Origin of the sequence: Streptomyces xylophagus (assembly GCF_000716435.1) — a bacterium.
In the GTDB taxonomy this organism is placed as follows: Bacteria; Actinomycetota; Actinomycetes; order Streptomycetales; family Streptomycetaceae; genus Streptomyces; species Streptomyces xylophagus.
In genome coordinates this window covers 1-55,015 of the sequence record NZ_JNWO01000036.1, presented here as the reverse complement: position 1 = coordinate 55,015, position 55,015 = coordinate 1, and the positions used below count along the sequence as shown (strand labels likewise).

The window sequence follows — 55,015 nt, the reverse complement described above, 5'->3', positions numbered from 1 at the left end:
GGGCGATGTCGTACAGGCTGGCCGTGAGGGGTTCCTCGTTGGGGGCCGTGCTGATCGGGGTGGTCGTGGCGGAGGGTTTGCCGATGGAGAAGGTGAAGGCGCCCGAGACCGGGTGGCTGTCGGCCGAGACCACGCGCCAGGCGACCGTGAAGGTGCCGGTGCCGAGCTTGGCCGGGAGGGTGACGCTCGCCGTGTCCCCGGCGTCCTTCGCGTGGTGCGCGGAACTCGTCCTCACCCGCCGGTTGTCGGGGTCGTAGACGCGGAAGGAGTCGTCGAGGAGGGCGACGGACTCGGAGAAGGTGAGGGTGAGGGAGCGGGGGGCGGACTTGAGGACGCTTCCGTCGGCGGGGTCGGTGGATTCGAGGGCGGCGTGCGCTGACGCGGTGCCCGCGGTGCCGAGGAGGAGCAGGACCAGCAGGGAGCCCAGCAGCACCAGCCCTTGAACTCCTCGCCGGCGACCACCTCCGCTTCCCCCGTCGCCTCCGCCGCGCCGTCCCTCGTTGCGTCCAACGCGCTGTACCTCATTCCGTCGTCGGCACACGTCACTTCTCCGTCTTCGGACTTGCAGGCCTCCGGTTATGTACGGACGTACCGCCCCTATGACTCACCATGTGGGCCGCGCCAACACTCCGCCGTCCACGACCAGGTCGTGCCCGGTGATCCAGGAAGCGAGCGAGGACGCCAGGAACACGCACGCGTCACCCACGTCCTCCGGCCGGCCCAGCCGCCCCGTCGGCGCCGCCTCCCGCCACCTCCGCACCCCCTCCGGCCAGGCCTCCGCCAACCCCTCCCGATCGATCAGACCGGGCGAGACCGTGTTGACGCGGATGCCGTACGGCCCGTACTCCAGGGCCGCCGACCGCGCGTGCATCACGACGGCCGCCTTGGACGCGGAGTAGTGCGCGTGCAGCGGGGCCGGGGCGCTCGCCTCGATCGACGCGATATGCGTCACCGTGCCGCCACCGCCCTCCCCGTGCTGCTCCCGCATCACCTCGGCCGCCGCTTGCGTGCAGGCGAACACGCTCAGCAGATTCGCGTCCACGACCGCCCGCCAGTCCGCCGCCGTCATCCCGTCCAGGGGCTGGGTCGGCTGCACACCCGCGTTGTTGACCAGCGCCGTCAGCCGCCCGCCGCCCCACTCGGCCGCCTCGCGGACCAGTCCGCGGCAGGCGTCCTCGTCGGTGAGATCGGCTTGCAGTACGACGGCTCGGGCCCCCAACTCCCTTACGCGCGAAGCGACTTCACCGGCCGCCTCGACCGCCGTACGGCAGTGGACCGCGACCGCCGCCGCGCCCTCCTCGGCGAACCGCAGCGCGATGCCCCGGCCGATGCCGCCGCCCGCGCCCGTGACGAGGGCGACCTGGCCCTCCAGCAGGCGGGTCACGGGCGGCACAACCCGGTGATGCGGGCGGCCTCGGACGGGTAGCGGGCGGTCAGCTCGCCCGCGTCGCCGTGCTCGTAGCCCTCGTAGGTGAAACCGGGTGCCATCGTGCAGCCGAAGAACGTCCACGCGCCGCCCGCGACCACCCGCGCCCCCATCCAGGTGCCGCCGGGCACGGTGAACTGGAGGTGCTGGCCGTGCAGGACGTCCGGGCCGAGGACCGCCGTGCGGGAGCTGCCGTCGGGGGCGAGGAGCAGGAGTTCGAGCGGGTCGCCGAGGTAGAAGTGCCAGACCTCGTCGCCGGGCAGGCGGTGCAGGGCGGAGTAGTCGGGCACTGTCAGCAGCGCGACGATCGCCGTGCCCTCGGGGCGGCCGTCGGGCCGTTCCGGGCCCGCCCAGGTACGGCGGAACAGGCCGCCCTCGCGGGGGATCGGCTCCAGGTCGTAGTGGGCGACGAGGTCTTCTGGGGTCACTCCGGTCACTTCGGCAGGCTACGGGAAGGCCGCCGCAGGCTTCGGGAAGGCCACCTCGCGAGGGAGAAACGCCAGTTGAGCGTGCTTTTCGGGCAGGTACACGTCCGGGAGGTCGAGCTCCGGCAGGACGACCCTCGGGCCCGCCACGAAGCCCTGCCGCAGGAACCGTGCGATCGCCTTCTCGTTGCGCACGTCCGGATCGACCACGACCCGGCGCCGGTCCAGACCGAGCAGGACGTAGGAGGCGAGAACGCCCAGCACCGCCGCCGACCAGCCGGTCCGGTCGCCGCCCGCTCCGGCGGGCGCGAGGAGGAGGTGGATGCCGATGTCTCCGGGTCGTACGTCGTAGCAGTCGCCGACGCGGTCGGCCTCGGGCTCGTAGGTCTGGAGCAGCCCGACCGGTTCGTCGTCCCTGACCACCAGGTGGGCGTGGTGGGTGTCGAGGGTGTCCATGTGGGCGTAGATCTCGGTGACTTGGGCCCGGGTGAGACCGTTCATGCCCCAGAACGCGGCCCGTTCGGCGCTGACCCAGCGGTGGACCACCTCGGCGTCGGCCGTCGCGTCCAGGGGCAGGACGCGGACGGTGCCGAAGCCGTCGACGTGCTGGGAGTGGACGGGTCGGCGGGTGGGGGTGTGCAGGTCAGACATCGGTCTCCTTGGTCTTCTTGGTCTCCTCGTCGAGGGCGAGTCGGGTGAAGTCGGTGACGACCGGGACCAGATCTCCCTTGAGCCACAAGGGCAGTTGGTCGCGGTGGTGCGGCGAGTCGGGCACCCCCGACGCCCCGAACGGCACCACCCACAGGCTGTCCTCCCGCCGGGCCAGGTCCCACACGAAGCGGGCCGCCGGACCCCGCGCGCTCAGGTCGGTGAGCCCCGGCACGGAGGAGGTGCACAGCACACAGTCGTGGTCGCCGGACAGGCCGGGCCCGGCGGTCGTGGTTCCGGCGAGCGCCCGCCAGGGGACTAGGCGGTGGGTGTCACCCCACGCGCGGTCCGGCTCGGCCGCCGCCTCCTCGACCGCCGCCCGCACGATCGCCGGACGGTCGATGCCGTACAACTCCCGTGCCCGCAGCAGGTGTTCGAGCGCGAAGCCCACGCGGGGCAGCAGCGCGAGCCACGGCAGGAACACCTCCGGGTACGCGGGCGACTCGGCCAGCGCGGCGAACGCCGGGTGGGCCGCGAGCCGTCGTACGACCGCGCCGCGTACCGCCGCGTAGGCGGCGGCATCGGCGCTGTCGGCGTCCATGCGGCGGTCCCAGGTGAGCAGCCGGTCGCGGAGTGCGGAGGCGTCGGGGCTGAGGTCGGTCAAGGACGCCAGGTGATCCAACAGTGGTGTGGCGGAGCCGAGATGGGTGTCCATGTGGATCGCGGGCATGTCGGCGGTGGACCAGGTCGGGCGCTCGGCGAGCAGCGCGGTGATGCGGTCGGCGCGGTGGGACGGCGCGAACTCGACGCCGAGCGGAGTGGCGGCGCCGCGCTGGTTGGCCATGACCGCGATGCCGTCGGTCAGTTGCCCCCGGGGCGACTCGTGCCAGCCGTGCCATTCGTGGCCGGGCTCCCAGGCGGGGACGAGCCGGGTGCGGTTGGCCTCGGCGCGCACCGGCACCCGGCCCGCGACCCGGTGCAGCAGTCCGCCCTCGGTGTCGGCGGCCTGGACGACGTTGACGGGCTCGGCCCAGTCGTCGAACGCCCGGTCCACGTCGGCGACTTGGCGGGCGCGGAGGAGCGGGAGCAGAGCGGTGAAGCCGAGGTCCTCGGTGACGCGGGGCGGGTAGCGGAGGCTGACGGCGAGGGGCGGGGTGCCGGGCGGCTCGGTGACTCCGCCGTCGAGTCCCTCCGGGCCGCCGATGACGACGGGCCCCCGCGCGGTCTCGATCACCTCGACCTCGACGGACTCCTGCCCCGCCACCTCGATGATCTCCGTGTGCCGAGCGGCGCGCCGCCAACTGCCGTCCGGGTCAAGGGCCTCCACGCCGGCGCCGGTGCGGCGCAACCGTTCCCGGTAGAGGTCCTGGTAGTCGGCCATGGCGTTGGTGATGGCCCAGGCGACCGTGCCGGTGTGCCCGAAGTGGGCGATGCCGGGGACGCCGGGCACGGTGAGGCCGACGACGTCGAACTCCGGGCAGGAGAGGTGGACTTGCTGGTAGACGCCGGGATGCTCGATGAAGCGATGAGGATCACCGGCGAGCACGGCCCGCCCGGTCGTGGTCCGTTCCCCGCTCACCAGCCAGCCGTTGCTGCCGGAGGTGCCGGGCCCGTCCGTGGCGAACAGCCCGACGGCATCCGGCCCGAGGTGCCGTATCGCCTCCTCGCGCCAGAGCTTGGCCGGGAACCCCGCGAACAGGATGTGCGTGCCGAGCCAGACGCCGAGCGGGGTCCAGGGCTCCCAACGGCCGGGCGCCAGGCCGGACTCGGCGAACTCGGGAGCCGAAGTCCCCTCGGCCAGCCCCTCGTTGACCCCGTCGACATACGCCCGGACCCAGCGCGCGGTCTCCGGGTCCCGCTGCTCCAGCGCGGCGAAACAGCGCCTCGCCGTGTCGTCGAGGCGGACGCGCCGGGCGAAGAGGTCCCAGGGCAGGGCGTCCGCGCCGAGGAAGGCGGCCGAGGTGCCCTGCGCGCGATGCCGCTCGACCTCCAGCTGCCAGCCGCGGTCGAGGGCGGTGACCCGGCCCTGGGCGCGGGCGAGCCCGTCGGCGCTGTCGGCGCGCAGATGGGGGATTCCCCAGGTATCGCGGTAGATCCGGGTCGTCACCCTGTGACCCCTCCGTTTCGAGGCTGTTCTTTAGGTTAGCCTTGCCTAAGTTACTGGTGGGGAAAGCGTACGCGAAGGGTGAAGAGGCCATGGTGCAGGGGCGCGGTTGGGAGGGCGCGGTTCTCCGGCTGCTGCGCGCGAAGGACTTCGAGTTCACCGTCACGAGGGCCGAGGACGTCACCCCGCACTACCGGCGCCTCCGCCTCACCGACGGCGGCATGCTCGCGGCGACCGGCGTCCACCCGACGATGTGGGTCCGCCTCTGGTTCGACAACGCGGGCAGGCCGCACCAGCGGGCGTACACCCTGGTCGACCCCGACCCGGCGGCCGGCACCTTCGGCCTCGAATTCGCCCTGCACGAGGGCCGCGCGAGCGACTGGGCCCGGTCGGCCAAGCCCGGCGACACCATCGAGGCCACGGTCCAGGGCACGGGCTTCGAGGAGCCCACCCCGGCCCCCTCCCACCTCTTCGCGATCGGCGACCCGGCGTCACTCCCTGCCATCAACTCCCTTCTGGGGGCGGTGGGTTCGACGATTCCGGCGACGATCTGGTTCGAGGGCGACCTCGCCGGGCTGCCGCTCCACACCGACCCGGACCGGCACGAGATCCGCAGGCTCTCCCGCGGCCAACTCGCCGAGCGGGTACGGGCGGAACTCCCCGACCTGCTGAAGGACAGCGCCGACCCGTACGTCTGGATCACCTGCGACACGGCCACGACGCGGGCTCTGTCGTCGTACGTGCGCAAGGAGTTGGGGGTGCGGCGGGAGCGGGTGCACGCCCTGGGCTACTGGCGGGCGTAGCAGCGAGGCGTACAACCATCCGAGTGCTTCGCGTGTCCAGGCGTACGCCTGTTGTCCCGACCGAGGAGTCCCCCCTTGCGCAGAGCTGTCGCCACGGCCGTCGTACTCGCCGCCGCCGTCGCCGTCCCGCTCACCCCGGTGTCGTCGTCGGCCGCCTCGCCCTACAAGGGGGCCAACACGGCTGCCGTGCAGGACGACTTCAACGGGGACGGGTACCGGGACCTGGCGATCGGTGCGCCGAACGCCGCCAACGGCGGTGTGGAGGCCGCCGGTTCGGTCGTCGTGCTGTACGGCTCCGCGTCGACGGTCAGTGCGACGCGGCGGACGGTCATCACCCAGGCCACGGCGGGAATCCCCGGGGACCCCGAGGAGTACGACGGCTTCGGCACCACGGTGGCCGGCGCCGACCTGGACCGGGACGGATACGCCGACCTGATCGTCGGCACCCCGGACGAGGGCGTGAGCGGCAAGTCGTTGCGGGGCACCGTGACCGTCGTGTGGGGCGGCCCGAGCGGTCTGAAGGGCGGCGCAAGCATCGCCCCGCCGACCGGGTACGGGGACGGCAGGACGTACTGCCGCTTCGGACTGTCCCTGGCCACGGGGGACATGAACGGCGACGGGGCCCCGGAGGTGGGGGTCGGCTCGGGTTGTGAGGCCTCGTCCTACAGCGGTCCGTTCACCCGCACCGGCCAGGCCGCCTCCCGCTATCTCGAATGGCGGGCCAACGCCCGTGGCGTCGTGATGGGCGACGTGAACGGCGACGGAAAGGCCGAGCGGTTCTGGCTGCCCGGGCCCTCGGACGACGACCTGCGCGGAACGGTGTACGTCGACAACGGCGCTCCCGGCGATGACGGCGGACTCGCCAACTGGCCCATCGATCTCCCCAACGCCGACGGCCATGCCGGCCAGATCGGCGACATCAACGGCGACGGCTACGGCGATCTCGTCACCGGCATCTCGGAGGACGACTACCTCGCCAACGAGACCGGCGCCGCCCACCGCGGCGGCGAGATCCAGGTCCTCTACGGCAGCGCGCAGGGCATCACCGCCGACCAGAAGCCGAAGGTCTTCCAGCAGGACACGGCAGGCGTGCCCGGCGCCGCGGAGAACGGTGACGAGTTCGGCCAGTCCCTCAGCATCGGCGACGTGAACAAGGATGGATACGCCGATGTCCTCGTCGGCGCCCCCGGCGAAGCCCTCGGCACGCACAAGACGGCCGGCACCGCGATCCTGCTGCGCGGCTCCGCCACCGGCCTGACCACCGCCAAGGCCGCCGGATACACCCAGGACACGGCGGGTGTGCCCGGCGCGGTCGAGACCGGGGACCAGTTCGGCGCGGGCGTCCACCTCGCCGACCTGAACAAGGACGGCAAGGCCGAGACGGTCGTAGGAGCCCCCACGGAGAACAGCGACGGCTGCGTCTGGGTCGCCCGCGGCTCGGCCTCCGGTCCCGTGCTCAGCGGTTCGATCAACGTCTGCGGCAAGAGCGCCGGCATCAGCGTGTACAACGTGAAGGGCTACTTCGGCGCCGCGTTCGCCAGCCCTCACGTGGAGCTCTGACCCGCACGGAGGCATCATCGGGGTCATGGACGTCACCCTTCATCTCGCCCAGGACCCCGCCGCCGACGAACTCCTCGGCCGTTCCCCGCTAGCCGCGCTGGTGGGGATGCTGCTCGACCAGCAGGTGCCGATGGAGTGGGCGTTCAAGGGGCCGCGCACGATCGCGGACCGGCTCGGGGCCGAGGATCTGGACGCGCACGAGATCGCGGCGCGGGACCCCGAGGAGTTCGCCGCGCTGCTCTCCGAGAAGCCGGCCGTGCATCGTTACCCGGGTTCCATGGCGAAGCGGATCCAGCAGCTGTGCCAGTACCTCGTCGAGCACTACGACGGGGACGCGAGCGGCGTCTGGGAGGGCGTCGGCACCGGGGCGGACCTGCTCAAGCGCCTTGAGGAGCTGCCCGGGTTCGGCAAACAGAAGGCGCAGATCTTCCTGGCCCTGCTCGGCAAGCAGCTCGGAGTGACGCCGAAGGGGTGGCGGGAGGCCGCCGGGGCGTACGGCGAACCCAAGTCCTTCCGGTCCGTCGCCGACATCACCGGGCCCGAGTCGCTGACCAAGGTCCGCGCCCACAAGCAGGAGATGAAGGCGGCGGCCAAGGCGGACAAGGCCGCGAAGGCCGCCGGCGGCAAGTAGTCGCGCAGGCCACCGCGTCGGCCACCGCGTCAGCCAGGTGGCCCGCCCCGGTGGCGGGCCGTCGCCGCCCGGTCAAACCATGGACCATGACCGAGGCACCGAGCGGCCCCTCCCGGGGCCCGGAGTTCGACGACCGCCGCGCCCACGACGCGAGCGCCCCGCGCGACGTGCGGGAACGAGAACGTGAACGAGACCTGGACCTCGAAGGCCCCCTGCACGCCCTGTCCAAGGCCGCCTGGCAGGTCGTCCTGCTCACCGGCGTCGCGTCCCTGATCCTGGGCGTCCTGGTCCTGGTGTGGCCGGGCGCGTCCCTCTTCGCGGCCGGCATCCTCTTCGGCGTCTACCTCCTGATCAGCGGCATCTTCCAGCTGGTCTCCGCGTTCGGCACCCACCGGGCGACCTCGCTGCGCGTGCTGGCGTTCATCAGCGGCGCGCTGTCGATCGTGCTGGGCCTGTTCTGCTTCCGCGGCCCGATGCAGTCGATCCTGTTGCTCGCCCTGTGGATCGGCATCGGCTGGCTGATCCGCGGCATCACCCAGACCCTGGCCGCCGCCTCCGACCCGAACATGCCCGCCCGCGGCTGGCAGATCTTCCTCGGCGTCGTCACGTTCATCGCCGGCATCGTCCTGATCGACTCCCCCTTCCGCTCGGTCGCCGTCCTCACCCTCGTCGGCGGCATCTGGCTGGTCGCGGTCGGCGTCGTCGAGATCATCACGGCGATCCGGATGAAGGGTCGGGCGGAGAAGATCCCGGCCGCCCTGTGACGACGACGGCCCCTACTCCATGTGGGCGTATCTCGCTCCGGACGCGATGAACGTCGTAGCACCGCAGGGCAGATTGACCCCCGTGAGCCCCGCACAAAACCTCCCCCGCAGCCACACCTGGCTGCGGGCCCTCGTGCTGCTCCTCGCCCTGCTGGTACCGGGCACGCACACCGAGGCGCGCGCGACCCCGGTCGCCTCCTCCGTCGAGACGACCATCGAGTACGACGTCCTCGACGCGGCCGCTGCCCTACGGCCCCCGTCCCTCACCGTCCGGCGGCCCACCGCACCCCTGCGCCCGGCCCCGGCGCCCGGTGTCCCCGCGCGCCGCCGTCTCCCCGCTCCGCCCGAGCCGTCGTACACCCTGAGTGCCCTGCGCACGGTGGTCCTGCGCTGCTGACCGACCGGCCGTCCTCACCAGGTCAGTCATTCAGTCGGTACGACGCGAGGAACACAGCCATGCCCATCGACCCGTACACGGTCCTGCGCGCCCTGCTGCGCGCGGAGGCCGTCCGCAACGCGCCGAAGACGGAGATCCGCCGACCCGAACCCCAACAGCCCCCGAAGGAACAGGAACGCTGAGCGAGTCAGACGAATGGCTGCGGTTCCCCGTGCCCCAAAGGGGCGCGGGGAACCGCGCGCCCAGCCACAACGGCGCCGCGGCCAACCGACAACGCTCGCCCCCCTTCCGGCTTCCAGCGGAGCGCTACCTCTTCCGCCGGGCCGTGCCGAACAGCGAGCGGGTGATCTCGCGGCCGATCTGGGTGCCGACGGAGCGCGCCAGGGACTTGAACATGCCGCTGCCGACGACCTGTTGGACCATCGACTCGTCCTCCTTGGGAGCCGACTTGGCAGCCGCCTTCGGTGTCTCCTGCGGCTGAGGCCGTGACGCCAACTTCTCGTACGCCGACTCTCTGTCCACAGCCTGTGCGTAACGGCCGTAGAGCGACGAGGACTTGACCGCCGCGTCGAGGGTCGCCGCGTCGATCGGGCCCATCAGGGACTCGGGGGCGCGGAGGCGGGTGACGGCGACCGGGGTCGGGGCGCCGTTCTCGCTGAGGACGGTGACGACGGCCTCCCCTGTGCCGAGGCCCGTGAGGATCTCCTCCAGGTCGTAGGAGGAGTTCGGGAAGGTTTTCACCGTTGCCTTCAACGCCTTCTGGTCGTCGGGGGTGAAGGCGCGCAGCGCGTGCTGGACGCGGTTGCCGAGCTGGGCCAGGACGTCGCCGGGTACGTCCTTCGGGGTCTGCGTCACGAAGAAGACGCCGACCCCTTTCGAGCGAATCAGGCGGACGGTCTGCGTGATGGAGTCCAGGAAGGCCTTGGAGGCGTCGTTGAAGAGCAGATGCGCCTCGTCGAAGAAGAAGACGAGCTTCGGCTTGTCGGCGTCTCCGACCTCCGGGAGGTCGTGGAAGAGGTCGGCGAGCAGCCACATCAGGAAGGTCGAGAAGAGCTGCGGTTTGTCCTGGACGGCGGGGAGTTCGAGGACGGAGACCATGCCCCGGCCGTCCGACGCCGTGCGCAGCAGCTCGCTCGTGTCGAACTCGGGCTCGCCGAAGAAGTCGGCCATGCCCTGCGCCTCGAACGCGGTGAGGGAGCGCAGGATCACGCCGGCCGTGGCGGTCGACAGGCCGCCGATGTTCTTCAGTTCCGTCTTGCCCTCGTCCGAGGTGAGGAAGGTGACGACGGCCCGCAGGTCCTTGAGGTCGATCAGCTCCAGGCCCTTGGTGTCGGCGTAGTGGAAGATCAGGCCGAGGGACTGCTCCTGGGTCTGGTTGAGCTGGAGCACCTTGGACAGCAGCACCGGGCCGAAGCCGGTGATCGTGGCCCGGACCGGGATGCCGTGGCCGATCCCGCCGAGGGCGTAGAACTCCGCCGGGAAGCCGGTCGCCGTCCACTGTTGCCTCACCTCGGCGGCCCGCCCCGCGACCTTGTCGTTCGCCACGCCCGGCGCCGAGATGCCCGACACATCGCCCTTCACATCCGCGAGGAACACCGGCACACCCTGCGCCGAGAGCTGCTCGGCGATGAGCTGGAGCGTCTTGGTCTTGCCGGTGCCGGTGGCGCCCGCGACCAGGCCGTGGCGGTTGAGCATCGGGAGGGGGATGCGGATCTGCGCGTCGGGCAGCGGGGCCCCGTCCCAGAGCAGGGCGCCCAGATCGAGTGCAGGTCCTGTGAAGGCGTACCCGGCGGCGATCGTCTCGCTGTCACTCATATCAGGCCCCTGTTCCCTTTTTGCCCGCCTTTGCGGCATCTTTTCCAGCGTCGCACTCCGTCTCCATGGCTGCGCCCGGAACGTCATGACCGGTAGGCTTTCCGTGTGATCTTCAAGCGCATCGGAAACGGCCGGCCGTACCCCGACCACGGCCGGGAAAGCACCCGGCAGTGGGCGGATGTCGCGCCGCGCCCGGTCCGCCTCGATCAACTCGTGACGACCAAGGGCCAGCTCGACCTCGAAACCCTCCTCGCCGAGGACTCGACCTTCTACGGCGACCTCTTCGCGCACGTCGTGAAGTGGCAGGGCGACCTGTACCTGGAGGACGGCCTGCACCGCGCGGTCCGCGCCGCGCTGCAGCAGCGCCAGGTGCTCCACGCGCGCGTCCTCGAGCTGGACTGAGCCGCACGCTCATCGAGCCCCGAACGGCTGCCTTCTGGTAAGCCGTTCGCCCTTTCGGGTTGGTCTCGGCGCTGTCGAATGATCATCTAGTAGGCATCGTCGCCCGGGCGCACTACGCTGCGCTCATGAGCATGCTGACTCCCCCAGGCATGGGCGGCCAGTACCGGATCACGGGGGACAAATACCCGCGCATGCGCCGTCCGCGGCGTCGCGGGAGGCTCGTCCTCATGATGGTCGCGTCCGTCGCCGTCCTGGGTGTGGGCGGGTGGGGCACGTTGCAGCTCATCGACGTCTTCACCGGTGGCGGCAAGCAGGCCGCGGCGGCCGGTCCCAAGGCCGACTGCGCGACCAAGGCGAGCCCCTCACCGAGTACGGCCCTCGTGCCGAAGCCGGCCCAGATCACCGTGAACGTCTACAACGCCACGCCCCGCAGCGGCCTCGCCAAGTCGACCGCCGACGAACTCAAGAAGCGCGGCTTCAAGATCGGCGACGTGGGCAACGCGTCCGCGCAGTGGGACAAGAAGGTCAAGGGCACGGGCGTACTGCTCGGCCCCGCCGCCTCCCTCGACACCTCGCTGCCCGTCCTCGCCACCCAGCTGACCGGCGCCGAGCGCCGCACCGAGGCCACCCGCAAGGGCACCACCGTCGACCTGATCATCGGCACCGCCTTCAAGGACCTCACGGCGAAGGCGGCCGCCGACAAGGCCCTGGCCGCGCTGAGCGGGCCCGCCGCACCGACGTCCACCGCTTCACCGAAGGCGTGCTCGTAGCCGTACGGGAGCAGCCGTAGGACAACACGCGCACCCACCCGTACGGCAGGTAAGAGCCGTACGGGAATCGGGTGTTGATCGGGTGCCGAGCCGGTCTTACTCGGCCTTACCCGGTCTTACTCGGCCGCCCCGTACAGCCGGTCGCCCGCGTCGCCCAGGCCCGGGACGATGTAGCCGTGCTCGTTCAGGCGCTCGTCGACCGAGGCCGTCACGACCGTCACCGGGGTGCCCGCCAGCTCGCGCTCCATGATCTCGACGCCCTCGGGGGCGGCGAGCAGCACCACGGCGGTCACGTCGTCGGCGCCGCGCTTGATCAGCTCGCGGATCGCGGCGACCAGGGTGCCGCCGGTGGCCAGCATCGGGTCGAGGACGTACACCTGGCGGCCGGAGAGGTCCTCCGGCATGCGCGTGGCGTACGTGGAGGCCTGGAGCGTCTCCTCGTTGCGCACCATGCCCATGAAGCCGACCTCGGCCGAGGGCAGCAGCCGGACCATGCCGTCCAGCATGCCGAGGCCGGCCCGCAGGATCGGCACGACCAGGGGGCGCGGGTAGGACAGCTTGACGCCGGTGGTCGGGGCGACCGGCGTCGTGATGTCGACCTGTTCGGTGCGCACGTCGCGCGTGGCCTCGTAGGCGAGCAGGGTGACCAGCTCGTCGGCGAGGCGGCGGAAGGTCGCGGAGTCGGTGCGCTGGTCGCGCAGCGTGGTGAGCTTGTGGGCGACCAGGGGGTGGTCGACGACGTGGAGACGCATGTCCACAACAGTAGCCGCCACTCCGTACCTGCTCGCGCTGGCATCAAACCGCCCGTCCGGGGGAAAGTGGGAGGGACGGAACGGGGTGGTGAACCGATGCCTGACCGTGAGTCCCACGAGGACCCGTCACAGCGCGACAGCCGGGAGAGCGATGCCGAGCGCAGGCGGCGCCGGGCACAGTTCCTGCGGGAACTGACCGAGGCGCGCGAGCTGCGCGACCGCGTCCAGCCCCGCCGCGCCAAGGCCGCACGGCTGCGCCACGCCATGCGTATGCGCACGTTCCGCTGGTGACTGAGGCCTGTCTCACAGGACCTTGTAAGGCCAACCGGGTGCGTGTGCACGGCGATCGCCGCGTACGATCCCGCTGGTGGTCGATCAAAACGGGCGGACACAGGGAGCCGAAGACGTCCCCTGATCGCCTTGTTTCTGCCACGATTCCGAGTGGGTGGGGCTCGGAGCACGAGCTCTCCCCGCCCGCAACCTCCGCCGGGGGGACCCCCAACCGGCACACCTATGACCAGTGGGAGAGTCACGGTGTACTTCGCCGCACTGCTCGCGCGCACCGAAGACGGGTGGGAAGCGAGCGACACAGAGCTCGACGATGTCGAGAGCCTGTCGGATCTGGCCGAACTGGCCCGTGAAGCCTCGCCCGAGGACGACACGGTGCTGGTGCTCATCGAGCAGGAGGACGCCTGGTTCGGCGTCGTCCGCATCGACGGCGAGGACGACCCTCGGATCTACGTCTCGGACGCAGCTGCCGCAGCCCGCAGCTCGTACGGCGAGATCCTGCTCACCGACGAGCTGCTCGGACGGGATCCGGACGACGACGATGACGTCGATCTGGACTCCCTCGACCTCGACGGTACTGAGGACGGTGATCCTCAGAGGGAGGACGAGGAGGACGACGACGAGGCCGGCACCTCCTCGGCCGAGGCCGTTCCGCACAGCCCCGTCGGTGACAGCCAGATCCTCGACGACCTGGGCGTCGGCGAGAAGGAGCTGCGGCTCCTCGACGCGGACGACGCGCTGAGCTCCATCGCCGAGGCCCTGGGGGCCTCGGAGGTCCTGGAGACCGTCCGCTGACCACAGCACGCACAGAAGGGACTCCGGACCCGGTACGCGACCGCTGGCGGGCCGCGATGCGGCTCGCCCTGGACGAGGCCGGAGCGGCCGCCCGGGGCGGCGACGTCCCGGTCGGCGCGGTCGTACTGTCCCCGGACGGTACGACCGTGCTCGCCACCGGGCACAACGAACGCGAGGCCACCGGCGATCCGACGGCGCACGCCGAGGTTCTCGCGATCCGCAGGGCCGCCGCTCAACTCGGTGAGTGGCGACTGTCGGGCTGCACGCTCGTCGTCACCCTCGAGCCCTGCACGATGTGCGCGGGCGCGCTGGTGCAGTCCCGGGTCGACCGGGTCGTCTACGGCGCCCGCGACGAGAAGGCCGGCGCGGCCGGCTCGCTCTTCGACGTCGTACGGGACCGGCGGCTCAACCACCGCCCCGAGGTGATCGGGGGCGTCCTCGCGGACGACTGCGCGCGCCTGCTCACGGAGTTCTTCCGGGACCGCTGATTATCGATTTCAAACCACGCCCCACCTTGTTGTAAGGTCTCTCTCGGTAGCGTGTCCGAGCGGCCGAAGGAGCTCGCCTCGAAAGCGAGTGTGGCGCAAGTCACCGAGGGTTCAAATCCCTCCGCTACCGCTTCTGGAGGGCCCCGTCGAAAGACGGGGCCCTTCGTGCGTAGATCCAAAAGCGGGCGTGAAGGTTACACTCACCGCCGGCAACAGGGGGCCCACGGGCACGAATTCACAGGGGAGGCCGCGATGGCGGTGAACGCGAAGAAGATCGCCGTCTATTTGCTCGTGGTCTTCGCGCTGTACGTGATCATCACGGACCCGTCCAAGGCGGCCGACTACGTCCAGATAGGCTTCGAGGGCATATCGGACGCCGCGAAGGCCATCGGCGACTTCATGACCTGGCTGGCCGACGGGGCGAAGTAGCCAAAGCAGCCAACTACCCACCAGGAGCGCGCAGATGATCCGGCACCTCGTCCTCTTCAAGCTCAACGAGGGCGTCGAGCGCGACGACCCGCGCGTCGTGGCCGGGGTCGAGGCCTTCCGCCCGCTCGGCGACCTGATCGAGGAACTGCGCTTCTGGGAGCTGGGCTGGAACATCAGCGACCGCCCCATCGCCTACGACTTCGCGATCAACTCGGCGGTCGACGACGCGGACGCCCTGAAGCGGTACGTCGAGCACCCCGCGCACCAGGCGGGCGTCGTGCTGTGGCGCGAGTTCGCCACGTGGGTGATCGCCGACTACGAAGTCTGAGACCTCCTTTTCAACAGCCCTCCGCCGGAACGGCGGAGGGCTGTTTTGCGTCTTATGAACCAATTTGCCAGTCAACACGGCGTAACACGGTGATATGCGGTGCTTGCACACAGTGCACATGTGTTGTGATGCTATGACCGCTATTGACGGATGAGTTGACCGATGAAGAGGTGGCGTTGACCGTGTCGGCCAGTACTGCGCCGCCCCAGGAAGTCACGGAAGTCACGGAAGCCCCGCCGGCCGCGCCCCGCAGCCGCGGCGCCGACACCCGGGCCCTCACCCAGGTGCTGTTCGGCCAGCTCAAGGGGCTCCAGCCGGGTACGCCGGAGCACAACCGGGTGCGCGGGGCGCTCATCGAGGCGAACCTCCCGCTCGTGCGCTACGCCGCCGCCCGCTTCCGCTCCCGCAACGAGCCGATGGAGGACGTCGTCCAGGTCGGCACCATCGGTCTGATCAACGCCATCGACCGCTTTGACCCGGACCGGGGCGTGCAGTTCCCGACCTTCGCGATGCCGACGGTCATCGGCGAGATCAAGCGGTACTTCCGCGACAACGTCCGCACGGTGCACGTCCCGCGCCGGCTGCACGAGCTGTGGGTGCAGGTCAACGCGGCGACCGAGGACCTGACGACCGCCTTCGGGCGCACCCCCACGACCGCCGAGATCGCCGAGCGGCTGCGCATCGGCGAGGACGAGGTGCTGTCCTGCATCGAGGCCGGCCGGTCGTACCACGCGACCTCCCTGGAGGCCGCCCAGGAGGGCGACGGACTGCCCGGGCTCCTCGACCGGCTCGGCTACGAGGACCCGGCCCTGGACGGCGTGGAACACCGCGATCTGGTCCGGCATCTGCTCGTCCAACTCCCGGAACGCGAACAGAGAATCCTGCTCCTGCGCTACTACAGCAATCTCACCCAGTCGCAGATCAGCGCCGAACTCGGTGTCTCCCAGATGCACGTCTCTCGGCTACTCGCGCGTAGCTTCCAGCGACTGCGCTCCGCGAACCGCATCGAGGCATAACCGAAAGCGCGAGCGAGCTGTCACCGTTACGAACGAATCGCTCACCAGGCCGCTTCCCGGCGGTTCTGCGCTGAAAAGCCGTCAGACCCCCTTTTTCCAGGGCTGTTTCGTAACAGACAAGTCGACATGTCACTACAGCGTGTTGCCGACATGTGACATTCTGCGGGAAGCGCGTTTGCCGTGGCCCAGGCTCCGGTATTCAGGTGAAGGCACCGCTCCCCAGACGGGGGCGATCGCCGCGACCGTCCCGCGACCCAAAGGGGGTGGCATGTCCGCAGACCAGGGCAGCTCGAAGGTGCTCACGCTCACCAAGAGCGAGGCTGAGCCCGCACTCGACGCCGTTACGGTCCTCGAGGCCGTACCCGCCGTACCGGCCCCGGCCCTCCCGACCACGGGAGCAATCGACACCCGCACCCTGTCCCGCTCCCTCTTCCTGCGGCTCGCCGCACTCGACGAGAACAGCCCCGAGCGTGGTTACGTCCGGGACACCCTCATCGAGCTCAATCTCCCGCTGGTGCGTTACGCCTCCGCGCGTTTCCGCTCCCGCAACGAGCCGATGGAGGACATCGTCCAGGTCGGCACGATCGGTCTGATCAAGGCGATCGACCGCTTCGACTGCGAACGCGGGGTGGAGTTCCCGACGTTCGCGATGCCGACCGTCGTGGGTGAGATCAAGCGCTTCTTCCGCGACACGTCGTGGTCGGTGCGCGTCCCGCGTCGCCTGCAGGAGCTGCGGCTGGCCCTGACGAAGGCCAGCGACGAGCTCTCCCAGAAGCTGGACCGGTCCCCGACCGTCCCCGAACTCGCCGCGGTCCTGGGCGTGTCCGAGGAGGACGTCGTCGACGGCCTCGCGGTCGGCAACGCCTACACGGCCTCCTCGCTCGACTCCCCGGCCCCCGAGGACGACGGCGGCGAGGGCTCCCTCGCGGACCGCCTCGGCTACGAGGACACGGCCCTGGAGGGCGTGGAGTACCGCGAGTCCCTCAAGCCCCTCCTGGCCAAACTCCCGCCCCGCGAGCGCCGGATCATCATGCTGCGCTTCTTCGCCAACATGACCCAGTCGCAGATCGGCGAGGAGGTCGGCATCTCCCAGATGCACGTCTCCCGGCTCCTCACGCGCACCCTGTCCACCCTGCGCGAGGGCCTCATCTCCGACTGAGTCCCCTCCTGAACCCGCCGCCAAGGGTTCCTATTTGACGGAGTGTCAGCCACCATGGCGCGATGCTTCGTTCGACATGGACAACTGGCCGCCGAGGCGCCCTGCTGGGCGCGTCGGCGGCCGTCGTCTGCGTGACGCTGGCCGCGTGCGGGGGCGGCGGCGACGGCGGTTACGCGGCGGTCGGCCCACCCCGCCCATCGGCTACGGCGGCCCGCCCGACCGGCAGCGTCACACTGGTCCCGCTCGACGCCCCGACGTCGTCCGCCGCCAGCAAGTCACCTGACGGCAGCGGGACTTCGACTCCCACCCCGGCCCCTTCGTCCCCGGGCGCCAAGTCCGGCCGTAGCAGCGCGCATGTGTCGTCAGCGCCCCCAACCGCCGTTCCTACGGCGGCTCCCGCCGCTCTCAGTTGGAGCACCCCGGCCCGCAAGCCCACGGACCGCCGCTGGTGCGAGGACGTCACCCTGAACTTCCACAACTCCGGCGGCACAGCGGTCCGTTCGGGCACGGTGACCCTCGGGACACACATCATCGGAGCCCTCGGGATCGACTGGGCGACGATCGAGTCCACCGAGCGGCTTCCCGTGCCGATCGCGGCCGGCGCACGCAAAGACCACACCTGGACCGTGTGCGTCGACGCGTGGCGAGTGCCGTGGGGGATGCACATCGAGACGCGGGACGTGTCGGTCGAGTGGCGGTAGGGCTGTCGATAGGCTCCCCGCCATGGACGTTCAGGTCGAGGTCGTACGCGAGGCGACCCAGGAACTCGTGGACGCGTTCGGCCGGTTGCTACCGCAGCTGTCCTCCACGGCCCCGCCACTGGACCGGGCGGCAGTCGAGCGGCTGGTCTCGAGCGCAACGAACACCGTGCTGATCGCGCGAGCGGAGGGCACCGTCGTCGGCACCCTGACGCTGGTGCTGTTCCCGGTGCCGTCGGGGTTGCGCGGGCGCGTCGAGGACGTGGTCGTCGACAGCGCGGCCCGGGGACGGGGGATCGCCGCGCTGCTGACGAACGAGGCGTTGCGGATCGCCCGGGAGGCCGGTGCCCGGACCGTCGATCTCACCTCGCGGCCGGACCGCGTCGTGGCGAACCGGCTGTACGAGCGGCTCGGTTTCCGGTCCCGGGAGTCGACGGTCTACCGGTTCCCCATGGAGCCGGACCGGTAGACCGGCGGGTGAGTGAAGCGGTCGGTGCTACATGAAGGCCAGGTAGGCCACCGCCGCCACGACCAGTACGGCGACGACGACGCCGACGATCAGACCGACGCGGGGTCCGGCCGAAGCCGTGGGCGCGGCCTGCTGCCGGCCGCCCTGGGGGGTCTCGTCGACGAAGGCACGGAACATCTGGGTGCTGCCGGCGGGGTCGTAGTTGCCCTCGGGGCCCTGGGTGTTTGCCATGGGCCGAGACACTAGCGAATCCCCGGGTGACACCCAAGTGCGGGGCCTCGAACGGCCACTCCCACCTGTGGGTTTACTTTCGACAATGCTTGCCTTTGCCAACTTTTTATGCCGTACCCACCCCGTTTTATTTGCCTGTAGCAACCAACCTCTCTTATGGTTGCCCTAAGCAACGAACATGGCCCTTACAGGAGGTGTGATGGCCGAACGGACGCAGTACGAGGAGCTGATGCGTCAGTTCAGCGCCTTCGGCGCCGTGCGCAGGGAGCTGGGGCGGATCATGCCGTCGGACTGCCCCGGCGGATCCGCGGCCGTCCTCACCCTGCTCGACCGGTACGGCGACATGCGGATGAGCAGGCTCGCGGAACTGCTCTCCGTCGACATGTCCGTGACCAGCCGCCATGTCGCCCACGTCGTCGACCGGGGCTGGATCGAACGGTCCCCCGACCCCGCCGACAAGCGCTCCCGCATCCTGCGCCTCACCCCCGGCGGCCGGGCCCAGGTGGCCGAACTCTCCCGCCGGACCGCCCAGTTGCTCGCCGACCGGCTGAGCGACTGGAGCGACGAGGAGGTCGGGCAGCTGATCCGGCTGATGGCCCGGCTCCGCGCCGACTTCGGCGACTGCCGTACCGCGGCGCCCCGTCACGCCGAAACCCCCCACACCTCCCACTCCCCCCACCACGAACTCGAACACACCACCCGTACACCCGCATAAGCACGGAAGAAAAGGAAGCCCATGGCAACGACCACACCAGCCGGTGTGCGGGCTCACGCCAAGCACGGAGGGGGATCGCCCGCGGCCCCCGACGGCGCGCCGATGACGCACCGGCAGATCATGGAGGCGCTGTCCGGGCTGCTGCTCGGCCTGTTCGCCGCGATCATCTCGTCGACCATCGTCACCAACGCCCTGCCGACCATCATCGGCAGCCTGGGCGGCGGCCAGGAGGCCTACACCTGGGTCGTCACCGCGGCCCTGCTCTCCATGACGGCCTCGGTGCCGCTGTGGGGCAAGATGGCCGACCTGGTCAGCAAGAAGGCCCTGGTCCAGATATCCCTGGTCATCTACATCATCGGCTCGGTCGTCGCCGGTCTCGCGCAGAACCCGGCGATGCTGATCGGCGCCCGTGTCATCCAGGGCCTCGGCGCCGGCGGTCTCTCCGCCCTCGTCCAGGTCGTGATGGCCGCGATGATCTCCCCGCGCGAGCGCGGCCGGTACTCCGGCTACACCGGCGCCACCTTCGCGGTCGCGACCGTCGGCGGTCCGCTGCTCGGCGGTGTGATCACCGACACCTCGTGGCTCGGCTGGCGCTACTGCCTGTTCGTCGGCATCCCCTTCGCGCTGATCGCGCTGGTCGTGCTGCAGAAGACGCTGCACCTCCCGGTCGCCAAGCGGAAGGTCAAGGTCGACTGGACCGGCGCGTTCTTCATCACCGCCGCCGCCTCGCTGCTGCTGGTGTGGGTGACCTTCGCCGACGACAAGTACGACTGGCTGTCCTGGCAGACGTACACGATGGTGGGCGGCACGTTCGTGCTGGCGCTCCTGTTCGTGTTCACCGAGACCCGGGCGAGCGAGCCGATCATCCCGCTGCGCCTGTTCCGCAACCGCACGGTCTCCCTCGCCTCGCTGGCCTCCCTGTTCGTCGGCGTCGGCATGTACTCGGGCACCGTCTTCTTCTCCCAGTACTTCCAGCTCGCCCGCGACAAGTCCCCGACGATGTCCGGCGTCATGACGATCCCGATGATCGGCGGCCTGTTCGTCGCGTCGATGGTCTCCGGCCGCTTCATCACCAAGACCGGCCGCTGGAAGGGCTGGCTGGTCGCCGGCGGTCTCTTCCTCACCGTCGGTCTGGGCCTGCTCGGTCTGATGCGCTACGACACCCCGTACTGGGAACTGTCCATCTACATGGCCCTGTTGGGCATCGGCGTCGGCACGATGATGCAGAACCTGGTCCTGTCCACGCAGAACCAGGTCACCCCGAAGGACCTCGGCGCCGCCTCCTCCACGGTGAGCTTTTTCCGGTCCCTCGGCGGCGCGGTAGGCGTCGGTGTGCTCGGCTCGGTCATGTCCGGCCGGATCACGCACTACGCCAAGGACACCGTCACGTCCCTGGACCCGCAGTCGCAGGCCGCCGCCGTGAAGGCCGTCGGCAGCAGCGCCCTCCCCGACATGGACGCCCTCCCGAGCACGGTCCGCACCTGGCTGGAGAGCGCCTACGGCCACGGCATCGCCGATGTCTTCCTGTACGCGGCGCCCTTCGCGCTCATCGCCTTCGTCGTCGTGATGTTCATCAAGGAGGTCCCGCTGCGGACGTCCGGCGGGCTGGCGCAGGCCGCCGAAGAGGCCGTAGGTGTGCTGGACGCGGCCGAGGTTCCGGCGCCGGCCCAGGAGAGGACGCCCAGTTGGGCGGCCGAAGGCACCGAGCAACTCGCCGCCGTGGCAACGGTGGTGGGAGAGGAGACCGCACCCGTGACCGCATCCGACTCCACACCCGTCTCGGGTGGGATTCCCGTCCGCGGCTTCGTCCGGGGCGCCGAGAGCGCGCCCGTCCCGCAGGCCGCCGTCACGCTGATCTCCCTCGGGGGACGCCAGTTGGGCCGCTCGGTCACGCAGACGGACGGCTCCTACGCGCTGGAGGCGCCGAGCGTCGGCTCGTACGTCCTGATCGCCTCCGCCGACGGCTTCCAGCCGCAGGCGTCCACGGTCGTCGTCAACAGCGCCGAACCGGTGTCCTACGACGTGCTGTTGAGCGGCACCAGCGGCCTCAACGGCCTTGTCCGGGCCGCCGAGTCGGGCTCACCCGTCAAGGACGCGATGGTCATCGTGACGGACGTGCGCGGGGATCTGCTGGCCACCGGAACCACCGGTGAGCAGGGCGAGTTCGGCTTCGCCGAGCTGGTGCCGGGTGCCGTGACCGTCGCGGTGAACGCCGACGGGTACCGGCCGCGCGCCCTGCCCGTCGAGGTCGGCGGCACCGGCGTCACCCGGGTCGAGATCGACCTCGACTCCGGCGCCCAGGTCCTCGGCGTCGTCCGCGCCCCGCACGGCCCGCTGGCCGACGCCCGCGTCACCCTCGTGGACGCGGCGGGCAACGTGGTCGGCACCGCCACCACCGGTTCGGACGGGGCGTACGCCTTCACCGATCTGAGCGGCGGCGAGTACACGGTGATCGCGACGGGCTACCCGCCGGTCGCGACCGCCCTGACGTTGAACGGCCGCGGAGCCGACGGCCACGACATCGAACTCGCCCACCCCGGCGAGTAGTTCACCGACCCCGGCCCGTGGCGGGCGCGCGCTCCGAGCGGAGGTGCGTGCCGCCGCGGGCCGGATTCACGCGTACGGCAAGGAGTTTGAGGAACATGGGACTGACCGCGAGGATCCGTACCCGCGACGGATGGGCCGTGTCGCACGCGGTCGTCACGGTGACCGACGCGACCGGGGCGCAGGTGCTGCGGGCCGAGGCGGACGCGGAGGGGGCGGTGCGGGACGTCAACCCGCTGGCCCCCGGGCCGTACACGGTGATCGTGACCGCCGTCGGGTACGCGCCCGCCGCCGCCACCGCGATCGTCACGGCGAGCGGCCGGGCCGAGGTCGGCACGGTCACGCTGGCCCGGCAGGGCGGCACCGAACTGCCGCCGCCCGGCCCCTGGACCGTCGACCCGGCGCACTCCACGGTCGGCGCGGTCGCCCAGCACCTGGGCATCTCCAGCGTGCGCGGCCGTTTCACCGACTTCGCGGCGACGGTCGAGATCGCCCCCGACGACATCGCCAAGTCCCGTGTGGAGGCGGTCATCCGGGCCGCGTCCATCGACACCGGCAACGGCACGCGCGACGACCACCTGCGCTCGGCGGACTTCCTGGACGTGGCCCGCTGCCCGGAGATCACCTACTCCTCGACGGGCCTGACCCCGGCGGGCTCCGACCGCTGGACCGTCCACGGCGAACTGACCCTCCACGGCGTCGTACGACCCGTCGACCTCGACCTCGCCTACCTCGGCACCGGCGCCGACCCCTGGGGCGGCACTCGGGCCGCGTTCCGGGCCACCACGGAACTGCACCGCGAGGACTTCGCGATGAACTACAACCAGGTGGTCCAGGCGGGCATCGCCGCGATCGGCACGACCCTCAAGGTCGAGCTGGACATCCAGGCGGTGCAGGGGGAGTCACTGCCGCAGGCGTAACCGAGGGCGTAGGCGGGGGTGGTGCGCCTAGGCTGCCCTCATGGCACCGAAGAACATCGCGACCAACACCGCCGTCTCCCTGGACGAGTTGCTCGACTTCGTACGACCCCGTCACCGCGCCCTGCTGCTGACCCGGCGGGCCGACGGCAGCCCGCAGGCTTCGCCGCTGACCTGTGGGGTGGACGACTCCGGGCGGATCGTCGTCTCCACGTACCCCGAGCGGGCCAAGACCCGCAACGCCAAGCGTGACCCGCGGGTCAGCATCGTCGTCGTGAGCGACGAGTGGAACGACCCGTGGGTCCAGATCGACGGCACGGCCGAGGTCATCGACCCGCCGGAGTCCGTGGAGCCGCTCGTCGAGTACTACCGCAACATCGCCGGGGAGCATCCGGACTGGGACGAGTACCGGGCGGCAATGCTGAAGCAGGGCAAGTCGATCATTCGGGTGACACCGGAGCGGTGGGGGCCGGTTGCCACCGGCGGTTTTCCGGCACGGCTTGTCGAAGGCTGAGGTGGTGCTGGGGGCTCCGCCCCCAGACCCCCGTCGGCCCTGAAGGGGCCTCGTCCTCAAACACCGGACGGGCTGATTCTGCCGACCCGGGTCGAAAGGATCGACCGGTACTCACGCCCGCGACAGGCTATTTTTCGCGCTCCACCATCGCCTCGATGCCCGCCACCAGCAGGTCCAACGCGAAGGTGAAGTCCCGGTCCATCATCTCCGCGACCGTGTCGCCGCCCCGGGCCGCCATGAGTTTCTTGGACTCCTCCACGATCTCGGCGGTCGTCGGGGCCCCGTCGAACGTCGTCATGGCGTGCCGGAAGTAGTCGTCGGGGGTCATGCCGGTGTCGGCAACCCGGGCGAAGAAGTGGCCCTCGATCGTGCCGTAGCCGTAGACGAACTGGAAGACGGCCGAGATCGCCCCCGTCAGCCCGTGCTCCGGCAGCCCGGTGCGCCGGATCACGCGCTGGACGACACGGGAGAAGGACAGGTTGTTCGGCCCGATGTTGAGGAACGTCCCGGCGAGCGGCGACAGCCAAGGATGTCGGACCAACAGCCCCCGGTACTCCGTGGCCAGCATGCGGAGTTGGTCCCGCCAGTCCGCGCCCTCCGCCTCCGGATCGGGCAACGGCAACTCGCCGAAGACGGAGTCCAGGGCGAGTTCGAGGAGATCGTCCTTCGTGTCGACGTACCAGTAGACGGACATCGCGGTCACGTTCAACTCGGTGGCGAGCCGCCGCATGGAGAACTTCGCGAGTCCCTCGGCGTCCAGCAGTCGTACGGTGACGTCGGTGATACGGGTGCGGTCGAGGCCTGAGGGTTGTCCTCCGCCGCGCGCGCTTCGAGGTGCCTTGTGTTCCAGCCAGACACTGGTGCGCGTAGAACGCCCTGACGACGGGGGTGTCTTGGCCATGACGCACCTTCCTCAAGATCTCAATCCCGGATCACTGTATTCAGGGGCGCGGGGAACTGCGCGACCAGCCACAACGCACCCGCAGACACTACTGAGCGACCACCACCCCCGAGTCTGCCCGCTCCACCCGCCACAACAACGCCGCCGCAAGCAACCCCCCGGTCAAGACAGCAACCGCCCCCACCAACTGACTGACCTCCAGCCCGGCAGAGAAGGAATCGATCACCTTCCTCCTCCCCTCAGCGGAAGAAGCCTCCGCCAACCCCTCCGGCAAGGAGCCCGCCGCGAACCGAGAACTCAGCACCGCCCCAAGAACGGCAACCCCCAACCCGTTCCCGAACTCCCCCAACGTGCCATTGACGCCCGCCCCAACCCCCGCCTTCTCCGCAGGAATCGCACTCATGATCACGTGAGCCATCGCCGGATTCGCCAGCGCAGCCCCCGCCCCGATCAGCATCAACCCCACCAGAGTCCCCGCATACCCACCGGACGCGAACGACGCGATCGACACCAACCCGGCCGACATCAACACCATGCCCAGCCCGATGGCCAGCGGAGCGCCGAGCCTCGCCGTCCACTTCGCCGCCACCCCCGAGAAGTTGAGCGCGACGATCACCAGGGCGAGCGGCGCCGTCCGCACGCCGGCCTCCAACGGGCCGTAGCCGAGAACGAATTGGAGGTGTTGGGTGAGGAGGAAGAGGGAGCCGGCCATGCCGAAGGTGATCAGGACGACCCCGGTGACCGCGGCCGTGAAGCGGCGGTCGCGGAAGAAGTCGAGGTCGAGCATGGGGTACGGGACCCGGTTCTCCCAGTACGCGAAGGCAGCGAGGACGACGACGGCCACCACCCCCGTGAGCAGCACCCGCCCCGACGTCCAGCCGTGCGCGGGCCCCGAGATGATCGCGTAGACCAGCGCGGCCATGCCGACGGTCGAGAGCAGCGCGCCGAGGAGGTCGGGGCGGTCGCCGCGCGGGTTCTTCGACTCGGGGACCAGGACGACCGCCGCGATCAGGGCCAGGGCCGCGACCGGGAGGTTGATCAGGAAGATCGCGCCCCACCAGAAGTGGTTGAGCATGAAGCCGCCGAGGAGCGGGCCGGTCGCGAAGCCGAGTGCGTTGACCGCGGCCCAGATGCCGATCGCCTTCGGCTGTTCCTCGGGGGTGAAGATCTGCATCACGACGGCGAGGGTGGTCGTGATGAGCAGCGCCCCGCCGACCCCCATCCCGGCCCGCGCGGCGATCAACTGCCCTGTGGAGTCGGCCAGTCCGGCGATCAGCGAGCCCGCGCCGAACAGCACGAGTCCCGTGATCAGCATCTTCTTGCGGCCGTAACGGTCGGCCGCGCTGCCCGCCGTCAGCAACAGCCCCGACTGCACGAGCGAGTACGCGTTGATCATCCACTGGATGTCCGCGGTGCCGGCGTCCAGTTCGCGGGTGAGCGAGGGGATCGCGACGTTCAGGACGGTGTTGTCGAGCAGCACGGTGAGCTGCGCGAGACAGATGACTCCGAGGACGATCCAGCGCTGAGGGTGACCCTGAAGGCCTGAGGAGGTCGGCATGTTGTACACCGTAGAACGACTCCCATACAGCGTACAACTGAGATGCGAAAAGGGGCGGTGACCAGGTGGTCACCGCCCCTTTCAGTCAGCCGATTGCCGGCTCAGCTGCTCGTCTTCTGCGTCAGGTCGTAGAAGGTGGCCGAACCGACCGTCACCTTCTTGTAGTTCTTCTCGACCCACGAGGTGATCTGCGAGGAGCTGCCGGTGCTGCTGCCGCCCATGCCGGTGCCGCCCGAGATGAAGTAGTGGATCTTGCCGTCCGCCACGTACTTCTGGAACTGGGCCAGCGTCGGGGACGGGTCGGTGCCGTTGAAGCCGCCGATCGCCATCACCGGGTCGCCGGTGGCGAGTTGGTAGCTCGCGGCGTTCTGGGAGCCGATGGACGCGGCGACCCAGGTGTACTTGCTCGCGTCCGTCTGCAGCAGCTTCTTCGCCGCCGAGGTGACCGTCGCGCCGTTGAGCAGGCCGCCGACGCCACCGCCGCCGCCCATGCCACCGTCGCCGCCCGTCTGGCCGCCGAAACCGCCACCCTGGTTCTGGGTGGTGCCGCCGCCACCGGGCGCCGTACCCGTACCGCCGCCGGTGCCGCCGCCGGGCATCGTGCCGCCGCCCGGGAAGCCGCCGCCCTGGTTCTGGGTCGTGCCGCCGCCCTGCTGACCGGGCATCGTGCCGGTGCCGCCGGTGCGGTTGCCGCCGCCGAAGCCGCCGCGACCGCCGCCGCCACCCGGACCGCCGCCCATCATGCTCGCGCCGGCCGGACCGGCCGTCGGGATGGAGCCGGTGTGCGCCGAGTTGACCGTCGACATGGTGTACGCCGCCGGTCCCGCCAGGCCCGCCACGATGCTCAAGCCGACTGCCGCGAGGGCGAGTTGACGGCCGATCTTCGCGACGAAGATCAGGCCGAGCGCGCCGGCCAGGGAGCCGAGGAGGACCAGCCACTTGAGCCAGGGCAGGTAGTCGGGGGTGCGGTTGAGGAGGACGTAACCCCACACACCCGCGGCGACTACTGCCGCCGCGAGGGTGATCGACGCCCAGATCTCGCCGCGCTTCTCCCACAGGGAGCCGGCGCCGATGCCGATGACCGCGGCCATGTAGGGGGCCAGCGCGATCGTGTAGTACTGGTGGAAGATGCCGGCCATGTAGCTGAAGACGACCAGGGTCGTCACCAGCGAGCCGCCCCACACGAGCATCGAACTGCGCCTGACCGACGTGCGGCCCAGCTTGCGCGTGGCCACCAGGCCCGCGACGAGGAGGATCAGCGCGGTGGGCAGCAGCCAGGAGATCTGGCTGCCGATCTCGTCGTTGAACATGCGGTTCCAGCCGGTGGCACCCCACATGCCGGTGCCGGTGCCGCCACCGCCGCCTCCGACGCTGCCGGTCTCGTCGCCGCTGAGGCGGCCGAACCCGTTGTAGCCGAAGGTCAGTTCAAGGAAGCTGTTGTTCTGCGAGCCGCCGATGTAGGGGCGCGAGGACGCCGGCCACAGCTCGACGAGCGCGACCCACCAGCCGGCCGCGACGACCAACGCGCCGGTGGCCAGGCCCAGTTGGGCGAACCTCTTCTTCACGCTCACCGGCGCGCACACCGCGTAGACGATGGCCAGCGGCGGCAGGATCAGGAAGGCCTGCAGGGTCTTCGACAGGAACGCGAAGCCGATCGCGACTCCGGCCCACACCAGCCACTTCGTACGGCCGTCCTCCAGGGCCCGGACGACGAGGTAGCAGGCGACCGCCATGAGCAACGCCAGTGCGGCGTCAGGGTTGTTGAACCGGAACATCAGCGCCGCGACCGGGGTGAGCGCGAGCACGGCGCCCGCGATCAGACCGGCCTCGGGGCTGTGCCGGCGGCGGACCGCCGCGTAGACGACCGCGACCGTGCCGACGCCCATGAGGACCTCGGGGACCAGGATCGCCCACGAGTTGAGGCCGAAGATGCGGACCGAGATCTCCATCGGCCACAGGAACGCCGAGGGCTTGTCGACGGTGATCGCGTTGCCCGCGTCGAGCGAGCCGAACAGCATCGCCTTCCAGCTCTTGCTGCCGGCCTGGACCGCCGCCGAGTAGAAGGAGTTGGAGTAGCCGGACGCGCTCAGGTTGTAGAGGTAGAGCAGGCCCGTCGCGAGCAGCATGCCCCAGAACGCGGGGCGCACCCAGCGCGGGTCCTCGGGCCGGCCGCGCCACAGGCGGCGGCCGAGCGGCTGCTTCGGCTCACCGGCCTGCGGGGCCAGGGTGTCCGAGGGCGCCACCGGCTCGTGTACGGCCGTATCTCTGCCGGTGTCGCTGTCACCGGTCGGCGGCCCCCAGGACGAGGGACTGCCTCCTCCCGGATAGGTCGTCTGATCGGTGTCGGTACTCATCGGGCGTCCCTCGGGTCGGTGTCGTGGGGACGCACCGGCTGCAACTGCATCGTCGCGTCCCTCCAGGTGCCGTCCGCGGCTTCACCGGCGCGGAACTGGGTGGTGGTGTCGTACGTCCCCTGGTGGGCCTGCGGCTGCTGCCGCTGGGGCAGCGGGCCGTACGCACCGGGGTACTGCGCGTGCTGGGGCGTCGCCGTCGAATAGGTGGGCGACGAAGGGGTGTTGACGGCTACGACCGTCGAGTCCTGGGCGCTGTCGCGGCGGTCCGGGAACACCCAGGCGCGGAAGAGCAGAAAGCGCAGGACGGTCGCGGCGAGGTTGGCGGCCACCAGGACCGCCAGTTCGGTGGAGTGCGCCGGGTCGCTGCTGGCCGCGTTCAGCGCGGCGAGCGAGCCACTGGTCAGCGCGAGGCCGATGGCGAAGACGACCAGGCCCTGTGCCTGGTGACGGACGGCTCCGCCCTTGCCGCGGACCCCGAAGGTCAGCCTGCGGTTCGCGGCCGTGTTGGCGACCGCCGAGACCAGCAGTGCGAGCGCGTTGGCGATCTGCGAGCCGGAGAACTGCCGGAAGGCGCTGTAGAGCACCAGGTAGAAGAGGGTGGAGAGACCGCCCACGACACAGAATCCGACGAGCTGGCGGGCCAGGCCCTTGGGCACGTCCTTGATGTCGCGGTCCCGAGGGTCGTCGCCGAAGGGACGCGTGACACGGTCGAGCGGCAGCGAACCGGAGGCCAGGGCCTTGCCCACGCGCCACACTCCCTTCAGGTCCTCGGTCGCGGTCTTGACGATGTGGACGGTCGAGTTCGGGTCGTCGACCCAGTCGACCGGCACCTCGTGGATGCGGAGTCCGGCACGTTCGGCCAGCACCAGCATCTCGGTGTCGAAGAACCAGCCGGTGTCCTCGACGAGCGGCAGCAGCGCCTGGGCCACATCACGCCGGATCGCCTTGAATCCGCACTGGGCGTCCGAGAAGCGGGCCTGCAGCGAGCCGCGCAGGATCAGGTTGTAGGTCCGGCTGATGAACTCGCGCTTGGCGCCACGCACGACACGCGACGAGCGGGCCAGCCGGGAACCGATCGCCAGGTCGGAGTGACCCGAGATCAGCGGCGCCACCAGGGGGAGCAGCGCGTTGAGGTCGGTGGAGAGATCGACGTCCATGTAGGCGAGGATCGGGGCGTCCGAGGCGGACCAGACGGTGCGCAGTGCTCGACCGCGCCCCTTCTGCTCCAGCCGGAAGGACTTGACCTCCGGTATTTCCGACTCCAGCCGCGCTGCCACCTGAGGAGTGGTGTCGATCGACGCGTTGTCCGCGATGGTGATGCGGAACGCGTACGGGAACGTGCGCTTGAGGTGCTCGTGCAGTCTGAGCACACATGGCTGGAGGTCCTTCTCCTCGTTGTAGACGGGGATCACTACGTCCAGGACAGGCGTACCGGCGTCTCCGGCCGGGAGGTGCTCCCGCGCCGGCAGGGTGCCGGGAGAAGAGTCGGTTCGCATGCACCGACTCTCCTCAAGCGCCCTGTTGCACCCATGTGGTGGCACTGTGCTGTGCCTGTGAGTGCGATTGCCAATTCGTTTCGGGAGCGGGCGTGGGCACAGCGGGTGCCAGCGCGGGCAGATGCACGGTGAACACCGTGCGTCCGGGAACGCTGTCCACGGTGACCGCGCCACCGTGTGCGGTCGCGACCGCCTGCACGATGGCGAGGCCCAGACCCGTCGATCCCGTGGAGCGGGAACGCGCCGAGTCGCCGCGCGCGAACCGCTCGAAGACATGCGGCAGCAGATCCGGCGGGATGCCCTGACCGTTGTCCTCGACGTCCACGCACATCCACGGTCCGCGCCGCTGCACGCGTGCGGTGATCGTCGTACCGGGTGGTGTGTGCTTGCGGGCGTTGCCGAGCAGATTGACCAGCACCTGCTGGATACGGGCCGCGTCCGCCGACACGAGGGCCGGTTCGTCGGGCAGGTCGAGCCGCCAGTTGTGGCCCATGCCGGCCGCGCGCGAGTCGCTGATGGTGTCCACGACGAGCGGGATCAGGTCGGTCTGGTCGAACTGGAGCGGTCTGCCCGCGTCGAGCCGGGCGAGGAGGAGCAGATCCTCCACGAGCAGGGTCATGCGCCCGGCCTCGGACTCGATCCGGCCGAGGGCGTGCTTGGTGTCGGGGCCGGTCTGTTCGCGTCCGCGACGGGTCAGCTCCGCGTAGCCCCGGATGGAGGCGAGCGGCGTCCGCAGCTCATGACTGGCGTCGGCGACGAACTGCCGTACGCGCATCTCGCTCTGCTGTCTGGCGTGCAGGGCGCCATGGACGTGGTCCAGCATCCTGTTGAGCGCGGCTCCGACCTGGCCGACCTCGGTGTGCGGGTCGGTCTCGGACTCGGGGACACGTTCGTTGAGGGTGACTTCGCCGGTGTGGAGGGGGAGTTCGGAGACCCGGGTGGCGGTGGCGGCGACCCGGCGCAGGGGGCGGGTGGCCACGCCGACGAGGACGAAGCCGGCGATGCCCGCGGCGACCAATCCGGCGGCGGTGACGCTGAGTTCGACGAGGATCAGGGTGTTGATGGTGTTGTCGACCTCGGCGGTCGGGACGGCGACGTAGTAGCTGCCGCTGTCCCCGCTCTTGTACTCGACGCGGAAGTCGCCCACGCCTGGGATCTCCACGGTGTGCTGCTGGCTGTTCTGGGGGACGGAGCCGAGCGCGGCGAGCTGGGCCTTGGTGAGCGTCTTCGAGGTCATCTGCAAGTCGCTCGCCTGCTTCACACCGCGGCGGGCGTCGGTGATGGAGCCGTTCACGACCTTGGCGATGATCGTGCCCTGAGGCTGCGGACCCGTGACGAATTCGTCGAGCTTGGTCTGCTGCCGCTGCACCTTCTGCCCGCCGGGCGCGACGAGGCCGCCCTTCGGCTGCTGGCCGCCGGGGGGCCCGAACGAACCGGACGCCCGCGAAGCGGACTCGTTCAGTTGGCCGTTCAACTGGTCGTACAGATGTGACCGCAGGGCGAACGTCGTCACCGTCCCGATCACCGCGCACACCACCGCGATCAGCGTCACGGACGCGACGACGAGCCGGGTCCGCAGGGTGCGCGGCTTACCCGCTCGTTTCTTCTGCGCACGCGGCCGTCGTCGCCCGCTCATGACGCCGCGGGCTTGATCAGGTAACCGGCACCGCGCCGGGTGTGGATCATCGGCTCACGTCCGGCGTCGATCTTCCGGCGCAGGTACGAGATGTAGAGCTCGACCACATTGGCCTGCCCACCGAAGTCGTACGACCACACACGGTCGAGGATCTGCGCTTTGCTGAGTACACGCCGGGGATTACGCATCAGGAAGCGCAACAGCTCAAACTCGGTGGCGGTGAGGTGGATGCCCTCGCCGGCCCGCGACACCTCGTGGCTGTCCTCGTCGAGGGTGAGGTCACCGACGATCAGTACGGAGTCCGAGCGACGGTCGGCGGCACCGGAGCGGCGGATCAGCCCGCGCAGCCGGGCGACGACCTCTTCGAGGCTGAACGGCTTGGTGACGTAGTCGTCGCCACCGGCGGTGAGCCCGGCGATACGGTCCTCGACGGCGTCCTTGGCCGTCAGGAACAGCACCGGAACGTCCGGCAGCTCCCGGCGCATCCGGCCGAGAACAGTGAGGCCGTCCATGTCCGGCAGCATCATGTCGAGGACGACGGCGTCGGGCCGGAACTCGCGCGCGGTCTGGATCGCGCCGGTTCCGTCACCCGCGCTTCTGATCTGCCAACCCTCGTATCGGAGGGCCATGGACAGCAGCTCGGTGATCGACAGCTCGTCGTCCACCACAAGCACTCGGACGGGGCTCCCGTCCGGCCTCAGCAGTTCGGTGCGCCCCTGGGGCGAGGTCGTGGTCATAGTGGACACCTTGTCGGGGTCCCCTAAGAACACGCTTTCCGGAGTCTGTGATTTTCCTGAGAAACTCACAGGGACCACTCAGGGAACACCTTGGAACCGCTTGCCCAACCCTCATCCGACGGTCATGAACCCGCGGGTCCCGCGCTCGCCCGCCCCAACCGCCCCCATATCTCCACACTCTCCCCGCATCACCCGTACCGGTCGTACTCTCAGCTCCCCCTCACCCTGCGAACAGCCGCGCCCCGTTGTCATGGCAGACCGCGCGTAGCCAGTCGTCGCCGAGGTCCAGCCGCTCCAGGGCGTGCAGTTGGTGAAGGTACGGATACGGAATGTTCGGGAAGTCGCTGCCCAGCAGCACGCGGTCGCCGAGCGCGGCGAGCCGGGGGAGCGCGCGTGGCGGGAAGGGCGCGAGGCGTTCGCTGAAGTCCGTGAACGTCATCGTCGTGTCCAGGCGCATCTCCCCGTACCGCTCGGCCAGGTCCAGGAAGTCCTCGTACTCCGTCATCCCCATGTGCGCGACGATCAGCCGCAGCCGGGGGTGCCTGGCCAGCACGCGCGCGATCGGCTCGGGCCCGGTGTGCTTGCCGGGTGCGGGCCCCGATCCGCAGTGGATCACGACCGGCGTACCGGCCTCGGCGAGCAACCCCCAGGCGGGGTCGAGGAGTTCGTCCGCCGGATCGTACGCGCCGACCTGCACATGCGCCTTGAACACCCGCGCCCCGGAGTCCAGCGCCTCCCGGACGTAGTCCTCGACTCCGGGCTCCGGGAAGAGCGTCGAGGTGTGCAGACAGTCGGGCGTGCGCGCGGCGAAGTCGACGGCCCAGCCGTTGAGCCACTGGGCCATGCCGGGCTTGTGCGGATAGAGCATCGCGGTGAAAGCGCGTACTCCGAACTCCCTTATCAGCGCGACCCGTTCCTCTTCCTCCTGCCGGTACGTGATCGGCCACTCGAGGGCTCCGCCGGTCGCCGGCCCGAGCGCGTCGAAGTATCCCCAGACCTTGCGCAGCACCCGCTCGGGCATGAAGTGGGTGTGCACGTCGACAAGTCCGGGCAGCCCGAGCCGCTGCCAGAACCGACGTACTTCCGCCGCCTCACCGTGTTCATCCCGTTCCTCGTTCATACGGGAACCACCTCCTGCCCCTCGCTGTCGAACTTCGGCCACGCCCCCGGAACAGCCGTCAGAACAACCCCTCCTGCACCCCCGGCGCCTCCCGCCTGAACTCCCGTACCGGCACGGTGAATCCACCCGTGTCACCCCCGGCGGGGATCAACTCCCACCCCGTCATCAACCGGGTGTCGAGCACGATCACGCCCCGCGCGGTCGCGAGGTGGAGATCCGGTCCCGCGGCCGCGACCAGCTCCCCGCCCACCAGCCCGCCCGCGACCAGCCCGCTCACCTCACCGACGGCGGCCGGGAGTCCCGCGAGGCCGAACACGTCGACGTGGTCCACGGGTCGGTACGGCTCGCGGTGGAGCGACTCCGGCCATTCGCGCAGCGCGAGGGCCCGGGCGTGCAGGTCCGCGAGCTCGGCGGCCCGCTCCGCCGCCGAGCCCGGCAGCGCGGAGCGGACGGCGCGCTTCTCGCCGTAGGGAATGCGGTCCGGCACCCGGAGGGCGGCGCGCAGCAGTTCCTCCGAGCGGCGGGCCGCCATCAGCGGGCCGAGGCCCAGCCAGCTGAAGCAGATCGCGCCCTGTTCAAGGAGCCGTGCGGAGCCGCGCTCTTCGGCGGTGATGCCGACCTTGAGCAGGCCGGGCCCGAACCAGGCCAGATATACGTGATACGGGCGTGGGTCGTCGGCGATCGTGTCGGCGGCCACCGAGTGCGCCCGGTCCAGCCGCGCGCACTCCTCGCACCGCGCGCCCGTGCTCCGCTCCGGCACGGCCGCACGCAGCGGGCAGGTATGCCCCCGTGCTCCCACGCATGTCCGCCCGCCCCCTTCCGCGACCTCGAAGGCCACCCGTTTCCCCCGGGGCAGCGGGCTCCCGTGCCCGCCGTCCCACTTCAGCTCGGGACCGCCTACCGTCCATCGGAGTCCCGAGCACTTCCACGTCCGTGGTGCCCGTGATGTCTCTGCCATCGCTCACGAGATTAGACGGCGGCACTGACAACCGCCTCAGCCCGCGGTTTCACCGACCGGGGCGGACTCGCGAGGCACCGGCACGACCGGGTACTCCTCGGCCTCTGCCACCCGTCCCCGCCCCCGCCCGGCCAGCCGGCACCCGACACACCCGGGATGCCCCGCGCGCGCCAGCGGATCCCGCACCCGCATCCCCCACTGCGCCCGGTCCCGCCGCCCGGGCGGCTTGCCCCACCCGTTGAGATGCAGCGCCCAGGTGACCAGAACACTCACCGCGACGATCCCCAGCCCGCCACCGATCAGCGGGGCGGAGACCACGCACAGTCCCGCCCCCGCGACGGTCGACCCGACGGTCGCGATGCCGAATCCGGTCCAACCGGCGACCGTATGCCCCTCGTCATACTGGTGTGCGCTCATATGCCAGCCGCCTCCTCGAAGCCATGACAGATACCTCACGCCCTAAGAAGTTTAGAGTAGAAAACTCTCACTAGCTAAGGCAATAACAATGCAAGCCAAGCCTCGCCCCACCGCCACCCCGGCCCAGGCGCTGGACGCGATGGACTCCCTCATCGCCACCGCCCAGCTCGGCCAGCAGGAAATGGCCGAGCGGCTGGGCCTGAACGTCACGGATCTCCTCTGTTTCGCCTGCGTCCTTAAGGCGGGGGAGAACCTCCTCACCGCGGGCGACCTGGCCGAACACGCCCACGTCACGACGGGCGCGGTGACCGGCATCCTCAACCGCCTCGAACGCGCCGGTTTCATCACCCGCGTCCCCGACCCCACCGACCGCCGCCGCGTCCGCGTGGCCTCGGTACCGGACGCGGTGACCAGAGTCCTCGCCCTCTACGGCCCCTACTACGACCGCCTCAACGCCCAGTTCGCCGACTACTCCCCCGCCGAGATCGCCGTACTGGCCGACTGGTTCACGCGGACGTCGGCGCTGGCGCACGACTACATGGAGGAACTCCGGGCGCGGGACAGAGACAGCTGACCCGAGGAGCACCCGGGTAATCCGAGGCGCACCCGGGGGGTTTACCCGACCCCGTTGGTAGAGCCCACTCCACCACCGGTTCGGGAGGCCGCTTCATCGTGCCCGGAACCGTACGACGGCATCGTTGACCTCAGCCGGTCAAGAGGGTCGGCGAAGGATCGGCGCAGGCCCAACAGCCGCCGTACGGAGGGACATCCCATGAAGCCCGGCCCCGGCCCGTTCGCGTCCTTCGTCAGGTTCGTGGTGTGCGGCGGCGGTGTCGGGGTCCTGTCCAGCTTCGCGGTACCGCTGCTCGCCGCACTGATGCCCTGGGCGGCGGCGAACGCGCTGATCACGGTCGCCTCGACGATCCTCTGCACAGAGCTGCACGCCCTGTTCACCTTCGGCACCGGCCGCCGCCCCGGCCTGCGCGAGCACTGGCAGTCGGCGGGTTCGGCCACGGCGGCCTACGTGGCGACCTCCGCCGCGATCCTCGTCCTCCACGCCGTCCAGCCCTCACCCGGCATGGTGACCGAGCAGATCGTCTACCTCGGCGCCTCGGGCCTCGCCGGCATCGGCCGCTTCCTGGTCCTCCGCCTGTTCGTCTTCGCCGACCGCAGCGCTCCGACGCCGGTCGCGATCGCGGTACGGCCGACGGTGGCAGCGCCCGCGTTCAGCGCGGCGGCGTGACCGCCCCACGCCTCAACAGCCCTGCGCACCAACGGAAATGACCGTCACCGCCGTCCGCGGAGAACAGGTCGTACGTCGCCAGCGCATAGGCGCGCTGATAGAGGGCGAGCGTGTCCGGTGAGTGGCCGAGCTCCTCGGCGAACAGGCGCGTGAGGGTGACGGTGTGCCGCTCGGCGTACGGCCCGTACATGTCCCACACGGCGGCGGTCACTGCGGCCTCGAACGCCGGGTCGCCCGCGGTGGTGAAGAACCCGAAGTCGAGTACGGCCGTAGGGGCGCCCGTGTCGTCGACGTGGATGTTGGGCGGTACGAGATCACCGTGCACGACGCTGACCCGGCCGTCGTCCGGAAGCGCCCGCAGGGATTCCGTCGTCCGCCGCACGATGGTCTCGAAGTCGGGTACCTGGGCGGCGAGTTGGTCCCCGTGACGGCGGACGGCACGCAGGACGAGGGCGGCGAGCGCGTCGGGGAAGCGGGTGTGCCCCTCCCAGAGGGGACGGTCGTCGCCCTGCACAGCGAGGCGCCGCATGGCCTCGGTGCCGGGTACGGCGGCCAGGGCGCGCAGCACCGTCAGCAGGGCGTCGGTCTCCCGCGCGGGCAGCTCCCGCCCCGGCGCCACGACCGCCGAGTCGGCCCGCAACGGCGTACCGCTCAACTCCCGTTCATAGGTGACCGGAACGCCCTCGTGCTCCTCGACGGCGAGGATCTCCGGGGTGGCGAAGGGCAACGATGCCGCGTGCCGGGCGATGTCGTCGTAGACCTGCCGCATGAGCCCCAGCCCGACCGGCCGCCGCCCGCTCCACACCTTGGCGATCCTCCCGCCGCCGAGGAGGTACACGGCACCCTCGACACCGGCGGCGAGCGGCCGTACGTCCCCGTGACCGCGGTCGGCGAAGTACCGGATCCAGTCGGCGGTGTGCTGCTGGCGGTGGGTGGCCATGGCTGAGATGGACTCCCCGAGGGGGCAATGAGCGTGCGGGTGAGGGTCGTTCGCGGGGTGGGCCTCCCATTGAAGCCCGCCGAGCAGGGAGCGGTCGCCCGCACCGCCGCGCGCCACGGCGCCGACGTGCTGCTCGACTGGGACGACCGGCACCGGCGCGAAAGCCTTCGTCGACGCGGCCGACATCGCCGCCGGGGCGGTCGAGACACTGCTCGCTCCCGAGGCGCACGCCGGTGCGCGCTCCGAGCCCACCGGACCGCGGGCGCTAACCGTCGGCGAGGTCGCCGACACCATCGCCGCCGTGACCGGCCGGCCCGTCCGGCACCACGGCATCGACCCCGAGGTGTGGATCGGCGGCGCGGTCGGGGCCGGGCTCGTCCTTGCCGACTACGCGGTGCTGCTCCGCCGGCTGACCGGCAGCGTCAGCTCCGGCGACGGCTCCACGCCGAACGACGACATCGAGAAGGTCACCGGCCGATCGCCAGCCGGCTTCCACAACTTCGCCCGGCGCAACCGCACACGCCTGGGCCGCACCGGTGGCGGGGTGACGATAACCGTCGACCTGTCCCTCGACCTCACCGCACTGGACCCGTTCTTCCGGATCGTCCAGGAGGGGCTCGCGGGCCTCGTCTCGTCGACGGCGTGGTCGTCGAGTACGTGATCTCCGTGCCCGGCTACCCGAGCCGGGTGCGGGGACGCGGGGCGGCGGCCGATCTGTACCGCGGCTACGGCGACGTCATGATCCTGCACAGCGCGGACGAACTGGCCGTCCACCGGGACCCCGGGACGTCAGTGGTCGTACTCAAGACGCGGTGCACGGACGGGCTGTCCGCACCGCGCGGGCCTACGACAACCACTTCGTCTCCGTGATCACCGTCAAGGACCGCAAAGTGGCGCACTGGCGTGACTACTTGGACCCCGTGGCCGTGTTCCGGGCCGTCGGACGGCCGACGAAGGAGCACTGAAAGACCGCCGGGGAACTGGCGCGTGGTTGACGGGCTTCACCGGACAGGGCCCGTGGAAGCCCGGTCCGCCCCGACTAGCCCGCCCTGCGGAAGGCCTCGTCCATGTCCGAGGGTGCCTGCCCGTCGTCGAACGGCAGGGTCTCGTCCTCCCCGAAGTCCGGGGCCTGGAAGGGGTTCGTCGCCGGAGGGGGCGATCCCGCGTTGGCTTTGCGGGACGCCCCTTCCGGGGCGGAGAACAACGAGGTCAGTTCGATGAGAGGTCTCCCGTTCGTTACAGGCCGCTGGGACCTGGTGTGCCGTGACCGGGCACGGCGGTCCTACAGCTTGCTCATCTTGGAGTACGGACTCAGGATGCGCTCCTGAGCCGACCCGAAGTCGACGAGCACCGCGATTCCGTCCTCGATGCCGATGACCCGGCCGAGGCCGTACATGTCGTGTGTCACCTGGTCGCCGACGGCGAACTGCTTCGGGGCCGCCGCGGCCGGTGCCTTGAAGGGACTGGTGGGCAGATAGCGCTTCGGTGCAGCTGGCTTTGTCATTGACTCCAGTATGGGCCTAGACACGCCACTCGCTGAGGCCGTCCGCATCGCTTGTTCATCACAACCTGGTGGACGACCCCGTCGACCGGGCCTGTCCTGCGCAAACGCGAGAAGCCCCGGATCACTCCGGGGCCCCTCGACGATGTGCACTCGGCAGGATTCGAACCTGCAACCTTCTGATCCGTAGTCAGATGCTCTATCCGTTAAGCTACGAGTGCTTGATTTTCTCTTGTTTTCCTTCTCCGTTCCCGGCCCTTCCGGCCCGCTCGCGGCGACAGGAAGAACATTACATGACTGCCGCCGCCATGTGAAATCCGTTAGCCATACCCCTTGTGAGCTGCGGAAACAGCCAGAAATGACATGGGGAACGACCGAAGCCCCGGTCGCGTGGACCAGGGCTTCGGGTGAGGTGCGGAGGCGGAGGGATTTGAACCCTCGATGGGATTTGCGTCCCAAACCGCATTAGCAGTGCGGCGCCATAGACCGGACTAGGCGACGCCTCCAGCACAACCACCCGCGCGAGCGCGGAAGGTGCGTGCAGATGATGACACAGATGAGCGCGCTGTCACCAATCGCCCCCCACGGTACTAGGCAGGCGGGCCGCAGGGCAAAGCCGTTGCCGCCGGCCGCCGTGTCCGCAACGTCCGGGGGCGGCGGGCGTTAGTCAGGTCATGTTGCAGGTCAACCGTCTCCTCGTGATCGCTGCCGCCGTAGGCTCGCTGGCCGCCGTGCCCGCCACCGCCCATGCGCAGACCGCCCCCACGACTCCCCACACCCTCGCGCCACCGCCCGTCCATGACGAGGACGGGTCCGGCGGTGACCACCTCACCGTCACCGTCCGGCACGCGGGCGGCGCGGCCGACGGCACGCACGAGCTGTACTGCCACCCCGGCGGCGGCACCCACCCGGACGTGAGCGGCGCCTGCGAGGCCGTCGGCCGCAATACCCAGTGGGGAAGGGACCCCTTCGCACCGGTGCCCCCGGACAGCATGTGCACGATGATCTACGGCGGCCCCGCCACCGCCCATGTCACCGGCACCTGGGCCGGACGCCCCGTCGACGCGACGTACGACCGCGGCAACGGCTGCGAGATCTCCCGCTGGAACCGGATGGTCCCGCTGCTGCCCGATCTCGGCCGTGACCACTGAGCCTCGGCCGTGACCACTGAAGCTCGGCCGCAACCGCGGAAGCCGTCACCACGGAAGACGGCGGGGATGGATGGTCGGTCACACGTTCTACGTCACTTCGACGTGCGACCTCCCTCTCATCTCACTCCGCGAGCACAAGGACTGCCCTTAGACTCCGTCGCGTGACACGTCGCGGGCCGGTTGGCAAGATGGCCTCCGCGGTCGGCAAGGTGCGGTAACAGGGAGGAAGCGTCTCGTGAGCAGCAGGCCATCCCGAGGCGCTGCTCGCCTCGCAGCCATACTCGACGCGCTCCCGGACGCGTTGGTGCTGGTCAACGCCAACGGGACCGTCGTCAACGCGAACACCATCGCGCTGGAGGCCTTCGAGGCGCCCGGCACCGCGCTCGTCGGGCGCGGACTGCTCGATCTGCTGCCGGAGTTCGACTCGCGGCTCATCCCGGGTTCCATGCGGCGCCCCGACTCGATGGACCCACGCGGCCGGACCAAGCCGACCCGGATGATCGCCCGCCGCACCGACGGCTCCGAGTTCCCCGTCGAGGTCACCAGCGCCAACCTCGAAGACGGCCAGCAGGCCTACGACGGCTACGGCTACACCGCCGACGAGCTGCTGATGCTCGTCGTGCGCGACCTCTCCGGGACCGTGGACACCGAGGCCGAGCTGGCCCGTTCGCAGCGGCAGACCGAGATGATCCTGCGCGCGGCGGCCGAAGGTGTCGTAGGGACGGACACGGACGGGCGGGTCGTGCTCGTCAATCCGGCCGCCGCCCAGATCCTCGGGTACCGCGCCAGCGACCTAGGCGGCAAGGAACTGCACACCCTCGTCCTGCACTCGCGCGCCGACGGCTCCCCGTTCCCGTACGCGGAGTCGCCGCTCGCCGACACCCTGCGCTCCGGGCGCAAGCACCGGGTGCGCGGGCAGGTGCTGTTCGCCAAGAACGGGGACCGGGTCTCCGTCGACCTCACCACCGCACCCGTGCGCGACGGCGACCAGCTCGTCGGCGCCGTGATGACCTTCACCGACCGGCGGCCCTACGACTCGCTCGCCGAGGAGAAGGAAGCCGCCGACAAGCTGCACTGGGACGAGCTGGAGCGGATCGACGAGGAGCACGCCTCCGAGCTGACCGCCCTGCGCCAGAAGCACATCACCGAGACCGAGGAACTCCAGGAGCAGCACGAGGAGGAACTCGCGGCGAACGAGGAGCGGTACGCCGCACTCGGGGAGCGCGAGAAGGACCGGTACGAGGAACTCGCCGCGCGGCACGAGCAGTTGCTCACGCTGCTCGGGCGTTCGCTGCGCGGACCCCTCGACGAACTCCGCCGGGAACTGGCCGCGTTGGCCGCGGACGACGCCGGCCAGCTGTGGCCCGAGGCCAACCAGGTCCTGCACCACCTGTCGGCCGGCTACTCGCGCATCACCCAGCTCATCGACAACGTGCTCGGGTACCAGCGGCTGGAGACCGGCGCCGAGGAGATCTCGCGTACGAAGGTGATGCTGGACGCGGTCGTCGCCGCCGGTGTCGACGGGGCCGTGGACCTGATCGGGCCGGGACGCGTGCAGTTCGCCGTGCACGCGCCGCCCATCGAGGCCGAGGTCGACCCCGGGCTCCTCGCGACCGCGCTCGCGCACCTCGTCGCGGATGTCGCGGGCGTCGACGCGACCGGCAACTCGCCCGTTTCCGCGGGCGGTTACATGGACAACACGGTCGTCGTGGCGGCGGCGCAGCGCGGCGAGGTCGTACGGATCGAGGTACGCGGGCCGTACGCCGGGGGAGACCCGGTGCACGAGCCGATCGTGCGCGGGATCGTGCGGGCCCACGGCGGTGTGCTGCAGACGCACGACGTGCCGGGGATGAGCGGCAGCGCGTATGTCCTGGAGGTGCCCATCGGGGGCGGGGCGGGGGCCGTGGCGGCTCCGGCCGCGACCGGCGGCGCCGAACTCGCCGTACCCGAGCAGGCCTCCGGCAGCAGCGGGCGGCGGCGGGCCAAGCGGTCCTCCGTGGACGCGTTCCTGGAGAGCGAGGTGCCCGGCGCCGACGACTCCGCGGGCGAGGCCGCGGTGCCCACCGGGCGGCGCAGAAGGCGTGCGGGCGAGGAGTCCGCGGCGGCTCTGGAAGCGGCCGGCGACGGTGCGTCCAGCGGTACCGGGCGGCGGCGCGGACGGGCCGCCGACGCCGGTGACGGGTCCGACGAGAGCGCGGAGGGTGTGTCCGAGGGCGCGGTGATGACGGCGGCGGAGCATGCCGCCGGGACCGCGGCCACCGGTACGGGACTGGGCGGGACGGTGCCGCCGCAGGGCGTGCCCGCGCCCGGCGGCGAGCGGCAGGCGTTGCCGCCCGCGCTGCCCGCCGGTGGTGTCGCAGCGGGCGGTGCCGAGTCCGAGGTGGGCGAGGACGGACAGCCGACCGGGCGTCGTCGGCGTGCCCTGGCGGCCGCGGCCGAGCGGGCCGCCGCGCAGGAGGCGGGCGCCCGTACGGTGTTCGCCCTGCCGCCGGCCGAGGCGGACCGCACGCCGGAGACGTCGGCAGAGGTGCAGCAGCAGGTTCCTGCCGGTGACGAGGGGCGGCACGACGCCGTTCCGGTCGACCAGTCCGAGGACCACACTCCGCCGCAGCCGCACCCCGCGAGCGCACCGACCGGGCGGCGACGCCGGGCCATGGCACAGCCGCAGCCGCAGGCCGCCGAGTCGGTTCCGGCGCAGGCGGGCGCGGTGGTTCCGGCGCAGGGGCAGCCGGTTCAGCAGGGGCAGGGTGTTTCCGTAGGTGTACCGGCACAGCTGGCACCCGGGCAGATGGCACCCGGACAGATGGCTGTGGCGCAGCAGCCGGGGGCAGCACAGCCAGTCGTCGGTCAGGCGGCCGTCGGTCAAGCGGCCGTTGGCCAACCCGCCGTCGCCGGTCAGCCCGGCGGCGCCATGCAGCTCGCCCCCGCGCAGAACCTGCCCGCCCCGGCACAGGCTCCCGCGGCGCAGCCGATGCCGCTCCCGGTGGAGGCGGCACCCGCCCAGGGCATCCCGGCGCAGGCCGCCCCCGTTCAGGCGGCTCTGCCGCAGGGCGCCCCCGGGCAGCCCGTCTCACCTCAGGGAATCCCGGGCCAGCAGCCGATTTCGCCCCAGGGAATCCCCGGCCAGCAGCCGGTCTCACCTCAAGGAATGCCTGGCCAACAGCCGGTCTCCCCCCAGGGAATCCCCGGCCAGCCGATTCCGCCCCAGGGCATCCCTGGGCAACAACTGGTCTCGCCCCAGGGCATCCCCGGGCAGACCGCACCCGCTCAGGGCCAGCCGGTCTCCCCGCACGGCATCCCCGGGCAGGTCGCGCCGGCTCAGGGTCACCCCGGTGAGGCGGTTCCGCCGCAGGCACTGCCCGCCGCGCAGCCGACCCCGGCGGCGGCTCCGGCGCCCGGCGCTCCGGTAGCGGCGAACGGTGCCGAGACCGCCGTAGCGGCGCATCCGAACGCGAACCCGAATCCGAACGTCCCGGCCGCCGCGCAGGCCCGTGCCGCGCAGCCGCTGCCTGCCGAGGCCGCCGTGCCGGTCGATCCGAACTCCACTCAGGGGCGGGCGATCAGTGTGCGGACCTTGGGGCAGGGGGTGCCGTTCACGCGGCAGGCGGCTCAGGTGCAGCAGCCGGCTACCGCCACTCCTCCGCCGCATCAGCCGGGCGGCGGCGGGCGGCGGCGGAAGTTGGGGACGCGGCCCGATACCGGTACCGCCGGGGCGGCGCGGCCGCATCCCCAGGGTGAGCAGGCGCAGCCCTCCATGGCCGGGCAGTCGCGGCTCGCGCAGATGACCGAGGGTGCCGGACGGTCGTACGCCATAGGAGCACCGGACGAGAACGCGGCCGAGGGGCCGGAGCCGTTGGACGGGCCGGGCGGGGCCGTCGAGATCGCGGACACGCCCAGGCCGCAGCCGCTCGACGACGAACTGCCCCCGGAGCCGCTCGACAATCCGCGGCGGCTGCTGGTGTGGCCCGCGCCGGACGTGACGACGACGCAGGCGTTGAGCGACCGCGGGTACCGGCCCGTCATCGTGCACTCGCGCGAGGAGGTCGACGCGCAGATCGCGGCCTTCCCGGCGGCGCTGTTCGTGGACCCGTTGACCGGGCCGATCACCCGTACCGCGCTCCAGTCGTTGCGGCAGGCCGCCGTCGCGGCCGAGGTGCCGGTGCTCGTGACCGCCGGGCTCGGACAGGCCACGCGCGAGGCGGCCTACGGTGCCGATCCCGCCGTCCTGCTGAAGGCGCTCGCGCCCCGGGACAGTGAGCAGCATCCGCCGCGGGTGCTGCTGATCGAGGAGCACGCGGAGATCGCGCTGGCGCTGACCGCGACGCTGGAGCGGCGCGGGATGCAGGTGGCGCGGGCCGCGAGCGACGCGGACGCGGTGACGCTGGCGGGGCAGTTGCGGCCCAACCTCGTCGTGATGGACCTGCTCCAGGTGCACAACCGGCGGGCCGGGATCGTCGACTGGCTGCGGGCGAACGGACAGCTCAACCGCACCCCGCTCGTCGTGTACACGGCTGCGGTGGACGAGGCCGACCTGCCCCGGCTGGCCTCCGGTGAGACCGTCCTCTTCCTCGCCGAGCGGTCGACGAGTACCGAGGTCCAGTCGCGGATCGTGGACCTGCTCGCCCGGATCGGCACCAACTAGCGCTCAACTGTCCACCGGAGGCGGCTACTTGGCGACCAGTCGCCGCGCCGCCTCCTTGATCGACTCGCGGATCCGGTCGCGGTCCGTGTCGTCCATGCCCACCAGGACGCGGCGCATCTGCGGTACGACGACACCCCAGTTGGCCATCGCGACCAGCAGGAACAGCAGGTCGCGGGCCGGGATCGCGTCGCTCACGACACCCCGGTCCTGGCCGTCCTGGAGCGCGGCGACCTTGAACGCGTAGTGCTGCTGACGCTCGGCCTCGTCGGGCAGTTCGGCGGTGCCGTACTCCAGGCCCTCCCAGAAGAGGAGGCGCAGGAGTGCGGGGTGGGCCTCGTGGTAGTCCATGAGCCGGTCGATCCAGCCCTCGATGTCGTCGGGGTCGACGGGGAGGGTGACGGCGAGGTCGAGCATGGACTTGCCGAGGACCTGGGTGAACAGCTCCGCCTTGTTGCCGAAGTAGGCGTAGATCAGCTGCTTGTTGGCCTTCGCCTCGACGGCGATGCGGTCGATACGGGCGCCCGCGATGCCGTGCCGGGCGAACTCGGCGACCGCCGCCTCGAAGATCCGGGCCTTGGTGGCTTCGGGGTCTCTTACTGCCATGGGGCCAGGGTACTCGGCGAGCGAGGGTAACCAACTGTTTGGTTGACAGGGAATTCCGGTGCGCTGCATGCTGTTCCAGCTTCCAACCAACCAGTTAGTTGCTAGAGCTGGCTCGAAGGAGTCCTACCGCTCATGTCCTCCGCAACCACAGCTCAGCCGGTGCAGGTCCCGACGGGAACGCCGGCCCCCACGGCCGCCGGTCGCCTCTTCCTCGTCCTCATCGCCGTCTGCACCGCCGTGACGGCCGCCAACATCTACCTCGCGGGCCCGCTGCTCCCCCTCATCGCCCACGACTTCGGCTCGACCCCGTCCGCCGTCGCCTGGATCGCCTCGGTCGCGCAGTTCGGCTACGCCACCGGCCTCCTCTTCTTCGCCCCGCTCGGCGACCGCGTCAACCGGCGCCCCCTGGTCGCCGCCCTCTCCGTGGCCACCACGGCGGCCCTGCTCGCCGGTGCCGTGGCGTCCGGGACCGCCACCCTCGCGGTGGCCGTGTTCGTCGCCGCCGCCGCGACCGTCGTACCGCAGCTCCTTGTCCCGCTGGTCGCCGAACGCGCCCCCGCCCACCACCGCGCCCGCCATGTCGCGGCCGTCATAGCGGGCCTGTTCACCGGCATCGTGGCCGCGCGCGTCCTGGGCAGCCAGGTCGGACAGGCCTACGGCTGGCGGGTCGTCTTCGTCGGCTCGGCCGCCCTGACCCTCGTCCTCGGCCTCGCGACGGCGTACGTCCTGCCGTCGGAGAAGCGCGAGCGGACAGGGTCCCTTTTCTCGGGCATCGCCGCACTGCCCGGCCTGGTCCGCAGCTCGCCCGACCTGTGGCGCGCGTGCCTGCGACAGGCGGGGATGTTCGGCGCGTGGAGCGCCCTGTGGACGACCCTTGCCCTGCTGCTCACCGGTGGTTCCTACGGCTTCTCGACCGCGACCGCCGGGCTGTTCGGTCTCTTCGGGCTGGCGGCCAGCGCGGTGGCTCCGCTCGCGGGCGGGTTCGTCGACCGGTTCGGCGCGGGCAAGGTCGTACGGTCCGCGTATGCGCTCGCCGCGGTGTCCGTGCCGCTGTTCTGGCTGGGCGGGCATGTGCTGTGGGCGCTGTTCGTCGCCGCGATCGCCGTCCACGCGGCCCTGGTCGCCTCCCACGTCGCCAACCAGACCCTCGCCCTCACCACCACCTCCACCCCGGCGACCGCCAACACCGCCTACGTCGTCGCCGGCTTCACGGGCGGCGCCCTCGCCTCGGCCCTCGCGGGGCCTGCGTTCAGCCACTGGGGCTGGGGCGGGGTGTGCGTGGTGGCGGGGGTGTGGCTGATGATCGGGTGGGGGACAACTGCTGTGCGGCGGTGAGGTCTTGAGGTCTCTTCCGGTCCGGCCGCGTCATCGCCCTACGACGACGACGCGGCCGGACCCACCGGTCAGAGCTTGGTGACGTCCAGGTCACCGGCGGCGTACCGCCTGCGCAGCACCTTCTTGTCGAACTTGCCGACGCTCGTCTTCGGGACCGACTCGATGATCGTCCAGCGTTCCGGGAGCTGCCACTTGGCGATCTTGCCCGCGTCGGCGAGGAAGGCGCGCAGGGACGCGAAGTCGGCGGTGGAACCCTCCCGCAGGACCACGGTCGCCAGCGGACGCTCACCCCACTTCTCGTCCGGTACGGCGACCACGGCGGCCTCGGTGACGTCCGGGTGGGACATCAGGGCGTTCTCCAGGTCGACGGAGGAGATCCACTCGCCGCCGGACTTGATGACGTCCTTGGCCCGGTCGGTGAGGGTGAGGAAACCGTCGGAGGAGATCGTGCCGACGTCACCCGTCTTGAGCCAGCCGTCCTCGCTGAACTTGTCGGCGGGGCGCAGGGGTTCGGCGTCCTGGCCGTTGTAGTACGCGCCGGCGATCCACGGGCCGCGCACCTCCAGCTCGCCCGCCGACTCGCCGTCCCAGGGCAGTCGCTCGCCGCCGGGGCCGGTGAGCCGGGCCTCGACGCTCGTCGGGAAACGGCCCTGGGTCAGCCGGTACTCGAACTCCCGCTCCGTACCGACCGCTTCGGCCGGCGGGCGCGAGACCGTGCCCAGCGGGGAGGTCTCCGTCATTCCCCAGGCGTGACAGACCCGCATGCCCAGCTCGTCGAAGGCCGCCATGAGGGCGGGCGGACAGGCCGAACCACCGATGGTGACCTGGGTGAGCGAGGAGACATCGCGGGGCTTGGCGGTCAGCTCGGCGAGCAGGCCCTGCCAGATGGTGGGGACGGCCGCCGCGTGCGTCGGGCGCTGGCTCTCGATCATCTCGGCGAGCGGCGCGGGCTGCAGGAAGCGGTCCGGCATCAGCATGTTCACGCCGGTCATGAAGGTGGCGTGGGGCAAACCCCAGGCATTTACATGAAATTGGGGCACCACAACCAGTGAGGTGTCCCGGTCCGTGAGACCCATCGACTGGGTCATGTTGACCTGCATGGAGTGCAGGTAGATCGAACGGTGGCTGAACACCACGCCCTTGGGGTCGCCCGTGGTCCCGGAGGTGTAGCACATCGCGGCGGCCTGACGTTCGTCCAGCTCGGGCCAGTCGTACGTGGTCGGCTTGCCGGCGATGAGATCCTCGTACTCGTGCACGCGCGCGTGGGCGCCGTCGAGGGGGGTGCGGTCGCCGGGCCCGGAGACGACGATGTGCTCGACCGTGGGCAGCTTGGACAGCAGCGGGGCGAGCAGCGGGATCAGCGAACCGTTGACGATGACCACCCGGTCCGCCGCGTGGTTGACGATCCACGCCAACTGGTCCGCCGGAAGGCGGAGGTTGAGCGTGTGCAGCACCGCGCCCATGGCGGGGATCGCGAAGTAGGCCTCGACATGAACGGCGTTGTTCCACATAAAAGTGGCGGTTCGCTCACCGTCCACCACGCCCAGGTCCTCGCGCAGGGCGTGCGCCAACTGGGCCGCCCGGGCACCGATCTCCGCGAAGGAACGGCGCTCCGGCTCCCCCTCACCGGTCCAGCTGATCACCTGCGATGTTCCGTGGACCGTCGACCCGTGGGTCAGGATCCTCGAGATCAGCAGCGGTACGTCCTGCATGGTGCTCAGCACGGCGTCCTCCCGGGGCGACATTGCCTGCGCGGTAGTTGGGGTTGCGCTGATTCTGCGCACATACCGCACGGTATGTCACTAGGGCCGGGTGATCGATCACGACATCTTGCTGATCTCTTGTCCGCCTCTATCGGCCTCTATCGGGCGAGAACCAGCTCGGGGTCCTCCCGCAGCTTGCCCAGCGCCCGCGACACCGCCGACTTCACCGTGCCCACGGACACTCCGAGCACCTCGGCCGTCTGGACCTCGCTGAGATCCTCGTAGTACCTCAGGACTACCATCGCCCGCTGCCGGTCCGGCAGCTTCGCGATCGCCCGCCACATCGCGTCGTGCAGCGCCTGCTGCTCGGCCGGGTCCTCCGCGCCACCGCTCGGCTCCGGCTCGGGCAGCTCCTCGCACGCGAACTCGTCGACCTTGCGCTTGCGCCACTGCGAGGTCCGCGTGTTGAGCAGCGCCCGGCGCACATAGCCGTCCAGCGCGCGGTGGTCCTCGATCCGCTCCCAGGCGACATACGTCTTGGTCAGCGCGGTCTGCAGCAGGTCCTCCGCGTCGCACGGGTTCGCGGTCAGCGACCGCGCGGTGCGCAGCAGCACCGGCTGCCTGGCCCTCACGTACGAGGAGAACGACGGGTACGCGAGGGTCTGCGTACCCCGTGCTGCGGGCCGAGTGGCGGCCCGTACGTCGGGCCGCGCGGTGGCCCGTGCGGTGGCGTTCGACGCGCTGGTGCAGACTGCTGTGGTCATGGCTCCACGCTATGAGCGACCAGGGCTTCCGCGGATCGCCCGCAGGTCCCGAAGCCGACTCCGCCTCAGGTTGTAGGGGTGGGGCCGGCTCCACCTCCTGAAGGTGGACGAGGGGACGAGACGTACTGCGGGTTTACCCCTGGGGGCTCAGCCCTGAGTGCCAGGGCCGGAGCCGTGAGCGCTGGCGCCGGTGAGCACCAGCCCCGACGTCGGCACCCCCGTCCCCGCGGTCACCAGCACCCTCCCGGCCCCCGGTATCTGGTTCACGGCCGTGCCGCGTAGCTGTCGGACGCCTTCCGCGATGCCGTTCATGCCGTGCAGGTACGCCTCCCCGAGCTGACCCCCGTGGGTGTTGATCGGCAGCCGCTCCTCGGCCACGAAGTCCGCGGCCTCCCCTCTCCCGCAGAAGCCGAACTCCTCCAGCTGCATCAGCACGAACGGCGTGAAGTGGTCGTACAGGATCCCCACGTCCATGTCCTCCGGGCCCAGCCCCGCCGTCCGCCACAGCTGGCGTGCGACCACGCCCATCTCGGGGAGGCCGGTCAGGTCGTCGCGGTAGAAGCTGGTCATCTGCTCCTGCGCGCGGCCGGCGCCCTGGGCCGCGGCCGCGATGACCGCGGGCGGGCGGGGCAGGTCGCGGGCGCGTTCCACGGACGTGACGACGATCGCCTGGGCGCCGTCCGTCTCCTGGCAGCAGTCGAGCAGTCTGAGCGGCTCCACGATCCAGCGCGAGGCCGCGTGCTCGGCGAGGGTGATCGGTCTGCCGTGGAAGTACGCCGCCGGGTTCGTCGCCGCGTACTTGCGGTCCACGACCGCGACCGGCCCGAACGCCTCCGGTGTCAGGCCGTACGTGTGCAGATACCGTTGCGCCGCCATCGCGACCCACGACGCCGGTGTGAGCAGCCCGAACGGCAGCGACCAGCCGAGCGCCGCGCCCTCCGCCGACGGCTCCCGGTGTGTCACGCCCGAGCCGAATCTGCGCCCCGACCGCTCGTTGAAGGCGCGGTAGCAGACCACCACCTCGGCGACTCCCGCCGCCACGGCCAGCGCCGCCTGCTGCACGGTCGCGCAGGCCGCGCCGCCGCCGTAGTGGACCCGGGAGAAGAAGGACAGCTCGCCGATCCCGCAGGCCTGGGCGACGGTGATCTCCGGGTTGGTGTCCATCGTGAACGTGACCATCCCGTCCACGTCCGCCGGTGTCAGCCCCGCGTCGGCCAACGCGGCCCGCACCGCCTCCACGGCCAGCCGCAGCTCACTGCGCCCCGAGTCCTTGGAGAACTCCGTGGCCCCGATACCGACGATCGCGGCGCGTCCACCGAGGGTGTCGCGGGTGCGGGTGCTCATGCGCCGGCCTCCCTCGGCAGGGTGACCGTGACCGTGCCGGTGACGTGTCTGCCGATGCCGTTCGCCCCGAGCACGCGGACCGTCGCGGTGTCGCCGTCCGTCTCCTCGATCCGGCCCGTCAACACCATCGTGTCTCCCGGGTAGTTGGGGGCGCCGAGTCGTATGGCCACCTTACGGAGGGTCGCTCCCGGGCCGAAGTGGTCGGTGATGTAGCGGCCGACCAGGCCGTTCGTCGTCAGGATGTTCATGAAGATGTCGGGGGAGCCCTTCCGCCGTGCCAACTCGGCGTCGTGGTGCACGTCCTGGTAGTCGCGGGAGGCGATGGCTCCGGCGACGATCAGGGTGCGGGTGATCTCGATCTCGAGCAGGGGCAACTCCTCACCTGCCCTCATGGCCGCGCCTCCTGCCTTCATGGCCGCACCTCCTCACTGACGATCAACTCCCCCAGTTCCTGCAGCACTTCGGCTCCACAGCCCAGATACGCGTCCAACTGGCGCCCCCACAGGAAGTGCCGGTGCACCGGATGGTCCAGGTCGGCCCCCGCACCACCGTGCAGATGCTGGCCGGTGTGCACGACACGCACACCCGCCTCGGACGCCCACCAGGCGGCGGTCAACGCGTGCGTGGCATACGGGAGTTCTACGTCCCGCCGCCAGGCCGCCTCGTACGTCGTCACCCGTATCGCCTCGATGTCCATGTGGGCGTCGGCAGCCCGGAGTTGGACCGCCTGCCGGGTCGCCAGCGGGCGCCCGAACTGCTCCCGGGTGTTGGTGTGCGCCACGGCCCGCGCGAGCGAACCGGCGCAGACCCCGGCCTGGAGACCGGCGAAGGCGGTACGGGCGGTGGCCAGGACGTCGGCGTAGGGGGAGGGAGTTGGGGGCGAGTCCTCGGAGCGAGGGTGGGACCCGAGCCGTTCCGCCGCCGCGCCGTCGAGTGTCAGTCGCCCCGCCGACCAAGGTGCCGTCAGCTCGACCGCCTCGACGCGCGTGGCATCCGTGACCGGCGTCAGCCACAACTCGCGCTGATCGTCGGCGACAAGGACATGCGTGGCGTCACGCAGCCAGGGGACGACAGGGACCGTCCCGCTCAACTCACCCTGTGCGTAGGCCCCTTCACCCTCACCCCGTACACCTCTCGCCCGCACACCCCCCTGCGCCGGAAACGCCCCGCACACCACCACCGACCCGTCCCCGATCCCCGGCAACAACCGCTCCCGCTGCTCCGGCGAACCGTGCGCCGCCACCGCCAGCAGCCCGTACACGCAGGTCGACGCGAAGGGCACCTGGGCCGTGGTCCGCCCCTGTTCCTCCAGGAGGAGTACGAGACCGAGCAGCCCCAACTCCTCGACGGCGCCGACCAGTCCGGCCGCGCACAGGGCCTTCCACAGCTCAGGGTCGCTGCCCGTCCCGGCCGCCGTGAGCCGCTCGGGTGTCGCGAGGTCGCCGAAGATCCGGGCGGCCAGGTCACGGGCCGCCGCCTGTTCCTCCGTGGGCGTGAAGTCCATGTCAGCCCGCCCCGCCCTCTCGGCCTTCCTGGACCCGGAAGACGGGGAGCACCAACGGAACAGCGTCCTCATCATCGTCGTACCGCTGGAATTCGAGCCGTACCGGCAGCCCGATGCGGACCTTGTCGTACGGCACGCCCACCACGTTGCTCACGATCCGCACGCCCTCGGCGAGTTCGATCAGGCCGACGGCGTACGGCGGGGCGAAGGCGGGGAAGGGCGGGTGGTGCATCACGACGTACGAGTAGACGGACCCCTCGCCGCTCGCCTCGATCGTGTCCCAGTCGGGGCCGCCGCAGGTGTTGCAGCCCGGCAGCCAGGGGTGGCGCAACGTCCCGCAGTCCGCGCAGCGTTGGATGAGGAGGCGATGCTGCGCCACGCCCTCCCAGAAGCCGGCGTTGTCGCGGTTGACGACGGGGCGGGGGCGGCGGGCGCGAGCCTGTTTCTCTTCCTGCTGCCTCTTCTGCTTCTGTCGCGCGGGGGCGTACTTGAGGATGCGGAAGCGGTGGGTGCCGACGAGGTCCTGGCCCACCCGTACGTCCATGCGTGTCGTGACGAAGTACCCGGTGCCGAGTTTCGTCGTCTTGCGGTCGGACACCGACTCGATCACCGCGTCGAAGGTGACCTCGTCCCCCGGCCGCAGGGGCCGTAGATACTCCTGCTCGCAGTCGGTGGCGACCACCGAGGTGCAGCCCGCCTCGTCGAGGAGGTCGAACAGCTCGTCGTAGGCCTGCGTGCGTCCCGTGTGTCCGGAGAGGCCGCCCATGGTCCAGGCCTGGAGCATGGTGGGCGGGGCGATGGCGTTCGGGCCCGTGTACGCCGGGTTCGTGTCGCCCAGTGCCTCGCACCAGTGCCGGATCATCGGCTCGTTGACGGGGTCCTTGCCCGTGCCCGCGACGGCTGCCGCGCGCCCTTCGAACTCCTTGAGCCGCGCGCCCAGTTCGTCTACGACCGCCGGGCTCGCCGCCTGTGCCTGCCGGCCGCCCATCGCCGTCACCGCCGCCCCCTCGTCATCCCGAGCCGCATCGTCGCGACGATCTCCCGCTGCACCTCGCTCACCCCGCCCCCGAAGGTGTTGATCTGCGCCGCCCTGTTGAGCCGTTCCAGCTCGCCGTCCCCGAAGGCGCCCGGCGAGCCCGAACGCACCAGTCCCGCCAGGCCTGTCGGCCCGTCCGGTCCGCCCGTCCCGGCGACGTGCTGACATATCTGGTACACCGCCACCGTCGATTCGGTTCCCGCGACTTTCACGCCGCTCGCGTCGCCAGGTGCCAGCCGGCCCGCGCCGACGTCGCCCACCAGACGCCAGTTGAGGAGGCGCGTCGCCGCCAGCCGGGCATGCGCCTCGGCCAACTGCGCCCGCACCCACGGCTCGTCGGCCCGGCGCCGTCCCGTCACGGGGTCGGGTGTGCGGGCGGTGTTCAGCACGGCCGTGTAGAAGTCCTCTGCCTGCATTCCGGTCGCGGCGAGCGCGACCCGCTCGTGGTTGAGCTGGTTGGTGATGAGGGACCAGCCGTCGTTCTCCGCGCCGACGAGGTTGCCGGCCGGGACCCGGACCCCGTCGTAATACGTGGCCGTCGTCCGCTGTCCGCCCACCGTCTCGATCGGGGTCCACGAGAAGCCGGGCGCGTCGGTCGGGACGAGGACGATGGAGATGCCGCGGTGCTTGGGGGCCTCGGGGTCGGTGCGGCAGGCGAGCCAGATCCAGTCGGCGTTGTGGGCGTTGGAGGTGAAGATCTTCTGCCCGTCGATCAGCCAGCCCTGCCCGTCACGCACTGCCCGCGTCCGCAGCGACGCGAGATCCGTGCCGGCCGACGGTTCGCTGTAGCCGATGGCGAAGACGAGTTCGCCGCGCAGGATGCCCGGCAGGAGGGCGGCCTTCTGTTCCTCGCTGCCGTACTTCATGAGGGTCGGTCCGACGGTGTTCAGGGTGACCATGGAGACGGGCGCGCCCGCGCGGTAGGCCTCGTCGAAGAACACGAACTGCTCGTCCGCGCCCCGACCTTGCCCCCCGTACTCGACGGGCCACCCGAGCCCGAGCCAGCCGTCGCGGCCGATACGGCGCAGGAGAGCCCGCTGGCCCTCGGGGTCGTCCGCGCCGGGTGGTCCGTCCGGCATCAACGTGGCGAAGTACGTGCGGAGTTCGGCGCGGAGCTGCTGCTGGCGGAGGGTGGGGGCGAGGTGCACGGCGGCGGACCTCCGGGGCGACATCGCAGGGGCGAGGGTTTCTGACTGTCCGTCAGATGCGGTGCACTGTCAAGGTCGGTTCCGAAGAAGGAAGATCACCGACAGGGACGGGTGATCGCACACGGAAAAACGCCTGCGCGGCGGCACCGAAGCACCACCGCGCAGACGCGTTACGACCCCACAGAGCACACCTGACACACCCTCAGCCGGCCCCGCGCATCCCCGCGCGGGAGTCGGCGGGCGCGGCTACCAGAAGTGGGCGAAGTTGACGGCGACGTTCTCGTTTCCCTGGTTGATGGCGGTGAACGCGGAACCGTTGACCTGGGCGGTGTTGCTCTGGTTCGAGGCCCCGGAGCCGACCGCCTGCTGCTGGGTGGTGGACGAGTTGCCCTTGTTGTCGTGCCCGACCCCGCTGCCACTGACGGTCGCCACACCCGCGTTCGATCCGTTGCCCGCGATGGCGCCGTTGTCCGCCGCCGCGACGCCGGTGAAGAGGGCGGCTGCCAGCGGGAGGGCGGAGACGGCGGCGATGACGCGGGCGGTACGGATGCTTGCCATGTTGTTCCTCCAGAACAGGGTGCGTGCCGGCTTCGTAGCCGAACGCACATGAACTACGGCTTCAAGTACTGCTTCCACCAAGGCAGTTGGCCGACCGCCTCGGTGTGGTGCACGACGTCGCGAGACCAGAGTTGCCCACCGAATCCCCGGCGAACCAGGCCGGAAGCGGTTATTCCCCCTGAAGCGTGATGACAAGTCGATAAACCCCTTTGGTCACCTCGAAGCCGCAGTTCAGGGCAGTACGGACAGCTCACCCCAGGCGCCCCAAGAGGCGAAGCGTTCCGCCACCTTTCCGGCCAATCCCCCCACCCCGGCGAGTCGCCGTCGCACCCCCTTCCCTTTTTCGAACACTCGTACGAACATGGAGGCATGGCCACCACCGACCGGCAGGCCACGACGCTGGCCCTCGCACACGCCCTGTCAGCCGCCGAACGCGGACTGGCCGTGATCCCCCTGTCCCGGACCAAACTCCCCGCCCTGCGCTCCCCGCACCGCGACGACACCGATCTGGTGGGCGCGGCGGGTGCCGTGGGCCCGCCCTGCCACGGCGAGTGCGGACTCCTCGGCCACGGGGTGTACGACGCCTCCACCGACCCGGCACGCATCCGCGAACTGTTCGCCGCCGCGCCCTGGGCCACCGGCTACGGCATCGCCTGCGGACTGCCGCCGCACCATCTGATCGGCATCGACCTCGACACCAAGTCCGGCACGGACTCCTCGTCCGCGCTGCGCGAACTCGCCCTCCGCCACCTGTTCACGATCCCCGAGACCGTGGTCGTCCTGACCCCCAGCGGCGGCCGCCACCTCTGGCTCAGCGGCCCACCCGACGTGGTCGTCCCCAACTCCGCGGGCCGCCTCGCCCCCGGCATCGACATCCGCGGCGCCGGCGGCTACCTGGTCGGCCCCGGCTCCCGCACCGAACACGGCTTCTACGGCGCCGCCCCGGCCACCGCCCACCTGGCACCGGCCCCGTGCCCGCCCTCCCTCCTACGCCTCCTGCTCCCCCCACCCCGCACCAACCACCCCACCCCCACCTCGACCGGCCAACACGGCCAGGGCCTCGTCCAGTTCGTCCTCGCCGCCCACGAGGGCCAACGCAACACCCGCCTCTTCTGGGCAGCCTGCCGCGCCTACGAGAACGACATCGGCCCTGCCCTTGTCGAACCCCTCGTCGAGGCGGCCCTGGGCACGGGGCTCTCCGAGAGAGAGGCGCGGGCGACCATCGCTTCGGCGGCTCGGATGACGGGGCGGCGGGGGTGAGGTGGGGTGGGGTGGGGT

The 55,015-nt window shown here is 70.8% G+C and carries 57 protein-coding genes, 3 tRNA genes and 1 pseudogene (1 of these 61 cut by a window edge); 30 read left to right on the top strand and 31 right to left on the bottom strand.

What is annotated here, in order from left to right:
- The 5 genes from OO70_RS45280 to OO70_RS45260 all read right to left on the bottom strand — a co-directional run.
- On the bottom strand, positions 1–433 hold the beginning of the coding sequence (locus tag OO70_RS45280; protein WP_043685757.1) for a copper resistance CopC/CopD family protein. It extends 1,379 nt beyond the left edge of the window; only the first 433 of its 1,812 coding nucleotides appear in the window; the start codon lies at positions 431–433; the stop codon falls past the left edge of the window.
- A 171-nt stretch (positions 434–604) separates the two neighbouring features.
- Positions 605–1,393 (bottom strand): SDR family NAD(P)-dependent oxidoreductase, encoded by a 789-nt coding sequence (locus OO70_RS45275; RefSeq protein ID WP_043685754.1) that lies wholly within the window; start codon positions 1,391–1,393, stop codon positions 605–607.
- On the bottom strand, positions 1,381–1,854 hold the full coding sequence (locus tag OO70_RS45270; RefSeq protein ID WP_043685751.1) for a cupin domain-containing protein: 474 nt from the start codon (positions 1,852–1,854) through the stop codon (positions 1,381–1,383). The genes OO70_RS45275 and OO70_RS45270 overlap by 13 nt, the downstream gene beginning before the upstream one ends.
- Positions 1,855–1,872: 18 nt before the next feature.
- Positions 1,873–2,502 carry a GNAT family N-acetyltransferase gene (locus OO70_RS45265; protein WP_043685748.1) on the bottom strand — a complete coding sequence of 210 codons (630 nt, stop codon included), beginning with the start codon at positions 2,500–2,502 and terminating at the stop codon, positions 1,873–1,875.
- Entirely contained in the window at positions 2,495–4,606 is a 2,112-nt protein-coding gene (locus OO70_RS45260; RefSeq protein WP_043685745.1) for a penicillin acylase family protein, read from the bottom strand. The genes OO70_RS45265 and OO70_RS45260 overlap by 8 nt, the downstream gene beginning before the upstream one ends.
- Before the next feature lie 89 nt (positions 4,607–4,695).
- Here OO70_RS45260 and OO70_RS45255 point away from each other — a divergent pair, with 89 nt between their 5' ends.
- The 6 genes from OO70_RS45255 (at position 4,696) to OO70_RS56730 (ending at position 8,940) form a co-directional block, all read left to right on the top strand.
- On the top strand, positions 4,696–5,406 hold the full coding sequence (locus tag OO70_RS45255) for a siderophore-interacting protein (RefSeq protein WP_043685742.1): 711 nt from the start codon (positions 4,696–4,698) through the stop codon (positions 5,404–5,406).
- Positions 5,407–5,481: 75 nt separating this feature from the next.
- Positions 5,482–6,966: an FG-GAP-like repeat-containing protein gene (locus OO70_RS45250; protein ID WP_043685739.1), complete on the top strand. Its 1,485-nt coding sequence runs from the start codon at positions 5,482–5,484 to the stop codon at positions 6,964–6,966.
- Between the two features lie 25 nt (positions 6,967–6,991).
- Complete coding sequence (locus OO70_RS45245; protein WP_043685737.1) at positions 6,992–7,597, top strand: HhH-GPD-type base excision DNA repair protein; 606 nt, start codon at positions 6,992–6,994, stop codon at positions 7,595–7,597.
- An 86-nt stretch (positions 7,598–7,683) separates the two neighbouring features.
- Positions 7,684–8,361, top strand: a complete 678-nt coding sequence (locus tag OO70_RS45240; protein WP_043685735.1) for an HdeD family acid-resistance protein — start codon at positions 7,684–7,686, stop codon at positions 8,359–8,361.
- An 82-nt stretch (positions 8,362–8,443) separates the two neighbouring features.
- Positions 8,444–8,758: a hypothetical protein gene (locus tag OO70_RS45235; RefSeq protein ID WP_043685799.1), complete on the top strand. Its 315-nt coding sequence runs from the start codon at positions 8,444–8,446 to the stop codon at positions 8,756–8,758.
- A 59-nt stretch (positions 8,759–8,817) separates the two neighbouring features.
- Positions 8,818–8,940 carry a hypothetical protein gene (locus OO70_RS56730; protein ID WP_267881260.1) on the top strand — a complete coding sequence of 41 codons (123 nt, stop codon included), beginning with the start codon at positions 8,818–8,820 and terminating at the stop codon, positions 8,938–8,940.
- A gap of 124 nt (positions 8,941–9,064) precedes the next feature.
- Here the strand turns inward: OO70_RS56730 and OO70_RS45230 are convergent, their stop codons facing one another.
- The gene (locus OO70_RS45230) at positions 9,065–10,573 is read right to left on the bottom strand and encodes a helicase HerA-like domain-containing protein (RefSeq protein WP_043685732.1); all 1,509 of its coding nucleotides are present in this window, start codon (positions 10,571–10,573) and stop codon (positions 9,065–9,067) included.
- Positions 10,574–10,678: 105 nt separating this feature from the next.
- On the opposite strand from OO70_RS45230, the gene OO70_RS45225 reads away from it, so the two are divergent.
- Both OO70_RS45225 and OO70_RS45220 read left to right on the top strand, forming a co-directional pair.
- Positions 10,679–10,975 carry a type II toxin-antitoxin system VapB family antitoxin gene (locus OO70_RS45225; protein WP_003999914.1) on the top strand — a complete coding sequence of 99 codons (297 nt, stop codon included), beginning with the start codon at positions 10,679–10,681 and terminating at the stop codon, positions 10,973–10,975.
- Positions 10,976–11,124: 149 nt separating this feature from the next.
- Positions 11,125–11,745 (top strand): LytR C-terminal domain-containing protein, encoded by a 621-nt coding sequence (locus tag OO70_RS45220; protein ID WP_043685729.1) that lies wholly within the window; start codon positions 11,125–11,127, stop codon positions 11,743–11,745.
- 116 nt (positions 11,746–11,861) lie between these two features.
- On the opposite strand, the gene upp is transcribed toward OO70_RS45220, so the two are convergent.
- Positions 11,862–12,497 carry a uracil phosphoribosyltransferase gene (gene upp / locus OO70_RS45215; RefSeq protein ID WP_043685796.1) on the bottom strand — a complete coding sequence of 212 codons (636 nt, stop codon included), beginning with the start codon at positions 12,495–12,497 and terminating at the stop codon, positions 11,862–11,864.
- A gap of 96 nt (positions 12,498–12,593) precedes the next feature.
- On the opposite strand from upp, the gene OO70_RS45210 reads away from it, so the two are divergent.
- From OO70_RS45210 to OO70_RS45165, 10 genes and pseudogenes are all read left to right on the top strand, one after another.
- Entirely contained in the window at positions 12,594–12,788 is a 195-nt protein-coding gene (locus tag OO70_RS45210; protein WP_043685727.1) for a hypothetical protein, read from the top strand.
- 243 nt (positions 12,789–13,031) lie between these two features.
- Positions 13,032–13,580 carry a tRNA adenosine deaminase-associated protein gene (locus tag OO70_RS45205; protein ID WP_043685725.1) on the top strand — a complete coding sequence of 183 codons (549 nt, stop codon included), beginning with the start codon at positions 13,032–13,034 and terminating at the stop codon, positions 13,578–13,580.
- Between the two features lie 56 nt (positions 13,581–13,636).
- Positions 13,637–14,068 (top strand): tRNA adenosine(34) deaminase TadA, encoded by a 432-nt coding sequence (tadA, locus tag OO70_RS45200; protein ID WP_043685723.1) that lies wholly within the window; start codon positions 13,637–13,639, stop codon positions 14,066–14,068.
- Positions 14,069–14,113: 45 nt separating this feature from the next.
- Positions 14,114–14,198 (top strand) — tRNA-Ser (locus tag OO70_RS45195).
- A gap of 122 nt (positions 14,199–14,320) precedes the next feature.
- A complete protein-coding gene (locus tag OO70_RS55600) occupies positions 14,321–14,497 on the top strand; it encodes a hypothetical protein (protein ID WP_043685720.1) in 177 nt (58 codons plus the stop codon).
- 34 nt (positions 14,498–14,531) lie between these two features.
- Positions 14,532–14,825 (top strand): Dabb family protein, encoded by a 294-nt coding sequence (locus tag OO70_RS45185; protein WP_043685718.1) that lies wholly within the window; start codon positions 14,532–14,534, stop codon positions 14,823–14,825.
- A gap of 143 nt (positions 14,826–14,968) precedes the next feature.
- The gene (locus tag OO70_RS45180) at positions 14,969–15,841 is read left to right on the top strand and encodes an RNA polymerase sigma factor SigF (protein ID WP_078651816.1); all 873 of its coding nucleotides are present in this window, start codon (positions 14,969–14,971) and stop codon (positions 15,839–15,841) included.
- 268 nt (positions 15,842–16,109) lie between these two features.
- The gene (locus tag OO70_RS45175) at positions 16,110–17,000 is read left to right on the top strand and encodes an RNA polymerase sigma factor SigF (RefSeq protein WP_043685712.1); all 891 of its coding nucleotides are present in this window, start codon (positions 16,110–16,112) and stop codon (positions 16,998–17,000) included.
- Between the two features lie 62 nt (positions 17,001–17,062).
- Complete coding sequence (locus OO70_RS51915; RefSeq protein WP_043685709.1) at positions 17,063–17,701, top strand: hypothetical protein; 639 nt, start codon at positions 17,063–17,065, stop codon at positions 17,699–17,701.
- Between the two features lie 4 nt (positions 17,702–17,705).
- A pseudogene (locus tag OO70_RS45165) lies at positions 17,706–18,167 on the top strand (GNAT family N-acetyltransferase); the annotation flags it as partial.
- A 27-nt stretch (positions 18,168–18,194) separates the two neighbouring features.
- On the opposite strand, the gene OO70_RS45160 reads toward OO70_RS45165, so the two are convergent.
- On the bottom strand, positions 18,195–18,398 hold the full coding sequence (locus OO70_RS45160; RefSeq protein WP_043685704.1) for a hypothetical protein: 204 nt from the start codon (positions 18,396–18,398) through the stop codon (positions 18,195–18,197).
- 199 nt (positions 18,399–18,597) lie between these two features.
- Here OO70_RS45160 and OO70_RS45155 point away from each other — a divergent pair, with 199 nt between their 5' ends.
- The 4 genes from OO70_RS45155 to OO70_RS45140 all read left to right on the top strand — a co-directional run bounded on the left by OO70_RS45155 (position 18,598) and on the right by OO70_RS45140 (position 23,088).
- Positions 18,598–19,113, top strand: coding sequence for a MarR family winged helix-turn-helix transcriptional regulator (locus OO70_RS45155; RefSeq protein WP_043685702.1), 516 nt, complete (start codon positions 18,598–18,600; stop codon positions 19,111–19,113).
- A gap of 21 nt (positions 19,114–19,134) precedes the next feature.
- On the top strand, positions 19,135–21,660 hold the full coding sequence (locus OO70_RS45150; protein ID WP_078651815.1) for an MFS transporter: 2,526 nt from the start codon (positions 19,135–19,137) through the stop codon (positions 21,658–21,660).
- 95 nt (positions 21,661–21,755) lie between these two features.
- A complete protein-coding gene (locus OO70_RS45145; protein WP_043685697.1) occupies positions 21,756–22,577 on the top strand; it encodes a YceI family protein in 822 nt (273 codons plus the stop codon).
- Between the two features lie 40 nt (positions 22,578–22,617).
- Positions 22,618–23,088: a PPOX class F420-dependent oxidoreductase gene (locus tag OO70_RS45140; protein ID WP_043685695.1), complete on the top strand. Its 471-nt coding sequence runs from the start codon at positions 22,618–22,620 to the stop codon at positions 23,086–23,088.
- Between the two features lie 127 nt (positions 23,089–23,215).
- Here OO70_RS45140 and OO70_RS45135 read toward each other — a convergent pair whose 3' ends face one another.
- The 9 genes from OO70_RS45135 to OO70_RS45095 form a co-directional block, all read right to left on the bottom strand.
- Entirely contained in the window at positions 23,216–23,989 is a 774-nt protein-coding gene (locus OO70_RS45135) for a TetR/AcrR family transcriptional regulator (protein WP_043685691.1), read from the bottom strand.
- 88 nt (positions 23,990–24,077) lie between these two features.
- Positions 24,078–25,547, bottom strand: coding sequence for an MFS transporter (locus OO70_RS45130; RefSeq protein WP_234337087.1), 1,470 nt, complete (start codon positions 25,545–25,547; stop codon positions 24,078–24,080).
- 101 nt (positions 25,548–25,648) lie between these two features.
- Entirely contained in the window at positions 25,649–27,901 is a 2,253-nt protein-coding gene (locus tag OO70_RS45125) for an ArnT family glycosyltransferase (protein WP_043685686.1), read from the bottom strand.
- On the bottom strand, positions 27,898–29,397 hold the full coding sequence (locus OO70_RS45120; protein ID WP_043685683.1) for a bifunctional glycosyltransferase family 2/GtrA family protein: 1,500 nt from the start codon (positions 29,395–29,397) through the stop codon (positions 27,898–27,900). The genes OO70_RS45125 and OO70_RS45120 overlap by 4 nt, the downstream gene beginning before the upstream one ends.
- A gap of 13 nt (positions 29,398–29,410) precedes the next feature.
- Positions 29,411–31,033 carry a sensor histidine kinase gene (locus tag OO70_RS45115; protein WP_078651814.1) on the bottom strand — a complete coding sequence of 541 codons (1,623 nt, stop codon included), beginning with the start codon at positions 31,031–31,033 and terminating at the stop codon, positions 29,411–29,413.
- Positions 31,030–31,770 carry a response regulator transcription factor gene (locus OO70_RS45110; RefSeq protein WP_033285546.1) on the bottom strand — a complete coding sequence of 247 codons (741 nt, stop codon included), beginning with the start codon at positions 31,768–31,770 and terminating at the stop codon, positions 31,030–31,032. Before OO70_RS45110 ends, OO70_RS45115 begins: the two co-directional genes overlap by 4 nt.
- Before the next feature lie 220 nt (positions 31,771–31,990).
- Positions 31,991–32,890, bottom strand: a complete 900-nt coding sequence (locus OO70_RS45105) for an amidohydrolase family protein (RefSeq protein ID WP_043685678.1) — start codon at positions 32,888–32,890, stop codon at positions 31,991–31,993.
- Between the two features lie 58 nt (positions 32,891–32,948).
- Positions 32,949–33,848, bottom strand: a complete 900-nt coding sequence (locus OO70_RS45100; protein ID WP_043685675.1) for a DUF2797 domain-containing protein — start codon at positions 33,846–33,848, stop codon at positions 32,949–32,951.
- Positions 33,849–33,884: 36 nt separating this feature from the next.
- The gene (locus OO70_RS45095; RefSeq protein ID WP_043685672.1) at positions 33,885–34,265 is read right to left on the bottom strand and encodes an HGxxPAAW family protein; all 381 of its coding nucleotides are present in this window, start codon (positions 34,263–34,265) and stop codon (positions 33,885–33,887) included.
- A gap of 88 nt (positions 34,266–34,353) precedes the next feature.
- On the opposite strand from OO70_RS45095, the gene OO70_RS45090 reads away from it, so the two are divergent.
- Entirely contained in the window at positions 34,354–34,839 is a 486-nt protein-coding gene (locus OO70_RS45090; RefSeq protein WP_043685669.1) for a MarR family winged helix-turn-helix transcriptional regulator, read from the top strand.
- Between the two features lie 198 nt (positions 34,840–35,037).
- A complete protein-coding gene (locus tag OO70_RS45085; protein ID WP_043685666.1) occupies positions 35,038–35,508 on the top strand; it encodes a GtrA domain-containing protein in 471 nt (156 codons plus the stop codon).
- Here OO70_RS45085 and OO70_RS45080 read toward each other — a convergent pair.
- Positions 35,492–36,601, bottom strand: coding sequence for a phosphotransferase family protein (locus OO70_RS45080; RefSeq protein ID WP_234337086.1), 1,110 nt, complete (start codon positions 36,599–36,601; stop codon positions 35,492–35,494). The genes OO70_RS45085 and OO70_RS45080 overlap by 17 nt on opposite strands.
- A gap of 148 nt (positions 36,602–36,749) precedes the next feature.
- Between OO70_RS45080 and OO70_RS55595 the strand changes: the two genes are divergently transcribed.
- Both OO70_RS55595 and OO70_RS55590 read left to right on the top strand, forming a co-directional pair.
- Complete coding sequence (locus OO70_RS55595; protein WP_199827528.1) at positions 36,750–37,109, top strand: hypothetical protein; 360 nt, start codon at positions 36,750–36,752, stop codon at positions 37,107–37,109.
- Positions 37,091–37,318, top strand: a complete 228-nt coding sequence (locus OO70_RS55590; RefSeq protein WP_199827527.1) for a hypothetical protein — start codon at positions 37,091–37,093, stop codon at positions 37,316–37,318. Before OO70_RS55595 ends, OO70_RS55590 begins: the two co-directional genes overlap by 19 nt.
- A gap of 169 nt (positions 37,319–37,487) precedes the next feature.
- Here the strand turns inward: OO70_RS55590 and OO70_RS54960 are convergent, their stop codons facing one another.
- From OO70_RS54960 to OO70_RS45050, 4 genes are all read right to left on the bottom strand, one after another.
- Positions 37,488–37,652, bottom strand: coding sequence for a hypothetical protein (locus OO70_RS54960; RefSeq protein ID WP_158711603.1), 165 nt, complete (start codon positions 37,650–37,652; stop codon positions 37,488–37,490).
- Between the two features lie 78 nt (positions 37,653–37,730).
- Positions 37,731–37,952: a hypothetical protein gene (locus tag OO70_RS45060; RefSeq protein ID WP_043685661.1), complete on the bottom strand. Its 222-nt coding sequence runs from the start codon at positions 37,950–37,952 to the stop codon at positions 37,731–37,733.
- 145 nt (positions 37,953–38,097) lie between these two features.
- A tRNA-Arg gene (locus OO70_RS45055) sits at positions 38,098–38,170 on the bottom strand.
- Positions 38,171–38,364: 194 nt separating this feature from the next.
- Positions 38,365–38,455, bottom strand: a tRNA-Ser gene (locus OO70_RS45050).
- Positions 38,456–38,623: 168 nt separating this feature from the next.
- On the opposite strand from OO70_RS45050, the gene OO70_RS45045 reads away from it, so the two are divergent.
- Together OO70_RS45045 and OO70_RS45040 are read left to right on the top strand one after the other, a co-directional pair.
- Entirely contained in the window at positions 38,624–39,100 is a 477-nt protein-coding gene (locus tag OO70_RS45045) for an SSI family serine proteinase inhibitor (RefSeq protein WP_043685658.1), read from the top strand.
- Between the two features lie 235 nt (positions 39,101–39,335).
- Entirely contained in the window at positions 39,336–43,742 is a 4,407-nt protein-coding gene (locus OO70_RS45040) for a PAS domain-containing protein (RefSeq protein WP_078651813.1), read from the top strand.
- Positions 43,743–43,766: 24 nt separating this feature from the next.
- Here the strand turns inward: OO70_RS45040 and OO70_RS45035 are convergent, their stop codons facing one another.
- Positions 43,767–44,345 carry a TetR family transcriptional regulator gene (locus tag OO70_RS45035; RefSeq protein WP_043685652.1) on the bottom strand — a complete coding sequence of 193 codons (579 nt, stop codon included), beginning with the start codon at positions 44,343–44,345 and terminating at the stop codon, positions 43,767–43,769.
- A 132-nt stretch (positions 44,346–44,477) separates the two neighbouring features.
- Between OO70_RS45035 and OO70_RS45030 the strand changes: the two genes are divergently transcribed.
- Positions 44,478–45,680, top strand: coding sequence for an MFS transporter (locus OO70_RS45030; RefSeq protein WP_043685650.1), 1,203 nt, complete (start codon positions 44,478–44,480; stop codon positions 45,678–45,680).
- 68 nt (positions 45,681–45,748) lie between these two features.
- Here the strand turns inward: OO70_RS45030 and OO70_RS45025 are convergent, their stop codons facing one another.
- From OO70_RS45025 to OO70_RS44990, 8 genes are all read right to left on the bottom strand, one after another.
- Entirely contained in the window at positions 45,749–47,425 is a 1,677-nt protein-coding gene (locus OO70_RS45025) for a long-chain fatty acid--CoA ligase (protein WP_199827529.1), read from the bottom strand.
- 116 nt (positions 47,426–47,541) lie between these two features.
- A complete protein-coding gene (locus OO70_RS45020; protein WP_043685644.1) occupies positions 47,542–48,147 on the bottom strand; it encodes a SigE family RNA polymerase sigma factor in 606 nt (201 codons plus the stop codon).
- A 147-nt stretch (positions 48,148–48,294) separates the two neighbouring features.
- Positions 48,295–49,491: a lipid-transfer protein gene (locus OO70_RS45015; protein ID WP_051742201.1), complete on the bottom strand. Its 1,197-nt coding sequence runs from the start codon at positions 49,489–49,491 to the stop codon at positions 48,295–48,297.
- Positions 49,488–49,883 carry a MaoC family dehydratase gene (locus OO70_RS45010; RefSeq protein ID WP_106971885.1) on the bottom strand — a complete coding sequence of 132 codons (396 nt, stop codon included), beginning with the start codon at positions 49,881–49,883 and terminating at the stop codon, positions 49,488–49,490. Before OO70_RS45010 ends, OO70_RS45015 begins: the two co-directional genes overlap by 4 nt.
- A 17-nt stretch (positions 49,884–49,900) precedes the next feature.
- Positions 49,901–50,995: an acyl-CoA dehydrogenase family protein gene (locus OO70_RS45005; RefSeq protein WP_043685637.1), complete on the bottom strand. Its 1,095-nt coding sequence runs from the start codon at positions 50,993–50,995 to the stop codon at positions 49,901–49,903.
- Between the two features lies 1 nt (position 50,996).
- Positions 50,997–51,983 (bottom strand): bifunctional MaoC family dehydratase N-terminal/OB-fold nucleic acid binding domain-containing protein, encoded by a 987-nt coding sequence (locus OO70_RS45000; protein WP_051742217.1) that lies wholly within the window; start codon positions 51,981–51,983, stop codon positions 50,997–50,999.
- Between the two features lie 5 nt (positions 51,984–51,988).
- The gene (locus OO70_RS44995; RefSeq protein WP_043685635.1) at positions 51,989–53,179 is read right to left on the bottom strand and encodes an acyl-CoA dehydrogenase family protein; all 1,191 of its coding nucleotides are present in this window, start codon (positions 53,177–53,179) and stop codon (positions 51,989–51,991) included.
- A 246-nt stretch (positions 53,180–53,425) separates the two neighbouring features.
- Entirely contained in the window at positions 53,426–53,737 is a 312-nt protein-coding gene (locus OO70_RS44990) for a hypothetical protein (protein ID WP_043685633.1), read from the bottom strand.
- 369 nt (positions 53,738–54,106) lie between these two features.
- Here OO70_RS44990 and OO70_RS44985 point away from each other — a divergent pair, with 369 nt between their 5' ends.
- Entirely contained in the window at positions 54,107–54,997 is an 891-nt protein-coding gene (locus OO70_RS44985; RefSeq protein ID WP_043685630.1) for a bifunctional DNA primase/polymerase, read from the top strand.
- Positions 54,998–55,015 lie beyond the last annotated feature (18 nt).

Bases quoted from the DNA above. Each gene is read 5' to 3' on its own strand.
- OO70_RS45265 (WP_043685748.1), bottom strand. From the start codon at position 2,502: ATGTCTGACCTGCACACCCCCACCCGCCGACCCGTCCACTCCCAGCAC.
- OO70_RS45255 (WP_043685742.1), top strand. From the start codon at position 4,696: ATGGTGCAGGGGCGCGGTTGGGAGGGCGCGGTTCTCCGGCTGCTGCGC.
- OO70_RS45245 (WP_043685737.1), top strand. From the start codon at position 6,992: ATGGACGTCACCCTTCATCTCGCCCAGGACCCCGCCGCCGACGAACTC.
- OO70_RS45240 (WP_043685735.1), top strand. From the start codon at position 7,684: ATGACCGAGGCACCGAGCGGCCCCTCCCGGGGCCCGGAGTTCGACGAC.
- OO70_RS56730 (WP_267881260.1), top strand. From the start codon at position 8,818: ATGCCCATCGACCCGTACACGGTCCTGCGCGCCCTGCTGCGCGCGGAG.
- OO70_RS45230 (WP_043685732.1), bottom strand. From the start codon at position 10,573: ATGAGTGACAGCGAGACGATCGCCGCCGGGTACGCCTTCACAGGACCT.
- OO70_RS45220 (WP_043685729.1), top strand. From the start codon at position 11,125: ATGGGCGGCCAGTACCGGATCACGGGGGACAAATACCCGCGCATGCGC.
- upp (WP_043685796.1), bottom strand. From the start codon at position 12,497: ATGCGTCTCCACGTCGTCGACCACCCCCTGGTCGCCCACAAGCTCACC.
- OO70_RS45210 (WP_043685727.1), top strand. From the start codon at position 12,594: ATGCCTGACCGTGAGTCCCACGAGGACCCGTCACAGCGCGACAGCCGG.
- tadA (WP_043685723.1), top strand. From the start codon at position 13,637: ATGCGGCTCGCCCTGGACGAGGCCGGAGCGGCCGCCCGGGGCGGCGAC.
- OO70_RS55600 (WP_043685720.1), top strand. From the start codon at position 14,321: ATGGCGGTGAACGCGAAGAAGATCGCCGTCTATTTGCTCGTGGTCTTC.
- OO70_RS45185 (WP_043685718.1), top strand. From the start codon at position 14,532: ATGATCCGGCACCTCGTCCTCTTCAAGCTCAACGAGGGCGTCGAGCGC.
- OO70_RS45175 (WP_043685712.1), top strand. From the start codon at position 16,110: ATGTCCGCAGACCAGGGCAGCTCGAAGGTGCTCACGCTCACCAAGAGC.
- OO70_RS51915 (WP_043685709.1), top strand. From the start codon at position 17,063: ATGCTTCGTTCGACATGGACAACTGGCCGCCGAGGCGCCCTGCTGGGC.
- OO70_RS45160 (WP_043685704.1), bottom strand. From the start codon at position 18,398: ATGGCAAACACCCAGGGCCCCGAGGGCAACTACGACCCCGCCGGCAGC.
- OO70_RS45155 (WP_043685702.1), top strand. From the start codon at position 18,598: ATGGCCGAACGGACGCAGTACGAGGAGCTGATGCGTCAGTTCAGCGCC.
- OO70_RS45150 (WP_078651815.1), top strand. From the start codon at position 19,135: ATGGCAACGACCACACCAGCCGGTGTGCGGGCTCACGCCAAGCACGGA.
- OO70_RS45145 (WP_043685697.1), top strand. From the start codon at position 21,756: ATGGGACTGACCGCGAGGATCCGTACCCGCGACGGATGGGCCGTGTCG.
- OO70_RS45140 (WP_043685695.1), top strand. From the start codon at position 22,618: ATGGCACCGAAGAACATCGCGACCAACACCGCCGTCTCCCTGGACGAG.
- OO70_RS45135 (WP_043685691.1), bottom strand. From the start codon at position 23,989: ATGGCCAAGACACCCCCGTCGTCAGGGCGTTCTACGCGCACCAGTGTC.
- OO70_RS45130 (WP_234337087.1), bottom strand. From the start codon at position 25,547: ATGCCGACCTCCTCAGGCCTTCAGGGTCACCCTCAGCGCTGGATCGTC.
- OO70_RS45125 (WP_043685686.1), bottom strand. From the start codon at position 27,901: ATGAGTACCGACACCGATCAGACGACCTATCCGGGAGGAGGCAGTCCC.
- OO70_RS45120 (WP_043685683.1), bottom strand. From the start codon at position 29,397: ATGCGAACCGACTCTTCTCCCGGCACCCTGCCGGCGCGGGAGCACCTC.
- OO70_RS45115 (WP_078651814.1), bottom strand. From the start codon at position 31,033: ATGAGCGGGCGACGACGGCCGCGTGCGCAGAAGAAACGAGCGGGTAAG.
- OO70_RS45110 (WP_033285546.1), bottom strand. From the start codon at position 31,770: ATGACCACGACCTCGCCCCAGGGGCGCACCGAACTGCTGAGGCCGGAC.
- OO70_RS45105 (WP_043685678.1), bottom strand. From the start codon at position 32,890: ATGAACGAGGAACGGGATGAACACGGTGAGGCGGCGGAAGTACGTCGG.
- OO70_RS45100 (WP_043685675.1), bottom strand. From the start codon at position 33,848: ATGGCAGAGACATCACGGGCACCACGGACGTGGAAGTGCTCGGGACTC.
- OO70_RS45095 (WP_043685672.1), bottom strand. From the start codon at position 34,265: ATGAGCGCACACCAGTATGACGAGGGGCATACGGTCGCCGGTTGGACC.
- OO70_RS45090 (WP_043685669.1), top strand. From the start codon at position 34,354: ATGCAAGCCAAGCCTCGCCCCACCGCCACCCCGGCCCAGGCGCTGGAC.
- OO70_RS45085 (WP_043685666.1), top strand. From the start codon at position 35,038: ATGAAGCCCGGCCCCGGCCCGTTCGCGTCCTTCGTCAGGTTCGTGGTG.
- OO70_RS45060 (WP_043685661.1), bottom strand. From the start codon at position 37,952: ATGACAAAGCCAGCTGCACCGAAGCGCTATCTGCCCACCAGTCCCTTC.
- OO70_RS45045 (WP_043685658.1), top strand. From the start codon at position 38,624: ATGTTGCAGGTCAACCGTCTCCTCGTGATCGCTGCCGCCGTAGGCTCG.
- OO70_RS45035 (WP_043685652.1), bottom strand. From the start codon at position 44,345: ATGGCAGTAAGAGACCCCGAAGCCACCAAGGCCCGGATCTTCGAGGCG.
- OO70_RS45030 (WP_043685650.1), top strand. From the start codon at position 44,478: ATGTCCTCCGCAACCACAGCTCAGCCGGTGCAGGTCCCGACGGGAACG.
- OO70_RS45025 (WP_199827529.1), bottom strand. From the start codon at position 47,425: ATGTCGCCCCGGGAGGACGCCGTGCTGAGCACCATGCAGGACGTACCG.
- OO70_RS45020 (WP_043685644.1), bottom strand. From the start codon at position 48,147: ATGACCACAGCAGTCTGCACCAGCGCGTCGAACGCCACCGCACGGGCC.
- OO70_RS45015 (WP_051742201.1), bottom strand. From the start codon at position 49,491: ATGAGCACCCGCACCCGCGACACCCTCGGTGGACGCGCCGCGATCGTC.
- OO70_RS45010 (WP_106971885.1), bottom strand. From the start codon at position 49,883: ATGAGGGCAGGTGAGGAGTTGCCCCTGCTCGAGATCGAGATCACCCGC.
- OO70_RS45005 (WP_043685637.1), bottom strand. From the start codon at position 50,995: ATGGACTTCACGCCCACGGAGGAACAGGCGGCGGCCCGTGACCTGGCC.
- OO70_RS45000 (WP_051742217.1), bottom strand. From the start codon at position 51,983: ATGGGCGGCCGGCAGGCACAGGCGGCGAGCCCGGCGGTCGTAGACGAA.
- OO70_RS44990 (WP_043685633.1), bottom strand. From the start codon at position 53,737: ATGGCAAGCATCCGTACCGCCCGCGTCATCGCCGCCGTCTCCGCCCTC.
- OO70_RS44985 (WP_043685630.1), top strand. From the start codon at position 54,107: ATGGCCACCACCGACCGGCAGGCCACGACGCTGGCCCTCGCACACGCC.